Consider the following 57,671-nt stretch of genomic DNA (forward strand, 5'->3'; position numbering starts at 1 on the left):
CTATGAACCGGTTGCCAACTGGCTCTCTGACGCCGGCATCTTTGTCAGCGCTGTCAATCCCATCCTGATCAGGGATTATAAAACACGCAGCCAACTCAAAACAATGAACCGGCAGTTCGGTTTCTATATGGACCAGAAAACTGCCATGAAAAACAATCTTATTGCCCTTCTGGATCAATCCTATCCCGGTGCCAATGACTTCTTTAACAGTCCTGCCCGCAGTGACGGCACTCAGAAATGGGTGGACTTTGTCTATACCTACTGGCATGTGGACTGTGTACGCAGCAAGTCTCTGCAGGCCTTTACGGAGCATTACCAGAAGTGGTGCAAACGCAACGGTTATAACTTCAGTGCCGCAAAGGCGCAAAAAATCTATCTGGGCTCTTCTGACCTGATCGCTGTATTTCCGAAAGATGACAGCACAAAAACGCTGATACGGCAGGCTGTTACGATGCTGAATACTGCTTCACAGACCGTGGAGGCTCTCCGCCTTAAAATGGATCAGACTGCCGCCACACTCCCGGAATACCCGGTCGTTATGGCAATGAACGGTGTCGGTCCATCACTTGGCCCCCAGCTTATGGCTGAGATCGGAGACGTTACCCGTTTCACTCACAGAGAAGCGCTTACTGCTTTCGCCGGTGTTGATCCTGGTAAGAACGATTCCGGCAAACGTAACCAGAAAAGTGTACGCACCTCAAAGAAGGGCTCTCCAAGCCTGCGAAAAACACTGTTTCAGATCATGGACGGATTGATCAAACGTTTTCCGGTAGATGATCCGGTCTATGCCTTCATGGACAAGAAACGATCAGAAGGCAAGCCGTATTATGTCTATATGACTGCGGGAGCCAATAAGTTTCTCCGTGTTTATTACGGACGGGTTCGGGAATACCTTGCTTTTCTGGAGGGAACCAGGGAAAGCTGATTTCGATACCATACTTTGCTTCAGACCAGCGCATTGCGGTGGTCTTATTGTGATACTCTTTTTTCAACCTGTATAAAATTTTCAAAGTTCATTAATTTCTGCTTGACTTTTTATTTGCAGGCTATTTTTATTGTTCGTAGAACTTTGTAAAGTTTCACTTTTAACTTTTCTTTTTTCTTTCCATATTTTTTCAATACCCTCTCGATAGGATATTGGGATAAATCTTGCATAAATGTTTGACGATTCATATTCAAATCTACTGAATGAAACCTCGCAGAATTATACTTTAACGCTTCTTTTATATCTATCTCCTTAATCCATAAAGATTCTTTTATATCTTCTATAAGTTCCTCTCCTTTGGACGATTGGACAATAATTAATGAACACCCCTGATTATCATTTACGTTGGGATCTATATTTTCTATCCCCCACATATCAGCTAAACTTATATCGCTTTCCGTATGTTCCGTTTTATGTGTGCACTGATAGCAGCTTTTCCTTAAAAAAATATTAGACAAATATCCCTGCATATATAAATCTTTATCTAATGGACTTAGATACTCTCTGTTATTCTCAAATGAGATTAACAGAGAGTATCTTTTCCATCCATATTTTTTATGTCTGAAAAAGATTCTCTGCGCTCTTGCAGAGGCAACCTTCTCTCTATATTCCACATATTTTTCCCATACCATCGGTGATGGAACCCCATGGCATATGATATCTTGAGTATACAAATTATCATATGTTCGGTCTAAAAATGCCAAAAGACCAGATATCTGACATGGCGTACCAGAATATAAAACTTTTTTACCTTTGTCAAGATATTCCTTTGCTAATTTAAATGTTTCCCCAATATCACTTTGTACATATTTTGAACCGCACATTTTTCTTAGTTCTTTTTCTGTATGGGCCACAGTATGATAGACGGATTTGCAGTTTTTCGCCATTACTGCTCCAAATACTACACCACCATGGTTCAAAACATATGATGCAATTAATTCAAATATTCCCCCCGATGACCCCCTTAATCTTTCATCTAAGGTCAGGTTATACGCCATATAACCTTTAATTATTTCAGATCTATCCGTCTTTTCTCTATTTTCTGGGCAATATTTTACACATTTTTTACAGTTGATACAGTTTTCATGATCCACTATAGGATATAAAAACCCCTCCTCATTTCTTTTCATAGTAATACAAGTTTTAGGGCATATTTGGGAACATGTACCACATCCAGTACATTTATCATGATCTGTTATTTCTGTCATGGCTTCTCCTTTATTTCCAATGCGTTAAGCAAAAAATCCGTAGACTCTTTACTCCATTCTTTTATTTTTCTATCAACTTCTTCCCAATTAATATCTGTTGTCTTTAGCAAACCATTAATTCTATTTTGATCATAGCTTTCTAATATCCTATGCTCCAGTCCCAGTCTTTTGCATAATGTTTGTATACGAGCATTCATACTACAATTTTTATCATTTATCGCAATAAATGTTTTGTGGAACAAAATTGCAAAAACCGTGCAATGAAAAGAATCTGTTAAAACTAAATCACAGGTTTTAATTTTCCATAACCAATCTTCTACACTTAATATCTTTTTATCTAAGTGTGACATATCTTTGCAAGCTTCCTGGATGATATATTTTTCCGTAAGATCTGAACTTTCTCTTCCTCCCCGCAGCAAATAATTAAAAATATTAACTGTACCATTGTCCTTTTTATTTTGGATAATATACTCATAGTTTTCTACAGGAATGAGCAATGTAGGGTCACATACAAAATAGGCATCTATACCATAACTTTTTAACATTGCCACTGCGTTTTCTTCTCGTACACTGACTGCCTTAAATCTTTTTAATTCAGGTATTCCATATTTCTCTATATTTGCCGTAATTTCATTTGTCCCAAAGCTGGCAGCATAGCTGATCCGTTTGTTATTGTCTAACATAAAATTTAAGTAATAACTTAGAGTAACGTTTTTCTCTGCGGTCATCATAAAGCTTTCATTCCAAATCTGATCACTTCCTGCTACCACATAATCATATTTATTCTGACTTTCGAAAAGTCCTTTATTATTAAAGTATATCTTTGGCGATAACTGAAGATACTTATTTCTGAACTTTCTCATCACTTTTGCCTTTTTTATATTTTCAAATCTTCTGAGATACAAATCAAAAAATCTTAATGTCAATATATTACGTAATGGCAAATAATTAATATCTTCTACAAATATGTCAAATCTCTCTAAGTGCTTCTGCAGAGCATATGCTTGAAGTACTGCTCCATAATTAGGTGCCCAATGAAAAGTTATAATACCTACTTTTTTCATAGTGACCTCGCTTTGTTCTTGTATATTATTTTTTTAATGAAACGTTTGATTTTTATTTTTAAAGGCGTATTAAATAATTTTACAAACTCTTTTCGTATTCTTGGATCCACCTCAACATTCTGAAATTCAACAGGCTTCAGATTTTTATCAATATGAACCAGGAATCTCGTATCATTGGCTTTATTATGTATGCCGCTTCCATCAAACCCAATATTTTCTACCCGTGTGTTCACCGGAAGAATTGCCAACATCTGGTTTTTAAACATCGAATAGCCGAATCGAATAGCCCAAGAGTCTATCGTCCCATTCATTTGGTTATCAAGCATATAGGACCGGTCTTTTCCATACACATCAAAAAGTTTCCTTTTTTTTCTATCATTCTTAAATATCTCATAGTCTTTTACATCCCAATCAACTAAATTCCATCTATCCACCCAAGTAGCCCAAGCATAGCTTGAGCCGCGTCCCATCGCAAATACGTCTTTTTTATAATCATTTGGGAATTTAATTGGTGCAGTATATGCCCCAATAAATCCTATTTTTTTATTATCCTTGTAAAAGTCAAGACCTCTATCCATATAATCCAAAAAATCATATGCCACTTTATTATCATCTTCAACTATAATTGCACGGCCATATTTATTAATAACTTTATCAACTCCTGATATGATAGAGTTAGCCAGTCCCTTATTTTTCTCAGCTTCAATGACATTAACATTCTTAAATTTTTTCTTCCATTGAGGTTGATTTATTATTTGCCGCACCTCACTAACTTTTTCTTTACCAGAACTTTTTTTTGCAGCATCGGAAAAAATATAGAGCATGGTATCCTCAGCATACTTACATTCTGATAATGATTCTAATACCTCCGTTGTTTGATAAGGTCTATTATATACAAACAAAATAACAGGGGAGTAATTCATAGTCTATCCTTCTTTCTTTTTATCATTTTCAAAGCGTTATGAATAATGATCTTCTCATTTTCATTGGCGCCAAACTTTATAATACATATTCCATATACTGCCACAAAAACAATACCTTTAATAATCACTAGCCAGAAATCACTTATATGCATATACCCAAATGGCAAAGAGCAAAGAATAGCTAAGGCTAAACTCAAAGTAATTCCCTTTGAAATTCCGGCAAAATACTTAATCACGTGGAATCCAAATACCTTTCTATAATGAAAAGAAAGTATGACTATTTGCCCCAATATCACCGATCCAGCCGTTCCCCATGCAGTTCCCCAGTATCCTATAATTTTCACCATACAAATACTAAAAACTATATTAATAATAGCTGTAAATATTAATATTATAGAGCGTCCCATTCTCTTCATATAACCATCCAACACACTATTAGCTCCACTTAAAGTGTTTGCATACATCATTGGAATCATTAAAATTAATGCCAAATAATATACATCGCCTTTTCCACTACCAACCCAAACATTTATAAAATTTTCCCCTACAGAAATAAAGCCTCCAAGAAGCACGGCCATTGTTAAATACTGGTATCTCCCTACTTTTACTACAAATTTTTCTAGTTCCTCTGTAGATGAATGTAGCTGAACCATCCTTGCTGCTTCTGGCGTGTACAAACTTGCTAATGCACTAGACATAGAATTAAAAGAGACATATATAGTCAACGCCAACGAATATACTGTTACTAATTGCGGTTTAACCATTGCACCAAGAATAACGCCATCAAGATTTTGGTTTACTTGATTAACAAACGTTTGCATCATAACTGCTATAGAAAAAGATAAGAGCATCTTAAATAATTCTTTATCTAGAAAGTGGAATTTTACTTTAATTCCTAATATCTTAAAGCAATACACTACATCGCATATTAGTAAGGCTACTGTAAGTGAAAGATCACACATAACTAATGAAAAAGAACCAAAGCCACATAATAAAAGGGCAACTATTAGTACAACCCTTAAAAGCAGTCTTAATACTTTAAGAAAATTTGAATATAAAAATTTTTCATATCCATGAATAATGCCAACAAAAACGTCTCTAAATAAGTATAATGCAACATTAAGAACTAAGATAATATATAGCTTTTTCACTAAAAGAATTTGATTGGAATTCATTGTGGCACTATACAGCGTATCTATAAAACAAAATAAAACTGCACCCGCCAAAATTACCAGCAAAGATATGATACCTGCAATTGATATCCCCATAGCAAAAAGATTCTCTTTATCTCTATTTTTGTCTTTATCTTCTCGCACATTATAACGTGCAACCATTACAGACATTATAGTTCCTATTCCTATTGAAATTAACGCAAGCTGCCCCGTCAAAGACTGCACTGTACGGTATACACCATATTCTACGTCACCAATCTGTTGCAGTATAAAGGGGGTTAGAAAAATAGAAATAAATATATTTAGTATCGTTGCACTGTATGAAAAGACTGCTCCTATTTTTCTTTGGTTTTTCATTATTCATTCTCCATTAATATAAATTTCAATTAGATTTTTCAATAGATATTGATTGATATAGTTTAAAATAGTTTTCGCACATTACAGTAGACGAAAACTTTTCTCTTACATTGTCACTTATTTCTTGTTTTAGTTCTGCATTTGTATGTCCTAGTTTTAAAAGTGCATCTACAACTTCTTTTAAATTATCCATGTCAACAATCATTCCTGCATTACAGCAACTAACCACCTCAGGGCACGCAGTAGAGTTTGAAACAATAGCAGGTATACCACAGGCAACTGCTTCAGCAGTCACCATACCAAACGTTTCCTCCTTGGAAGGATTTAATAACACATCACATCCCGAATATATTTCAGCTAATTTATTAATATTTTCTGTACGTAAGATACCATAAATATTATCAGGAAGCTCTCTCAACTGTTTTTCATTTACTCCTACCATAACAAATTTATAATTATCAGGCAAAACAGTTGATAGCTTCAAAAATACATCAAACCCTTTTTCTTTCTTCCATACGCTTGATACTCCTAATACAATAATGTCGGTCTGATTATACTTATTTTCTTTTCTCCATGCTTCTCTATTTCTAGGGTAAAATAGAGAGGTATCTATTCCATTATATATTTTATAAATATTTTTATTTTTCAAAAAAGAAGACTTTATTTCACCAAATAACCAATTTGAATTTGCTATTATATGTAAATTAGGCATTCTGAGAAATATTCTTTTCTTCAAACGATAATTTCTTCTAGTACCATCATATTTAGAATCGGGATATGTAGATAAGTTTGGGCAATCAAAACAGCCCGTTTTCCACTTCATACAATGTTTTTCAGAATAATGTGCACATTTTCCTGTAAAAGGCCAGCAATCATGAAATGTCCATATTACCTGTATATTTCTTTTCTTTAAATAATAAAATAATAGTGGATAATTCAAATAATGCCCATGGATATTATGCAAATGCACTATATCGGGATTTATTCTTTTTAAAAATTTAATCGCCTTATAGGTTGGCAGTAATGACCCTAAGCCTTGCATGCAAAAATATCGCGATAAAAAACTATGCAAATGTGTTGTCCAATAATTATATATTGAGAGATGACCTGATTGCTTTTTAGGTCCATATCCATATATTATATGATTTTCTATCCCTTTATCGTTTAAAAATTTATGTATTTTCTGTGCTATTTGACCTGTACTACCGCTGCTATATGTAACATTTATTTGAACAATTTTCATTCCTTATTTTCATCTCCACATGCCATATATTTTAATGTAATTGGTATAATCAACACAACCGCCAAGGTAATCTGGCTCACATGAACAACATTAATACATGCCAACATCGAAAAAATAATCAAGGTATATATAAGCGCCTTTTTATTTTTTCCAATTAGTCTTTTTTTAGCCAAAAATAATGGTCGTATAAATCCCACTATCCCAATAACTCCAAAGCAACCATAGGCAGCCAACATATCTAAAAAGGAAGAATGGCATCCAAATGGTCTATTTCCCCAATTTCCAACTATAGGATTTTGCAAAAAGGCCTGTAAAGATATCTGGTATAATTCTAAACGAGACTGAGAATCACTTCCTGTCACGCGGCCCGATGTCTGAAAAAACACTAATAGTTCTTCTAATCTTTGGGCCATCGACTCGTCAGCAATACCAATTAGCCATTGCAGAATATTTTGATATTGTATTAAAATGCTTACAACTAATAAAGTCAGTAAAATTTTCTTTACAAGCTGAATCCTAGTATGAATTTTAGACAAAAAAACCGACATTAATAAAATAATGACATATATTATAAACGCCAATGTTATTTGCGCTTGAAAAAGAAAAATAAGTACGGATATACATAATATGCCCTTAAAAATTTTATGATTTTTTAGATATCCATCTGATAAAGTGAATAAAATCATAATAAAAACAAGTGCATAACAAAAACTATATCCTCCGATTCCATTCGGTATTTCAGCATTTAATAACAATTCTTGTGATTCTGCGCTTGTACTTATTGCACGTACTAAAATAGGATTATTTATCAATTCAAAAAATGTATGAAATAACACAATAATCATATCTGCCATATACACTTTGCAGATAAGATTAAGTTCCTTTTTTTCTCCAAAATAGAAATAGTATGAAAACAATGCAAATATAATAATAATATATAAAAATGCTTGAAAGTATAAATTATAATAAGCTCTTCTTTCTAATAACATTGAAGAAAAAATAATCGCTACAAAACCTATCATTAAAAGAGAAGTTTTCAAAAAATAATATAGATATGTTTTTCTTCTATAGCAACTTAGTCCAAACCATATAATAGCAACAAAAAGTTTCATAAAAGATGGTATACTATCTACTATATATGTAAAATTTCCAGCATTAAGCCATAAAATAACAAAAAATCCCAATATTAAATGTGCTGATTTAATTGATATTACTAATCGTTTTTTTCGCAAAATTATATTCATCTTTCCCCTTTATCAAGCATTCCTTACAAGAATTTGTAACCTTCCCACATATAGAAAAATAATCATCATATTTTCGTGATATTCAGCTGACTTAGTTACTGACACGGGAGATCCTGAAGCCATAGATTCTATTTTTTTGATGAGGAAGAATAGTTACTATAGTCATCAGGATATATCTCTCCTTTTTCTTTAGTTCTTTATTCCAGTCAACAGCTTCATCCAAGTTTTTATCACTCTCACTGTTGATTGTAGTACCTTCATCTACTTATCCCCACATAACTGTACTTGTAAAAATGTCAATATCTTTTTAGTCATTTCTCGGTAATTCTTATCACTTATAGCAAACTGTGCGGCTTTTTTTCCAAATAAACATAGTGCTTGAGAAGTATTGGCCATAACTGTAGTTAATGCATTAGAAATACCGTCTATTGATTCATCATCTATAATGTAAACATATTTTAGGTACTCCTCAGGCATCCCTCCTACTTTCGTAGTTAATAGCGGTGTTCCAGATGCCATATACTCCAAAATCTTGGATGAGAAAGAATAATTGCTATAATCGTCTTCTGTGGGTTTGTTCACTACAAGTAGATGTGCACGTTTCAATGCAATCAATAAAGTTTTCCTATCAACTCTCTTAAAAAACTTGATACGTGAATCCTGCTTGATACATTCTTCAATAAAGCCTGCATCTGCTCCAGCACCATATAAATGTAATTCTGCATCTAAATCAGTCTTCATAAAACCTTTAACTAAATTCTGAATGCCATATAGCCTGCTGAGATTTCCTCCATACAAAATTGTTTTCCTCTCATACTTCTCCTGATCTGGGATATCTTTGAAAATATCAGCGTCACAGAAGCCCTCAGAAACAATATAAGGTATATTCTCAATTCCCATTTTCTCAGCCATTGGCTTTGTAAACAGGACATAACTATCACATTTATCCTGAAGTGCAAGCATTTTTTTTGAAAGCCGCTTAGAATACCATCCACGAATCCCTGTCATATTTTTCCATGAGTACATATATTCTGGAAGATCAGCAATTACTGCGCAGAGATGGCAACAATATTCCTTACATAAACGTATTGCTGGTTCTGAATAAGGCGGATAAATAGAATACATTAAAACAATCTTGTCTTTGATTTTCCGATTTTCTTCTAACCACTGTTTCAACAGTTTTTCTACATTTCTTTGAATGGAAAGCTGTTTGAGGCCTTGAATATTTACAAAAGGAACCCATTGCGCCTTAATCTTCTCTTCAATCACTTCTTTATTTGCAGTAATTCGCTTATAAATGCTATGTGGGTATGCTGCTACAGCAGGAACGCTTAACGCTTCTATTTCTGCTCCATTCTCTACCAATCCCTTTACCAACATCATTTCATAATTTACAGGCGCAACAGAAGCTTTTTCTTTGCTATTATTATTAAATTTTTCCATCTGCTCTGAAGAAATCAAAGAGCCAAGCAAAAGTACTTTCATTTTTAAATCGTCTCTCTTGTTCTATTCTTTGTGTGGATCATTATATTAAGCTAAATGGTCATATTATAAGCCTAACATTTGTCCAAATTTCCTGTCATATTCCTTAGGTTCAAAGGGTATCAAGCCACCTCCGGAATGAAATGTCAATTCACTAAATATAATTCTTCCGTCCACATTATAGAGATCTACCCGGACAAATTCAAAAGGAGCAGCCAGTCTTTCCGCAGCACTGATCAGTTCCTCTCCATTTTCTGGTTCCACATCATTATCAAAACCATCATAGCCGTATCTGACAGGAAGTAAATTCCACTCGGGATCAAAAATATTATCAAATCTTTTGCCGCTTTTCTGTCCAATTTCTCTTTATCAGTAACAATGATGTTATAAGAAGAGCCATGTGTCGCTTTTAAAGCAAAGGCATCGGGCAGAGAATCAAAATCAATTTCCTGGAACGAATCATATAGCCCTATTACGTGATTTAAATATTTTGCTCCTATAGTCTTTTCAACATATTTTCTCACTTCATATTTATCCGTGTACATCCAATATGACAACTTTTCATCTGAAATTTTTGTCGAACATATATATTCATTGTCTTAAGATGAGCTAAATCCGGGACATAACCAAACATAACTCTATACAATAATTTTGAATGCTGTTCGTCTGTTATTAGAACCGGAAATTGTTCAAAAAATCGCATCAGACAACCTTTTATTAAAATTTTAATTTTCACGTTAAGCCTCCGTTTTCCGCAGTGTAATTACCTGTGTATTCCTTTTTTGAACGATCATGCTCCCTTTTTTTACAATTCCTTTAACCACACTGCCAGCAGCAATAACACAATCATCTTCTATCACAGTGCCCTTCAAAATCACCGTTCCTGCACCAATCCACACATTTGCTCCAATCTTAACTTCACTTGTAACGTAATGATTATCCGAAACTTTTCCAGCTTCCACAGCATGATCGTTGTCGTATATCATCACATATGGCCCTAAAATAGTATTGTCTCCTATAATTATAGAGTCTCTTGCAGTAATTATGCAGCCACTGTTTATAAATACATTGTCTCCTATTTCGAGCCGAGCATCTTCTCTTACATTGAGTTCCACGTTATTCCGCGTTCTGAACCTTTTCCCTATGTGTACCTGCGCATTCGGCGATTTTTTGATGTGTGTTGATATAGAAACTGCATATAGATTTCTATAAGACGAGAATCCGATAAATCGTATACCGTTAATTATCACTTTACAAATCTTTTCTAACATTCTTATTCACCAAACGCCTTCTTATACTGCTTGATAATGCTCTGATTATCCAATTTCTGATCAATGTATTGTTTTGCTTTTTCGCATATCTGCATGTAAGTATCTCCTGATACTTCTGTCATTTTATTAAGACTTTCAATAAATTTTTCTGGTTTCTCAAGGCTGATTGCATAACTTCCCACATTGTTCACATCTGTCCATGGTGTCTGGTCACTGATGATAACCGGTCTCCCGGTCAGCAAGGCCTCCACAATAGAATGACCAAAATTTTCTCCTGTTGTGGGCATATAATAAGCATGATAGTCAGATATCACCTCTGAAACTCTATCATGCTCAACCATTCCTTTATAATTGACTTGTATATTGTCTGGAAGTTTGTCTATTATGTTCCTACACTGCATCCAATATTCTTCATCTTCAACAGATCCATATATGTCGTAAATCACTTCACCCCGGACCTTCGATAGCCATCTGATCGCATTGAGGAGATTTTTTGTCGGATGGATTCTGGCAATATATACCAGCCTTAGTTCCCCTCTTTTTTTCTGTAAAACCTTTTCAGATTTTACAGATACCGTCGCAATGTTCTGGATATTCAAAAGATAGCGGTCCGGAATGTAAAGATTCTCTTTTATTTGCCGGCTTTCATCCTGATTCGTACCTTGAAAGAATATATCTTTTAACATTCCTGTATATTTTAATACATATCCATAAGTTTTCTTTTTAAGTTTACCTTGGGATAATCTTTCAGGATAAAACTCGCCTCTTGGTGCAACAATGATTTTTATGTTTTTATGTTTCTTTTTATAAATCAGTACAGGCAGCATATCATCGGCACTAAAAAAACTGTTCTGATAAATAACGTCCGGACTGACAAAATCAATCAAAGATAAAATATTTTTCAGACTATGTTTTCCTTTAGGCACATAATATGCTTTCCCAAAGGAGAATTGATTCCACCCATCATGGACACCCTCCAACGGTTTATCCTCATTAATCTCGTGGTTTTTTGATATAATGTATATATCAAAATCGTCCTTAATGGACAGAACTAAATTCAAGATACTAATCGGCGGTCCTCCACTCTTTTTTTGTGGCCAAAACAAAGAGGCCATAATCAATAATTTTCTCAAGTATTTCTACCTCACTAATTCCTCAATCTCTCTCACAATTCTATTATATGTATGGCTTCTGTCAAATAATTCTTCAGCCATGATTCTTGAATTTCTTCCCATTTGTTTTTTCTTCTCAGGGTTCTCAATTAATTCTTGAAGTGCCTCTGCAACCTGTGCTGAAGATTCCACATCACAGTTAATTCCACACTTATATGAATTTAATAAATCTCGATATTCTTCACATTCCTGTGTGTTCACAACAGGCAATCCTGCAGCTGCATAGTCTGCATGCTTATTTATTATACTCTGGGCAGCCCCTTTAGCAATAGGGTTAACAGCAATGTCCCCATTTTTTACATATCCTATTAACTCAGCATATGGCAACCGCCCCCAAAAGTGTACAGGAAGTCCCACTGCATTAGACTGGAATTCCTCCATTTTAGGACCATCACCAAAAACCTGAAAGCTAAATCCTCTGATTCCTTTTTCATATAATTGTCTTATTGCCTCAATCACAATGTTAATATTATAGCTTGAACCTAATGTTCCAATATATACAATCCAAATTTCATTATCTTTTTTCTGAACTGGAATAACTGGATATTTATCAAACACTTCCAAATCAGTGCCAAGATAAACACATAATGTGTTTTTTGTATCTTTCCTAACAGAATTTGCTCTGCTGGAATATGTTTTAGAAACCGCTATCACCCTATCTGCATTTTTATATATATAGTCTGCCTTCTTCTGCATTCCAATAAACAGAAAATCCAGATGTTTCAAAACTAGCTGGAAAGCTTCTGGCCAAAGATCTTGGATATCCACTAAATAGGGAATATTATTTTTTACACAATATTCTGCCGTTACAAATGCCGCATCAATCGATGGAACAGCCAGATAGACAACTTCGGGGGGAGACATTGACATCAATGCCTTTTTTAGATTTATTCCAAACTTTCTGTGACTTAATATTCTCCGCAAAGATACATTCTTTTGGTAACCATTTTCATGAATAAAATGCACTTTATATGGCAAATTCAAATTTTCAGTTATTCTCCTTCTTTTTTTTACATGGGAAAAGTCTGTTGTAAAAAAATGCACTTCGTTGCCTGCTTCAGCAAGTTTTGAAGCAAGATAATTAAACCTGTTGTTTCCTCTACTAGTAAAATCACTGCAAAAATGAGCAACAATAAAAATCTTCTTCATTTTACTTCTCCAATTCTTTAAAGCATTCTCCAAATTTGTAATCATATTCTTCTGGCTCAAAGGGCACTAACCCCCCTCCAGAATGAAAAGTGAGCTCGCTAAATAAAACTTTATCAGGCAAATTATATAAATCTACTCTTACAAAATCAAACTTTTCCGCCAATTTTTCTGCCAGTATAATTATTTCTTCTTTATGCAGAATATCTATCGGCTGTTTGTATTCTGGATATCCCTGCCGATATTTTAATTCATTCCACTCAGCATCATAGTGATTCGTGAATGTGCAGCCGTTAATCACTATATTATAAGATACAAACTTTGCTTTTCCCCCAAAGCAAAATACTTTTGCTTCTGGAACCTTACCAGATGCAACTCCTTCGATATATTTATCACAAATAATCCTAGGTTCAATATTGAAATAATTTTTTTCTCTGCCGAAGTAGTAAAAATTCTCTTTTAAAAAGCCATCTACATACTTTTTTGTCTTCTCATAGTCTAAGTTTTCTTTATTCTTTACAATAACATTGTATCCGGATCCGTGTGTTCCACGAAGAACAAACTGGTTAGGCAGCATTTTAAATGGAATTTCGTCAAAACATCGATAAACCCCGTATATTTCATTCAAATACTTTTCGCCAATGCACTGTGCTACATACTCTCTTACTTCATATTTATCGGTATATTTGCTGAGCCAATATTCATCTAATCGAACTTTTCTGGCACAAATAAATTCATTGAAAGTTTTAGGATTGTCAAAGTCGGGGATTCTGCCAAACATAATAAAAAACAAAAGTTTGTTATAGCTTTCATCGCTAATTATTCTACTTTTGCTAAAAAGCTTATATATTATCAGTTTCATCAATATCCGCACTTTAAATTGAATATGATTCACCATTTCTATTCTTCTCTTTCTTTACTGCGTTTACTATCGTTTTTGCCTTTCCGCTTTTTTCAAGTGGAATATTATATTCCTCAATATATCGAATTTCAGCCTTCGATCCCAATGCAGTATGCAATCGGTTGGATAACTCTAACATATTTCTCTCACTAATTTCACCAATATAATGGAATTCAAAACACGTTTTTGATATCTGGATGAGTTGGTATCTCATAATCGTGTCAAAGATTTCTGTAATACTACTGATGGCGACAGCACTAATAATCTTTCCATCAGTAGAATAAATACAATCGGCCCTTCTTCCGTTCAAAGAAGAGAAGGTTCGTATCTTACCTGCCGGATCAGGAGATATGGCTAAATCTCCTATATCATATCGAATCAACGGCATAGCACGATTAAACAAGTCGGTTACTACCACTCTTCCCATTTCGCCAGGCTCTACATGTTCATCTGAGTCTAATTTCAGTAATTCAACGTAAATGCTAGGGTAATTAACCATCAGTGTATCTTTATATGGACTGGATATTGCTAAAAGTCCATTTTCTTCATTGTCATAACGATTAATGACTATACATCCAAAAGCTTCTTCTAATAATTTGCGATTCACAGATGTTAACTCGTCTGAATCACAGATAATCAACTTCACCTTTAACTCACGGGCATTTATTTTTTTCTTCCTAATATAATTTAAAAAATCACAAACTGATGACGCATAACCGAAAATAATACTTCCTGTTTTTTTTTGCAGATGCAAACATAACCACTCTTTTTTTTCTTCCCCAAATTCCGTCACACTAATGTTAACAACATTTTGCGCAATATTTTTCAATGTGGATTGTTTATAATTGCTGACCCAATTTCGGATAAAAATATAATGATCTCCTAAGTTCCAACCCACGGCTTCATGTGCAGCAATCAAATCTGCACGCATCCTAGCTTTTTTATTTGCATCCTGGTATACGATCAAAGGCGTTCCTGTTGATCCACTTGTTGATGCAATATACAATTTTTTATTTTCAAGATATTCTCTTGATCGACATCGCTGACCTTGTTCCTTATAAGTGATTTTTGACATAACTGGAAATTTATGCAATTCTGGTGTCGAAATTTGCTCATAAAACGGGACATTGCAAATTGCATATTCCAAAATTTTGCGAAGATATATATTCAGAGAATTACCTTCCTGCTTCTGTATATTTAAAATATCCTCATATTGTTTTCGAACAGCACTATGTTGGATTGCATCTGTCATCCAAAACACTTTTTTGCGGGTTCCCTCGAACATCCTCTTACCTCCGAATCATAATTTCATTATATTTCATCATATAAGTCCCAATTTCATAACGTCCAATTACGCTATCATTTATTTCCCCATTCAAATTATTTATAATTAAGTTCATATGGTTCGCACCACTTTCGTAGGCATGGGGATATCCCCCTCCAAATCTGGGATTCACTTCAGAAATATAGTACTCGCCATTGATATCAAAAATATCTATATCTATCTGGCCCCTATATCCAGCCTCTTTCGCAAATTTTTCGATCAAATCAAACAATTTTTTATCTTGAAATGATACTGCTTTGTCAGTTTCACCGGCCCGCATTTTCAGTTTTTTCTTTGTGAAAATAGATACGACCTCGCCAGACAGCATATCAATATAAACGTCTGCGCCGATTTCCTGCCCATCCAGAAACTCCTGTATCATAAGTCCGTCTTCGTGGGCAAAAAGTACCTCAACTGTGTCTTTATCATATACTTTTGATATGGAAATGCTTGCACTTCCTTTAACAGGTTTCACAAAGACAGGATAGGTAATTTCTCCCTTTTCTACATCAGAAAAAAACTTTTCCTTATCTACATAAGATCTTGCACAATTATATTTATGGGTTGTCAGCCATTGGAACATTCTATTTTTATCTAATGACATCTCACAAAGTTCATAGGAAGATCCTATAACCTTCACGCCAACCTTGTTAAACTTGTCACAGTTTTTAGCCAGAAGAGATAATTCAGGATCAATCAGAGAGAGAACACCTGTTATTTCTTCCTTTTTGCAGATATCTAAAATAATATCCAGGTATTCCGGCGCATGCATACTGGGAACTATATAATATTTGTCCGCTTCATAAATAGCAGGAGCAAGGTTGCTCATATCAGTTGCAACAACCTTGCCCCTTCCGTACAATTCTTTCCTGAAATATTGAACAATTTTATTTCTTGTACCTGCGCTAAGAATCAATATATTCACGCTAAACCTCCTGATCTTGAACCATTTTCTGCATCCTTTCTTCTGCAAAATTAGGTTCCACTGTATTTGTATCTACTGCTATATCTTCCTTTTTAAGAAATTTCCTTACAGTATTTAGGATGATCATGACATCTCCTTTAAAGGTGATCTTTTCTACATATTGAACATCCAGTTTCAGCCTCTGGTCCCATCCTATATAATTTCTTCCGTTCACCTGCGCCAGACCGGATAATCCAGGTCTTACATCATGTCTGTGGCTCTCTTGTTCGGTATAATAGGGAAGATACGAAACTAACAATGGTCTTGGCCCGATTACGCTCATATCCCCCTTCAATATGTTAAAAGCTTCAGGAAGTTCATCCAGGCTTGTAGCTCTGAGCAGTCTTCCAAATTTAGTCAGCCTAACCTCATCCGGCAGGAGCTTTCCATTTTTATCTTTTTCATCTGTCATTGTTCTAAACTTATATAATTTGAATATTTTCCCGTCTTTTCCCGGGCGCTCCTGCGTAAAGAGAACCGGACTTCCCAATTTCAGCCTTACAAGGACAGCCACAATAATATAAAGCCAGCTGAAAACCACAATAGCTGCAAGAGCACACAAAAAATCAATTGGACGTTTTATGTATTTTTCATATGGTCCGTATGGTTTATGCCTATTTCCCATTTTTAAAAACTCTCTTCCAAATACTTCATTTTACTCAAAACATCTCTTCACAATCTCAATCACTTGCTCCTGCTCCTCCGCCGTCATCTTATTGTCACTGGGCAGACACAGCCCTCTCTGGAAGATATCCATTCCCACATCCAGCGGCCTGTCGTCCTTTCCAAGAGCACCGCCGGCAATATACGCATTGGTCACCGCTCTTCCATTGCCCTCTCTTGTGACAAATCCATTCATCCGGTAAATCGGCTGCATATGCATTGGCTTCCAGATTGGTCTTCCCTCGGCATTATATTCTGCAAGTGTTTCCAGTATCTCTGTGGGACAGGATTTCCCCGGTTCGCTTATATAGATTGCCTCCCGCTCTCCTCTTACCTGCCTGCACATTCCCTCTGGCTCGATCAGCATGCAGCTGAGCCAGAAGTTAGGCTCGCTGTTCTCTGCGTCATAGGGATTCATCACAACCGGAAGGTCTTTAAAGCCCTCCCGGTATCTCTCATAGATGGCTTTTTTCTGCTCGATATGCTCCTCCAGATAGGGGAACTGCCCTCGTACAACCCCGGCAATCACATTACTCATCCTGTAGTTATAGCCCAACTCCTCGTGCTGATACCAGGGCGCGTTTTCCCGGGACTGAGTGGACCACTTTCTCACTTTGTCTGCCGCTTCTTTGTCATCTGTCAATAACATTCCACCGGAAGAGCCTGTAATAATTTTGTTGCCGTTGAAGGAAATACAGTTATACCGCCCGAAGTTCCCGGTCTGTTTCCCTTTATATTCCGCTCCCAGCGACTCAGCCGCGTCTTCAATGATCACCGCTCCGTGTCTGTCGCATATTTCCTTCAACTCATCAATTTTTCCCGGTGTTCCATAGAGATGAGCAATCACTACAACCTTCACATCCGGATAAAGCGCAAACGCCTTCTCCAAAGCTGCGGGATCCATATTCCAGGTATCATATTCTGTGTCAATGAACACAGGGATACCTCCTTCATATGCAACCGGGTTCACTGTGGCGTCAAATGTCATATCCGAACAGAACACCCTGTCTCCCGCCTTTACCCCTGCAAGCTTTACCGCCATATGTAGGGCGGCGGTTCCGGCAGAGAGCCCGACTGCATATCCACATCCGATTTTTTCACATGCAAGTCTCTCGACCTCATTTATATTCTCGCCCACCGTAGACATCCAGTTTGTCTTATACGCCCCTGTCACATATTCCAGCTCCGGACCGTGCATGGTCGGGCTGGAAAGCCATATTTTCCTTTCAAATGGACTGATCCCTGTGCTCTCTGTTTGAAATGCCATTGTTTTGTTCCTCTCACCTTTTTAATATAAATTCATATATGGGCTATGCATTTTCCCCACAAAAATAAGAGCCCCTAAAGGCTCTCATTTCTTCTCATATCACTTCTTATCCCTACGTCTTCGCCACGATCTCCAGCCCCACCTGCACCTTCTGCAGCCTGCCGAACATCTCGATCTCCAGCCAGGCCTTGCGCTTGTGCCGGTCGATCCTCCGGATGTAGCCCTCCTTGCCCTTGAGGGGCCCGGAGTAGACGTGCACCTTGGAATTCTCTATGATCCCCTCGGACATGGCGACCATCTGCTCCTCGCCGCCGAACTCCAGGAGGAAGCGCTTCTCCTGGTCTGTCAGGGGAACGATATCCCGGCCGGTGCCGATCAGCTTTGTGAGGCCGATGACAGTTCGCAGAGACTCGTAGAGCTGATCCAGTTTGTCTGTAACGACAAAAACATACCCGGGAAACAGGACCTTCTTCTGTGTGATCCATGTACCCCGGATATGTTTTCTCTCTTCATAATAAGGGATAAAGCATCTCTCCAGCACGCCGGCAGGTATATTGCTCTGGCACTGGATGCGGATACTCTCTTCGGTGCCTGTGCGCACCTGCATGACGTACCACATAGTCTGGTATTTCTCCTTGTTTAATTATCCCTTGCCTTATGATCATTTATGAAATTTCCTGTTAAACAGGTAAAAAAGAGTAGGCTCCGCCATTTCTGCCCCGAAAAAAGGCAGAAGCTGCGGAGACACTATATCATCCAACGAAGCCAGACGCGGCAAGGCGACGATCTGACTTCCTTTGGAATCCTGAAAATATCTAATCTGTTATATCAAATCAGCAACATCTGGTCTATGAAGCTTTCTGTGGTTCCTGTTCTCCCAGGTCGGAGGGCTTTGGGTGATAGGTTGGCACGATCTGTGCCACCAGCTCTTTGATATGGCCGTTCTCTATCTTGCTCTCCCGGTCCAGCTTTTTGAGCTGCACCTCAAACCACTCATCATCCATCTCTATGGGCTTTCCAATGTGGATCAGCTCATTTTCTGTATCCTGCAGCCCCTCCTCGTCCATGAGCAGCTCCTCGTAAAGCTTCTCCCCCGGACGCAGGCCGGTGTACTCGATCATGATGTCCACATCCGGCTCGTAGCCTGACAGGCGGATCAGATTTCGCGCCATGTCGTCGATCCGAACAGGAGCCCCCATGTCCAGGACAAATATCTCACCGCCCTTTGCGTAGTAGGACGCCTGGAGCACCAGTGAGACCGCCTCAGGAATGGTCATAAAGTAACGGATGATATTTTTATCAGTAACGGTAACCGGTCCGCCCGCCGCGATCTGTTTCTTAAAGAGCGGGATGACGCTTCCGTTGCTTCCCAGTACGTTTCCGAACCTGACTGCCACGAAATCTGTGCCCGGGCATTTCCGGTTCATCATCTGCACCACCATCTCGCAGAGGCGCTTGGACGCCCCCATGATGTTGGTGGGGTTGACAGCCTTGTCAGTAGAGATGAGGACAAATTTCCTTACCCCCGCCTTAGCCGCTGCCTTTGCTGTCTTGTAGGTGCCAAGGACATTATTCTTGATGGCCTCGTTGGGGCTGTCCTCCATCAGCGGTACGTGCTTGTGTGCCGCCGCGTGGAACACCACATCGGGTTTATATTTATCCATCACCCAGCCGATCCGGTTGGTATTTCTGACAGAGCCGATGAGCACTACCAGGTCCAGCTTGTCCCCGTATTTCCGGATCAGCTCCTGCTGTATCTCATAGGCGTTATTTTCATATATATCAAAAATGATCAGCCTCTTGGGCTGTGCCTGCGCAATTTGACGGCAAAGTTCTGACCCAATAGAGCCTCCACCACCTGTTACTAATACGTTCAAACCTTTAATAGCGGCAAAGATCTCTTCGTTATTGACCCGAACCTGGGCGCGGCCCAGCAGATCTGTGATCTCTACATTGCGCAGCGTGCTGACGCTGACCTCGCCGTTTACCAGCTGATAGACGCCAGGCACTGTCTGCATCCGGCATTTTGTCTCCTTGCAGATGTTCAGGATATCCTTGCGGTTTTTGCCTGTTGTTGCGGGGATGGCGTAGATAATGCGATTGATGTTATATTTTTCCACCATCTCCACAATATCGTACCGGTTTCCCACGATGGGAATCCCCTCCAGCGACCGGCCCAGCTTGTTGGGGTTATCGTCAATGACACAGCACACCTGCACATGGGTCTTCTCGGAGCTCAGCAGCTCCTTGATCAAAACCTGGCCTGCGCTTCCGGCTCCGATGATCATAACCCGGTCATGAATCTTGTCCGCATTTGCCGCATTGTCCTCCCGGATCGCGTACATCCGCAGGATCCGGTAGGAGAAGCGCACCCCTGTCGTCAGACAGAAGCTGATGATATATCCCATGAAATAGTAGGATCTGGGCATGCGAAGCCCCATAAAGATCATGCCCGCCACATAGACCACCAGCAGTATGACATAGGCTGCCAGTATCCTTCTGAACTCTGCCACACTGGCCAGGCTCCAGATACTGTGGTACAGTCGGCAGCCGTAAAACACGACCAGCGTTGCGGCGACCCAGAAGGGCATGGACCACAGATAGCCCTGGATGTATTCCTCCGGGATATTCATGAATACAAAATCGAACCGCATCAGCAGTGCTGTCAGGTAGGACAGCAGTATGATCACTACGTCCGCCGCGGCAATGATCAGCGCTTTATGCATCCACATTAGTTGTTTTCTCTGTTTTTCCTCTTTCATCTTCCTGTTCCTTTTTTATAGCCCGCCAGACCTATCATGATACATGAAAAAAACTGATCTGTCCGTATAGCCAGCCAGTTTTTGTTCTAGTTTCCAGTGTGCCGCTTGAGGAAAACAACCATGCCGGCAGCCAGAGCAATTCCTGCGGCGATCACCGCCCGAAGGGGTTCTACCGCCTCTGTCACCACAGTCCCCGCCCCGATATACATAACAACGCCCGCACCACACAGCATCAGGCAGCAGAGCACCAGCATCTTCAAAGCTGTTCTGGCATGTTTCATGATCGTTTCCTCCTTTTTCTCCGTTCCAAGACTGTTCTTATTATAGTGGTTTACCACACTTTTTTCAATCTCTCACCAGAATATCCCTCTTTTTTGTACATTTTTATTATTTTTTCAATAAGATATTATCATTTTTTATAAAGTTGCATATGTGTCATTATGTTATTGATATTTTTTTATCTTTTGTTTTTCGAAAATCTTTACAGGGATTTTACACTTATAGCCTCTCTTGTTTCTCGGATGCCTTTCTTTCAAAAGCTCCGCCCCTCCAAGATAGCTGGATCGTCTTCACATCCAGCTCCTTCCGGTATCTGCAAAAGTTTCTTTACCGGGAGTATTACTTCTATTCCATAGACTGAATTTTTACCAACACTCAATCAGCCCACCATCAATATCTCTTCCCCGCAAACCATTTTCCAAGTAAAAAGCAAGGAAAGACGAGAGACTTTTTCGCCTCTCTTTTTCCTTGCAATGAGTCGTCTGCACTATTTTAACATAAACATCCCAAACTTTCTACATTTTCTTTATTTGGTCTTGTTCCGCTATAAAATATTTTTTTATTTCACTTCTCCTGCAAAGCAGCTTCTTTTCGCTTCTGTCTTATATGTCTCGCCTGATCATACTCGTATATACTCATCCTCTTTGCCTCCGCTCGATATTTCCTCAAAAACTCTTCTTACCAGACTTGCAGACACTGCAGGCGCCGCAAGAGAAAAAAACTGCCGGAAATATAATGCGTTGTAATTATCACAGCACTTATTTCAAGCAGTTTCCATAAACATTTTGTCATTGATTGAATTTTGTTCTCCGGGAACCGGCGGTCTTTGCGGTCCTCACCTCTTCCTCACACTGCTGCCTCTGTCTCACCCTCTTATCCACAGTGTGAAAGAGGAACAGGGCCATGGCAGGAAAGAACCCGCAGCACCCCGCAGTATTGATCAGAGCGTAGAGCAGGACATCCGATGTCACCAGCCCCTGCGATACCGCCTCTATTCCCCCGCACTGCATCACTGCGTAGGGGATAAAGATAATGGCGTAGGCGATCAGAAGATGCCAGGCGTACAGCCTGTGCCTTGTAAATGTTTTGACAAGACAAACCAGCAGGATCAGAATACTGAGCAGCATAGGGAGCACGGTCAGGAGTGTCCAGGGGGTGACTCCAAATTCCGAGAAAATCTGCGGAATGATACTGTAGGCTCTTGCCCAGACAACCACAACGCCTATCACCGTACATATACTCCCGATAACCGCCGTCAGTATCATTAGTCCTCCCGTGATAGCGACAGCCGCCACAAAGACCACAATCGCTGTCAGTATGGAACCGAACACACCCAAAGCTGACGTGCCGGCTGCTCCCAGCTCCGCCTGCTCCGCCAGGCTCACTGTCCCTCTCGCGTTTCCTTTGCCTCTCGCACCTGCTGAGCCGCCGCTCTTCTCCCGCGCGGCGCTCTCCCGTGCCAGTCTCTGGTTTCTCTCCTGGATAGTCTCCTTCAGATATCCATTCTTCACATTTCCATAATAATATTTTCCGTCCGTCCCCCTATAATATCCATTACCGGCAGCGTCTGTTCTGGTAGGCCGTACTTTGATCATAGTCTTATCCTCCTCTTTTTTACCCCTGTATTTAATCCACTTCCACTCCCCTGGCGTCAGGCGTATCAAGAGAAAAGCCCGGATGATCTTCCCCCGTCATGAGCACCAGCGTTCCAAAGCCCTGGAATCTCATATCATAGACCTCCTGTACTCCCAGCCCCGGATACAGCTCGATCTCTTCCTCTGCCTCCCTGTAGGGCTGCCAGCTGTCCCCGTCCGCTTCCGACACATCCGCATTCAGGCCAGAGCGGCAGGAGTACACGAGAGTTTCACTTGCCGTATTATTTCCAGTCTGATCCGTCTCCAGCTTCAGTGTAAAGGGCTGCGCATCAGGCTCCTGATATGCGGCCTGCGGAATTCTTACAAGCAGCTCATCATAATTGTCTATCTCCTGCTGGATCTTGTCAATCTCCTGCTGCAGATCCTCTCTGTCCGCATTTATCGTCTCATACTCCTCCGGATAATCCACCAGCGCCTGCTGGATCTCTTCCATTCTTGAATCGAGATCCTCCTTCTCATCCTCAGCCTTTCCCTTACTTTTCTCGGCAGACTCTGTAAAATCCTGCATATCTGTTTTAAATACCGTCTGATCCTGCTCTTTTGCAAGCTCTACGATCTCCTTCTCTGACAACCCCTGAAGATCGGAATAGGTAATGTCCGTTTTGTAGGTCGTCACATTCCCTTTTCCGTCAAAGATCATGACATTATCTACTTTTTCGTCCTTTGCCGCTGCGCTGTCAGAATAGAACCACACGCCCTCCTGCCCAAATGCCTCAGACGCAGGAATCGGTTCCTCACCTTTTGCGTTGCTGACACCCTTTGTTCCTCCGCAGGCTGTCAGTGAAATAGCGGCCATCCCTGCCGCTGCCAGTGCCATTCTTTTTACCATCTTCCTTTTCATTATACCATCTCCTCCAATATCTGAGCAAATTTTTCGGGACATCTGTAAATCCCTGTTCATTTACTCAGACAGTTCTATTTCCGGAAAGGTTTTATAAAACAGAAAATTTTTTTGGTCCGCTGAAGTCTGGCTTCCATTAATTGACTGGCCACAGTATCCCGGCTATAATTTAACTGTAGCTATCCACAGGGCATATGATCAAAACAAGAGAAAAGCAAATTAAAATGAATTATACAGAGGCAGTTAAGCTCGCACGGGCAGGAAAGCAGCAGGGGTTCGAATTTTTGTTTGAGAGCACCTATAAAAGTAAATATTACCTGGCGCTCCAGTATATGAGGGATGAAGAGGCCGCAAAGGATGTACTGCAGGAAGCGTATATGAGAGCCTTCTCAAAATTGGAGGCGCTTCAGAACCCGGAGGCTTTTCCGGGGTGGCTCGGGATCATCGTGGCAAACACAGCCAGAAATATGCTGGCAAAGAAATCGCCGCAGCTCTTTTCTGCTGTTGACTCAGAGGAAGGGACAGACCGCCCGGAATTCCAGATAGCAGACGAGCGGATAGACAGTCAGCCGGAGCTCGCCTATACAAGGCAGGAGACTCAGGAGCTGGTCCATGAGCTGATCGACTCTCTTTCAGCGGAGCAGAGAATGTGTATACTGATGTTTTATATCGAGGGAGCCTCTATCAAGGAAATCGCCGCAGCGGCCGGCTGCTCCGAGAACACGGTGAAATCCCGTCTGAACTACGGTAGGAAAAACCTGAAGTCAAAAGCAGAGGTGCTGCAGCGAAAGGGCTACCGGCTGTATGGCGCCGCGCCTCTGCCGCTGCTTCTGTTGCTCCTCAGGGCCGAGTGCCGCGCAATGGATGCGGACGGCGCCTTTGCAGCAGTTGGGAGAGCAGTCCGGGAAACCATTTTCTCCGCCGCACACGTGGGAAATCTGTCTCATATGTCCGCCTTGGCAGGAAAAACCGCAAAAAAAACTGCCGCCAAAAAGGGCTTAAAGGGGGGCTTTATGCATACAGCGGCAGGGAAGGCTGCCGCCATAGCAGTCGGCGCATGCGTCACCGGTGCGGCCGTGTTTGGCGGGGCTTCCTGGATTTCCTCCCGCTCAGACAGCACGGCGGGATCAGAGGTATACTATGTTCTCTCCGCCCAGATAGATCAGAAGTATACCGAAGGCTCCGGGACAAGCATGAGAGTGACCGGCACGCTGACCAATCAGACCGATGCGGACTGGGATGAGGTGGACCTTATCTTTACGCTTGTCGATTCTGACCAGGAGCCTGTGGAGATAGGCGGCATTGTGCCCGAGCTGCGGGCGGACATAACAAGTCTTCCAGCCGGAGAGACGCAGGAATTCGTCACCTCCTGGTTCCCCGGCGTCCTGGAGTCCGACTTTGAAAAGGTGGCGGACTACCACGTGGAGAAGCTGGAGTATGAAAGCGAGGGGGAGTAGGGGATAATCAAAAAATTATGCTTACAGAAGACTTCCTTAACTTCTTTTGCGATAGATTTCCTCTATTTTTATCCTCTTCCTCCTCCAAAACTCGTCTGCCAGGTCCATGTACCTTATGACATCTCTACATCCTGCTATTGGCAGGGCTCCTTGCCTTATTATTTCATCAACAAATTCTTTACTGTCAATAAAATATATTTTTTCGCAATAGTCATATATATTGCGGAAACCATGCAAATATATTTCTAAGAATTCCCGGTTTCTGCCCGCCGAGCAAACTACCGCATCTGAACTCCCCTCAAAATACTGGTTCAGCTTATGAATAAACACATCAGGCCGATCAAAAGGGGCTTTGCCCTTGACCTTCTGCATATTTCCCAATGCCTGCATCAGCGAAAAATTAATGAGGGTATGATGCTTTGCCCTGCACTTTTCTAGTCTGTCCAGTGCATACGCGTCACCGCCTATGATTTCTTTAAACAGTTTATACTTCTTTTCATTAAAATTGAAGTCACATTCTCCCCCGTATCTATAGGCCGGCTCTATGTAGGTCACACCTTCTTTTTCAATCCTTACTGTGTCATCTTTTAAAGCAAACAAACGATTGTAATCCCTGCTGTCAGGCGATGGCAGATCAATGTAATTAAGCCAAATGTTTCTTTCGCCACAAAAGCATCTATTTAAATCACCGAATTCACTGTATCTGATATAAAAGGACAGATGGCTAAAATCATATCCTTCGATTCTGCCTTCATAAATTGTGCGATAATGTGTCCACACCAATGGAGAACTGTCCGGATCAAACCTTATGATTTCGTTCCTCCAAACGCACATTTCTCCTACTGTAATATTTTTGAAACAACTCATGTTTGACGTCCTCCGATTTTTCCCTTTGTCCGTTTTCGAAAACAGGTCAAAGACCAGCGTTCGTAAATACTTAATGAAGAACACCGCTGTCGTTCTGGTGTTGCCCTCGCCAAACACATGGATCTGCCACAGTCTGGATACGAATCCAGCAAGATGGCGGATGATTTCATCCTCTGTAGGTGCCGTTTTCTCCTTGTCCGTCTCTTTTATATTCGTCGCTTTTATTCCGGCTCTCAATAACAGGACTGCATACTGGGTTATGTAGATCAATCACCGCGCAAGGAATAGATTTATTCTCTCCGAAATCCACGAACTCTTCAGTTTCCGGATCATAGTACCAATTGGTCGGATTCTGCCAGCTTTATGATCATAAGCTACTCTTTATACTTTTCTGGGAGTACAATCTCATGACCTTTCACCTCTCCACTATCTTTACTAATACACAAATAGCCAAAACTTTCTTCTTACATTTCAACTTCCAAATTCGGTAAATTATTCAAGCTCATCGTTTCCAACGTCTGTAACTGCTGTACTGCCAACTGCCGCAACAATTCCATCCGCTCTTTCTGGTTCTTTTCTTGACTAATTAAAACCGCATTATAGCTTTCCAGATTTGAAAGTACCAGTAATTGATTCAGCGTTGCTACATCCCGCATATTCCCCTTAACATTCGGATTTTCTTCTTTCCATTGCTTTGCGGTCTTTCCAAACAAAACAACATTCAACAGATCCGCTTCATTAGCATAGGTATACGCTACCTGTGCGGGTGTTAATTCTGGCGGTAGCAAATTATCCTTAATCGCGTCAGTATGTATCTTGTAATTCAACTTAGAAATCTCTCTGTTCAAATTCCAATTCAGAGATAGCCGACTATTCTCATCAGTCTTTAATCTCCTGTAATCTTTCATGATATATAACTGGAATTCAGGCGAAATCCAGGTTGCAAAAGACATAGCAATATCGCTATGGGCATATGTTCCGCCATAACGTCCTGCTTTTGAGACAATACCGATAGCATTCATCTGCGTAATCCACTTTGTCGGTGTCATAACAAAACGGTTTAATCCAGCCTCATTTTTAACCGCCTCGAATTGCACACGGTTAAAATCTGGATTATGCAATTCTTCCCAAACGCCTAAAAACTCAATCGTATTTCTATTTCGCATCCAGTTTTGAATCACAAATCGCGGGTCGTCCTCATTTCGATATTTTGCAATATCCGTTAATGAAATAAATTCATTTTCAAAATTTGTAGTATAGATTCCTATGTCAATACCTTTTGCATGGATAGTCTCCTTAACAATTTTCGCCATAAGCATCCTCCTCTCCCCAGCATAAACTGAGGCAACATATCTTTTAGAACATACATCCTCCGCCTAATTCATAAATCGTTTTCCAATTCACCTTCATCTTCCCACATTTCCCAATATGCTTCAATATAATCCCTAATACAACTGGGATATACATCCAAATACTTTCTACATACCCTTTTGTACAATCTCAACATTTTTTCATCACACGCAAAGTCCAGTAAATAATCTAACAAATGTGACAATTCATCTTCTGACACGGTTCTGCTGCACACATCTTCAACCAACGGCAAATAAACCTCATAGGCTTTCTGATGTAATGGGACTATCTGCTCTGTAATCGCATCTGACGATATCTTATCATCACCTTCTCCAAATTCCACCTTTACATTACACTGTCTGGGGATTTGCAGGATAAAAGCGACGCCGTCTCCACATGTTCTTCGTTGTCCAAACTAATATTTACACTATTTTCCCAAAAACCTCTTCAACTCTGCTATTTACATGGAAGTATCCTGTTCTATTAATTATTATCTTTTTTCTTCACTATGCTTTGAATATTTTTAATGCTTTCCAAATATTCCTCTTCAACTGGCGACAAATTCTGTGTCTGATATTTTCTATACTCTTCTGTCGCCTTCTCAATTGCCTGCGCATGGCTGATTGTACCTGCACCCTGCAGCACCTTTTCCCCTGTAGTCTTCAAAACATTATCAAGATGCTCCACATAATCTGACATATACATAGGATGATGACGCATAGCCTGTATTTCCGCAAAATCAAAATATCCTGATACAATATTATTCAATATTTTTAATTCTTCATCATTAAGGTAATTCTTTGCAATGCCTATATCCTTTAAAGCAGGAAAGTCACCAGGAAAACTCTTTAATCCCATGAAAGGCTGACTCGCATCCGCACGCTCGTATATAACCTCTGCTGCTGTATGTCCGTGTGCTGCATAATGCAATTTGTTCTGCACCATTTTAAAAAAGGCAATAGATTCACTGCTCTTGGGATCATAGTCAACACTCGTTGCATAAAGGTCAAGAACCTGCCGGTACATAACCTTTTCAGACGAACGTATATCCCGTATGCGGTCTAACAGCTCTTTCCAGTAGTTACCTCCGCCCAGATTTTTCAACCGCTCATCATCCATTGTAAAGCCTTTGATCATGTACTCTTTTAATCGTTCGGTAGCCCACCGGCGGAAATTTGTAGCAATCTTGGATCTCACTCTATATCCAAGAGAAATAATCATATCAAGATTATAATGTGTTGTATTATATTTTTTCCCATCAGTAGCAGTTGTTCGGAGTTTCCGAACAACTGAATTTTCTTCCAGTTCTCCCTCTTCAAAAATGTGTTTGATATGCTCGCTGATATTGGATTTACTGGTTTTGTATAGTTCGCATAATTGTGCCTGTGTAAGCCAAACGGTCTCATCTTCAAACTTAACGTCAATTTTTGTGTGTCCATCTTCCGTCTGATATATGATAATTTCGCTCTCAACGTTTTTAGAAATATCTCTTTTATTCTCCACCTTTCACCTCTCCTAGTATCTTCTCTTTTATATACAATCAGCCCCCTATAAATCATAATATCGTTCTTCAATTTTTCACCAATATTAACTTCCGATTTATCGCTTCCTTCAAACATATCCCACGAATGATTGAATGCTATACTTACACCTTCTCCAGATGATGCATAATAATTCCACATGCTAAGCGAATCATTCTCTGTCGAAAAGGAACACGTATATGTTCTATATATTTTCTGTTCATATTTATGCGTAATCCTTGAGAACCCCGTATAAGATTGTTGATATTTTTTTAATTCTTCCATTTCAACACTCTCAAGAATTAACTTTCTGAAATCCGAAGTATACTCATTGCATGAAAGCACATTTTCAATTAAAGGAATAATCTCTATAAACTCTGTAGAATCATTCAAAAAGCGGGCATCACTAAAACGTAAACATTCGTTGTTTAAAATCTCTTTAAGAGTATCTACAGTACAATAATGACAAATTCCTGATGCCTTATTTGCAAATCCATCTGGAGCATACATTTCTGTGATAGTCTGCTCTTTATATGGAGTATTTAAAAAATGTGACATGGAAATCGCCATGCATCTTGCAAAAATATTATTTGACATACGATGCCTCCAATCAAAAATATCCTACGGTACTTTACTCGCCGCAACAACCAAGTTCATCCATATCCAATTCCACATTGATATGTTTATAAGTTTTAAGTTTGGAAAGCAAACATACCGTCTTACCCTGCTTATCCAAACCTATTTCCGTATCATGTTCAATAGTAAAATGTTAGAATTCAATGAACTTTAGGTGCTGACCCAGCTAATAATTTGTTTTTCTTAACACCTATCTATGGTTAAGTATAGACTATATCATTAATTCATCCATCTCTAATTTCACATCAATATGTTTATAAGTTTTAAGTTTGGAAAGCAAACACACAACTTCCACATGGCTCGATTGCTTCATCTTGATGTCGAGTGTGTAGCTAGATTCGCGATCGTTCGTGGACGTTCGCGGAGATTTATCAAAGCATGTTGTTTCCTTAAATCACACCGATTTTTACCCTTGTCCGTTCTCGGAAACAGGTCAAAGACCTTGCTCCTACCTATAATATGCAAACGCACAGATTTGCCGATCGCCTCAAGACTTCGCTCTGAGGGAACAAGTCTGAAATCCCATCGTCTCAACTCAGCTTAGGCTTTATTTCCTCCGCCACCATGCTTTCCTTTGGTAACAATAAATAGTGCGACACTACCAACTGTGCCCACTACACCTAATACGCCATTTCTAATATTTGCATTCCTTTCGCGTCTGCAATTATCACATAACTTGTGCTTATTCGTACTTACAAGTTCGCATCCGCACTTCTTGCAGTAACGAATTTCTAGACCTTTATTATTGCTCATCAGAATCACCTCCGATATGTTCTGTTTCTGCAGTCAACAGATTATGTACCGAATACTCAATTTGTGCCTTCGGATCAAAGGCCGTAATCCTCGCTGCAATATCAGTAAACTGATCGACCACTTCGATCCGCTTTTGAGAAGAATTCTCATTGAGTAACAATAATGTATCTCGCTCATTAAGTTTATTTTCTACAATGAATGATTTGAATTCTTCTAAGCATTCCTTGCACGGTTCGTATTCTCCCAGCATAGCGTATCCTTCACACTCGGTCTGCACAGAGTTAGTAATGTAAACAAGCGCCTGAAATGCGTCAATTGCCTTCCTGCTGATGTCTTTTTCTCCTTTGAAATCAAGCATCATTTGAAGATCTGACTTCTGGGAATGTTCGGTGATATAATACATATTCTGGGCAAAGTTCCGCATCAATACTCGCTTTGCATCTGTCGCACTATGTATAACACCCAGTATTGCCACTTCTCGCAGTTTTGCATCCTGAATCAGCCTTGCCTGCCTTAGTTTATCCCTTGCCCCTTCTGCCATAGCAAGACGATCATTCTGAAGCTCTACATGGAGCTCTCTTATTGCATCACCGACATATTCTATTTCATCAAGAATCTGGGCCATTATCGCGTGCGTCGATAAATTGTTTAAGGACTGTGTGAGATTAGGCATCAAGGCCATGTCCTCAAGTCGCACCTGTTTAACAAATCCATCTGCGTCACGAATTGTTGGCAGTATTTCTCCCTGCTTATCAATGGTGAATCGATAGATTCCCTTATCTATTAAATCCTTCACATAGGAATCCATCTTAGCAACCATGATGTGATCCTTGCCTGCCATAGCTCCTATTACTTCTGCAATTGCAGGAAGCTTTACCTTGATATTTTCCCACTTACCAAAATACTGAATAAAACTTCTATTATCTTCATATGAGATAATGCTTAGTTCTCCGCAATTCGGCGTCCACTCTTCAATATCATATTCGAAGATTGGAACCATCTCGTATTTGTCCTGCTCACTGATTGGCCTCTTTGGATCGGCACTTTGAAACCCACAATGCGGACACTTCGTGGCTTTATCTGATATTTTTGTCCCGCATTCCGGGCATAGTATTCTGCTCATTTATTCACGACCTTTCCTTTTTATTTGATGTATCATAAGAGGCCTTGTAATTTTTGCGAATTAATTAATCTTACCCAGAAAATTTTGTAAGGAAACCTTAATAGGTTTAGTCTGCACTCCAGCGAGATTTAAAATCATCATTTGACATTTTGAGACCCGTATTCAACTTGTCGAGTATATCCTTCCCGCCGGGTGTCATTCTCACGGTCATCAGATATTGCTTTACGGCAGTACGGATATCACGTAAGGAGGCTTTTGCCTTAGTCCAGTTCGGAGGGCTAAATACCTTGTTGTTCTGACTTGCATCATCAAGTGCAATTTCAAAGCCCATATTCAAACACTGACCGGCGAGTCCAATAACCGTATCAAGAAGGTCGTTGTCCTTGAGCTTTTGCATTGCAACTGCCGGATTCGGAACAAGATCCTGCATCTTATTGATTTCGCAGAATAGAACAGAAACAGCGAAAAGATGGTGATACGGAGCATATGCCTTAAGGGCTATCAATGCCTCGTTCAGTCCAAGCGGATTATCATTTCCCCAATTCTTATAAACCTCTTTGAAGAGATCAGAAAGCGCCTGAACCTTTTCTGGACCATACTCTCTATGAAACAACTGCTCGAAATACTTGTCAAATATTCTGCTCTCACTGTAAGAGATGGTAGGCCTCTGAGAATGCCATGCAATCAGTTGTTTGCCGAGTGATGTCAGATCCACGATATGGGCCGTGTTGTATTTAACTGGATCAGCATTCTCTCCGCGTTTTGTAATGAAGTATCCATCTGTAAAATGTTGTTCGTAAGCCTTCTTCATTGCCAGAACGTATTTATCATTGCTCCTCAAATCACGAGCTTTTACAGCACTCTGAGAGTTAGTGCATGTGCTGATTTCATCTGCACGCTCTGCATTACTAATCTCATAGAAGCGAAACATTATATAAGCGTCGCTGACATTGCGGACGGATTCACTGCAATTAAAGATCGTACTCAGGGATTGGCAACCATTCACCACGTTCAATTCCTTTACGCTCATGGTTCCGTTGACAATTTTGATAGACGAGCAAATTGCCGTTATTCCATTGTGAAGGAAGAAGAACTCCTCCGGATTATTCCGAAGCGTGCGAGCGATTCCCTTATTAACCTTATTCCCGGTACCGAGAGACTGGCGTACATTTTTTCTGAATAGCGTCCCGTCCTTAATGCCGGGAATCTTTATACACTCTTTCAATGGAATGGCTGCGATAACAGCTCTGGTCGCACCAATCAGCATCTCCATATACTTTCCCTTCTCAATGGAAAATTCATAATTTATATATGGACGATTTCGATTCAGTGCCTCATCATATCGAGCTTGAAGAGTCTCATCGTCAACAAGCACAAGATTCGCGCTCAAAGTTTCGCTCTCCGCAAGCTCTGCCTGAAAAGCAGCCAGATCAGACTTAGCAGAATCTGTCAAACTAGATGTGGTAATCAGTTCAAAACAAACCTCATAGTCGTCCTCTAAGGCTGTAGCAATCTCATTGATTTTTGCCTGCAGCTTTTCATTAGCCGCCTCCTGCAGCTTTGCAAGATTCTTAATTTGAATCCACGACGATGTTACCTCACGAAGAGGTTCTGCATCCACAGTGTCGCCTTTGTAAAACTTTCCCTGAATGATATATATTGTCGAAGACTGGTCATCGATATAAACCGCATCAATCTGCTTATCACCGGCTCCATCAGTAATGCAAGCCTTGGCCTCAAAAGTATCAAGGTTATGAATATTACGAAGATACCAAGCAACAAACCGCTGTCCATCGTTAGGATAATTCTTCACGTAATATTCTTGTGTTATGTCATTCTTTATTTTATCGTACATGATGCTTCTCCTTACTCGACAACTCCGTCTGTATCGAAAATATGATCCAACTCATCGGTGTTGATTGCATGGGAAACCTTATCTCGAATTGCCGTCCGGTACATATCCAACCTCTTAAACTGATTTTTTCCAATTGCGTCCTTGCTCATGCGAATGAGCTGAATCCTTCCAACGCCCGGATTCTGGCGTGCATATTCGGCAAAGCCTTTAGCTTTTCCAAGGTTATCCTTAAAGTCAGGACTATGAGGCTCAAGGATATCAATCACATATCCAACACGCTCATCTCTTCTTACTACGATGAAGTCCGGATAGGTCGGCTTGATTTCTCCATCGATTTCATACGGGATGCAGAGTGCCCATGAGCCTCTGGAAGGATTGCGAATCCAGCATACAAAGTCCGGACGCTTTTCCTCCGTCTCGATAAGCTCGGCTTCCCATCCGTTCAATTTCAGCTTTGCAGTTCCAGTCACTTCACTGACAAAAAGATGGTCTCTGTATTCCTTTCCACCAGTTTCATGTGGCACCTGAATTGTCTCAGGAAGTCGGAAATTATGTTTGCTGACTACGTCGCCGTCAGAGACAATGCTATCATACTCACGACGAATTTTTTCCGAATCAATAGTAGCAATGTACCTGCGATAGTCATCGTTTAAACCATGAAATCTCTCCTCCGCATAAGCATGGAGCCTGTTCATGCTGTCCTCATCGGCTACAAAAAGGATAACATCCACTTTAAAAGCTATTAGATCGCTGAAGTCACCATATTTATTGCCATATGCCATACCGATGCCTTCTCGACCGAGCTTTACGTCGGCAATCTGAAATTGCCGCTCTATATCAGTATCGGTCGTTGTAAACATATCATGTACCGAGTAATTGTCTACGGTCTCTCCAAAGGCATCAAAGATCTGAGTTGCCAACTTGAACTGCTTAACCTGCTGAACAAGGTCATCATATTTTCCATCTGCCTTGAGTCCTTCCACATAGCTGTGGATCATCTCAACAATCTCATCCTGAACCTCCCGGATAGCCTCACGGTGCAATTTGGACATCGTAAGAAGATGTGCCATCCTATACAGAGATTTCAAGTAGTCATTTATCCTAAGCGCTCTAACGTTATAGGAAAGCAAACCTGCATCATTTATAAATTTCATAACCTCTTCACGGTCAAACAGATCTTCCTCTTCAGAAGTTTCCACCTGAGCCGCCTGCTGACTTCCCGCAGCATTATTCTCGGACTGTACTGCAGTAGCAGATGCCTGTGGTATAACCGGTGCAGACTGAGCAGGAGCCGTTGTATCTGCGCTCGACTGTATCTGGTTTTGTTCTGCCGTTTCATCCTGTTTTGTTTCTCCGCCAGTGACCTGAAGCTGTGCTGTCGAAGTCAAGTCACCAGCTGGCTCGTTTCCTCCGGCAGACTGCTGTACGCTTGTGTTCTGTCCAGAGAACACATCGAATAAAGTCATCTGTCCCGGCGTCTGCCGTTCTTGCTTTTTCTTCTTTGGTCTGACAGTCAACGTTTCAAATTTCTTTCCTGACAAGGACTCGCCATAAATATCGGTCGGGATGTCTCCGCCTTCTGTGCTCTGCAAGGCCCCCACAACATCCTTGACGGTATCCTCATTGAAGTACGGCAAATAGAGATGCACGTCGTTCAAAACGTCGTCCACCTGAATATGCATTTGCATCGGCGTTCTTACCATTCGACCGAGAAGCTGCGCAATGTATGTGGCATCATTAGCGTGCTTAAAGGACATCATGGTCTCTGCTCGCGGGCAATCCCATCCAGTAGAAAGATTTTCTTTAAAGAATACCACGCGAATATTTCTATCCTCAGCAATATTGGAGGGCTCCTCATAGCGCACGTCGAGTCCATTTACAGTCAGAGTTGCTGTCGTGCCGCCGAAGGTATGAACCACCTGTCCGCTTTCCAGTTTAAAACCGGTACGTTCCTCAATCTTTGCAATGCAATCATCCAGATTTGTATCTGTCAGAGCATCACCGCTTCCATTTAAAACCTGAATAATCAGAATTGGATTTACATAGGCGTAGTGCTGCTCGAAGCAATACTGCGTCCAGTGCTCCCACTTTTCTTTCCAGTCATCTGCAGCAGCCTGCAGAATGGCCATATCATTATTGACCGTGCCTTCCTCCGGATAGGTGATAACGATCCTATCCTTCAAAAGGCCAGAAGCTCGTACCTCATCCGTCGTCACGATAGACTTATGAATTGTAGAGGACGTTCCTTCGACCAGCGCATTGAATCTCTGTGTAGTGGCGGACATGCCAATGACAACTGGCATGGGCGGGATACCATCCGAATCGCTACCTTTGATGAACTTCTGCATGATTGTGGTGGCCTTGCTGGCCTCACGTCCCTGCATGCCACGGTGCGCTTCATCGATGATAAAGTACAGCCGGTCGTTCTTTTCTCGGACAGTATTCGCAAGCGTCTGCCAGATCGTGTAAGTCCTGCCGTCTCCATTTTTTGTGAGTTTGGAGGTGACCGATAGCTTTTGCGTGTTCAGAAAATAAACATGACCGTCCTCAAATACTTCTTTATCAAAGGATTCCTCGGCAACTGTAACGCACTGTGATAATTTAATCTTATCAGCTTTTGAGTCAATCTTTTGCTTTGACTGTTCGTTCAACTGAGGCGAATCCGAAAGCCAGACAATGACTGCATCCGGCTGCTCCATATACTGTTCATCACCGAAAAGAATAGCCTCAATCAGTGCGGACATTATGATGGTCTTTCCGGCTCCAGTCGGTGCAGTAAAAGAAACCACCTGCGGCGCATGTGTTCTATGATAGCTGCCCATTGCCTCCGCAGTCTTCATGCGGATATCTACAAGCGCTCTTTTCTGAAAAGGGAATAATTCTACTCTCATGGTTACCTCCCCGTATTGATTCTGAAATTATCCAGATAGTCCCTATAAAGTTGATAGCAGTCTTTACCATCGTAACTACGGATCATCGAGCGGTATGCTGTTTCTGAATCCGTTACAATAAAAACAGTCTGGATTTCTGGATACTGACTTAACTCCGCATCGAACTCGGAATAATATATTTCATCTACCAAAACTGCCATCTTGTTCTGTGGCAAAATCAGCATGTTCGGGAGATCATCATTATCAATAGCCGGGCACTTACCAATGGCTCCTCCCTTCATCCAGAGCACTGGAAGCAGCTCTCGGAACTGCCTGCCGAGGGCAACCGAAGTTTTATCAAGAAAGCTCAGTTTGAAGAAGACCGCGTTTGCAGGAAATCCGTTCGCCATAGGTCTATCAATTCCAAGGTAGTTACCTTTCAATGGTGCTCCATTTGTATCATGCCCTTCAATAGTACAAACAGTACGAGGCCAAGTAATATATCGAGCAATACCAAAGTTTTCCCACTCTTCATCGCCCGGATGTAAACCCTGCTTGGTTAGCGACTTAATCTCTGCCTCTGAAACCTCATTGTTTGTAACCATTACACATCTACGTTGTCCGTTATCTTCCGCATTCAGAAGATTCACAGCGTGTAAAGTCGTTCCTGAGCCAGAAAAGAAGTCAACTATAAGTGCGTTCTTCTTATTTCCCACATAGAAGCGCAACGTATCCTCAACGGCATACAATGACTTTGGAAAAGGAAAATTCCTCTTAGGAATAATCTTGTCTATGAGATTCGTGCCATAAGTACTTGCGTCGTGCCAGTCACGCACCCACATCGTTTTAGGCTCTCGATCTTGTTCAGCTTTTTCATTCCACTCTAAAATCAGAGAACCATCAGTATCTTTACCCGCTGCAATAAGAATTCCATCACGTAATTGTTCTTTTTGCTTCTTCTTCAAAAACACAATAGCCCACTGATCTCTGTTTTTGTTATATGCACCTAATTTTGCAATACCCTGCTCCAGATAAGATCGCAATGTTTCATGTCCAAGCTGCCAGCGACCTTCACTATTATCTGTTCTAATCGGCCATACAGCTTTCAGTCCCGGTACAGGTGGCCTTTTTTCCACATCATGCCTATCTATTTCAAGCGGAAGTGGATCTCCAACAACTTCTATTTTCTTCTTCTTAGCATCAATCCAAACTGGATAAAACAGATTTGGGGATTCTCTACGTGAGGAACCATTTGAGCCTCGACGCAACATACTATTCCAAATGGTATCTGTCTTTGCTTCTTTTGCATCCGGATTACTATTGTCAGTAACATCCAGCATGGAATATTTGGACTTCTGTATAGTCATACTGCCAAATTGCAACAAAAATAAATATTCATCGCATCTGGCAAACTGCCCCACTCGGGTAGATGCTTTTTTATTAATTCTGGATGTAATCATTTGCATACGAGCCTCCGGAAAAATTTCTTCCAGCAGGCATCCAAGATGTAGGTATTCTTTTTCATCAATGGTAACAATCAACGCAGAATCATTTGGATTCAGAAGCTTCTTCGCAATCTTCAGGCGCTTTTCCATCATAGATAACCATTTGCTGTGACGGTAAGCATCAGAACCATCTACATAGTCATTGTTGTATTTCCAATCCTTGGCACCAGTATTGTATGGCGGATCGATGTAGATACAGTCCACCTTTTCTGCATAAAGATATTCCAGAAGCTGCAAAGCATGGTAATTGTCCGCCTCAATCAGCGTATGCCAAAGCCCGCTGTCTGGAGCATTCTCCACGCTATCCAATAGCTTAAGCGTCGGATAGATTGCTTCTCCAAATTCGGCCACTGTTACCAACTCATCCAACTTAAATGTTTTCTGCTCATGAGTTTCCCTGCGGTCGCACTGCACATCATCGCCATCGATATTTATAACTGTATAGATATCACTAACATACCCTGTATTCAGAGCGACCTTGGAGCCAATGCGAATCGGTACGTCATAAAGCGGCGTGCATTCCGGCAGATGTTCTTCAAATACCAATCCGAACTTCTTCTGCTTCAGTAATTTATTTGTTTCCTGCAAGATTCTCTTCTTGAGCGCCGGATCGTCAATCTGTTGGATCAGGTCTTGTAGTAAAGCCATAACGCTACCTCATTCTTCTGTTATTGTTTTTTCCTTAATGTGATAATCAATACCGTGCTCCTGACAGAAGGAAATCACCTCTGCCGCACATTCATTGTAAAAATGCTTATGCCCTTCATAGGCGTTTGCTACCTTACTATAATTCGTTCTCCCGAAAATGATCCGATCTGTAAAAGATACTGTTTCCAGCATTTCATGCAGATTCTGTTCAACCATGTTCGGTGTTGGATACGGTTCCATGCTTACCCACGTCTTACAACCGGCATCATGGAGTGCTCTCAACGCTGCAAGTCGATCTGTACAGGAAACAGCTCCCGGTTCCATCTGTTCCCGATAGGCTTCATCCAAAGTGATCAGCGTAACCCCGTATTCGTTTTCCGGAGAAAACTCTGCCAATTCTATAGGTAGCAGTCCCTTCGTCAGCGTAGTGCATTTGATTCCGGCCTCGTTCAGCTTTCGGATAGCCGCAATACTCATCTGGGACACCTCTGGATATCCTTCCATGAACGGATCTGTGGTAAAGCAAAGCTGTACAGACAGAATCTTATCTCTGAGCTTCGGTATTTCTTTATCTAGCAATTCAAGCGTGTTTGATACAAGCACCGGCTCAAGCCAGCTCTCATAATCCTTTATTTGCCCGAATCGCTTTTTCATCAGGAATGCATAACATGGATATTTGCACCCATGAGCGCAGCCCTGCACGTGATTCATTGTGTAGTCACCATACTCTACCCCTGTTTGATAGAGCATGGATTTTCGTTCTATCGTCTTCAAGTTGTTTTCATCCTCCGCCTACTTGTTCTTCAATATGTAGTCTGCCATCCGCAGTGCAAGGCCCTGCGCTTTCGGGCTTTCACTCGCAATGGCAAAGCAGAATAGGAACATCGGCGAGTTCCTGCTGTTCCTGAAAATCCGTGCATGCTTTGACACACATGGAAAGATTGTCCCAAGCCGAGAAAGGATATACTCCTTTATGTGATCTGGATTTGCGTCTTTAACCATCCGCTCGCCATCGTTCTGTCCGGGCTCCGGGAATAGGTCAAAAAGCGTCATCTGAGGATCTTTCTTATAGAATTCCTCTCGCCATCCGGAATCTCCAAGCAATCGATCTATGCAATCTTCCCATTTATCGTACTTTCCGTTTTTGGGCAGCATCCGTTCAAGTGCGGAGAACGGAAACAGGTACCATACATCTATCGATTTAGTCTGTGCTACATTTTCAAGCGTCGTCCAATGTACCTGCGTCGCATATGGATCTAAGAACAGCAATCCTCTGTTAAATCTCCAATCTACGCTGCTAATAATCCCTGCGAGTTTATCATTTGCATCGCCACAAAAAATCGTAACACTACGCCTCATCTGCGGAAACTCGGAGTTTATCATGTCTTGAAGTTCTCCTGCCTTCTGAGAATCCGCTTCTATAAAATAGTAGTGATCGAACTTCTTCTCAGACGCCAGTGCACGCTTAGCGGAGCCCGCAAGATACTGCCCACCGTCGCGGGTTTCGATTTCTCCCGTCCCGGCAAAGGCATCAATATAAATCTTTTTGAACTTCTGGTTTTGCAGTGCAATCAGGTACGCGTCCAGATATCTCGTGAAGATATTGAGCTTCTCTTCTGTCCAATTGCCACCAAATTTCTGTGACGTTGTCATATATTCCAATCACCTCATATATCTGAAACTCTGTCTCATGAAGAGAAAGAGAGCACTGTTTCCTTTTTTCCTGTCTCAGGATTCACAATCTGCTCGATCTTCGCGTCAAAGAAATCCGTAAGATCACTCTTTATATCATTACGAAATCCCTCTGACGGAAAAATCGGATGGTTATCCAAAAGTTCCCACATCTCATCAAGAGGCACTTGCTTGCGGCCTTTCAGACAGCGCTGCAGATATTTCGCAATATCGATAACATGCAAACAGCTTTCATCTTCTACCTCTGTGATTTCTCCGAAAAGGTTAAATGACAACTGCCTATTCTCAACCGAATGTTTTGTAGAGGACTGAGCACCAAAAACTTTCCAAGCACTCTTCTTGTAGAGCTTAAAGCCCTCTTTGTTGCTCGTGCAGTGAATCAGATTGTAGACGAGCGAATTCTGCGTGTTATAGAACGGAAATGCCGATACATAGTATCTGCGAGCTCCTTTCAGTGAATTTATGATTTCCTCCACTCTGGACTCATAGGCCTTCTTGTCGCTTCCGTAAGGCACCAGCTTCTCAAAGTCTTCCAGATAAGTGTTCTCATACTTTGCCTTTGTCGTTTTCTTCTTAGCACTTGTAATCGCCCGCACCGGATCTGAAACCATGTGATTAATCATAACTTCACCCCAGTTTCGGAAAAACGGCAGAAGTGCTTCCCAGTCGATGGTCGCATCATACGGATCGTAGAGCAGGAAATAATGCAGGTGCCCGGTTCCATATAACTGCGGCCCGATAGTTCGGAGTAGCTCGTGCGCATCACTGTAGGACGTTACAATCTTAAAATTGCGCTCATCCTGTGGAAGATGCTTTTTCAACTCATCTACGCGCGCTTTATCCTTGTCATTTAAGTAAATGTGTATATTTTTCTCAGTATAGGTTCTTGATGCTTCCCTAAGTGCTTCTGAGACGCGTACTGCTGTACCTTTCACCAACTGCCCGGCATCGTCGGTGTATACACCACTGTTGCACATGCAGTCTATAAAGATCAGCCCATTGCAAGACCCAGTCAGCAGCAACTTCTGTGCCCACGATTTTATATATTCCTCAATCAACTCAAATTTCTTGATCGTATGAGGACTTGCTTTACTGATTACGCTCTTTTTCCTGCCGGACATCATATCACTCCTCAAGTAGTTTCATTATCTTTTGTAGGGATTAGCTCCATGATGTCCCCAATATCACAATTCAGCGTTTTACACACTTTCATTAGAACTTCCATGCTTACTGTCTCTCCCTTCGAGAGCTTGGTTACCGAAGCCCAGCTTATCCCGGCAGCTGCCTGCAAGTCTTTCTTCTTCATGTCTTTGTCAATCAATATTTTCCACAATTTTTTATAACTAACTTCCACGGTAGTCACCTCTCGATTTTCAAAAACGTGATTTTTGCCACTGTACTTCTACAGTATAGCACAGAGCCTTTGAAAAATCAAGAGTATTTCTTCACGTTCGCAAGAATTTTCTTTTGTTCCTATTGAAAATTCAGCGGATTTGTGTTATACTGTATTTGTATCCTCAAATTTTGTGTCCAAGAAAGGGAGTCTGCTGGCCGTGGGAACGTATAACAACGAGATCGAGCAGTTTATATATACTGTGTGCTACCGCCCCATGTGGGAGGCAGCTTATACATACATTGCAGAGCATCCTTATGCTCTGAATTTATCTTACTCCAGAATTCAGAATCCGGATTCTGCCATGCTTGAGGACATGATCCTCGAATATACAAAGAATATCCGAATAGATGAAGACAGCCTTTTGTTTGACGCGGTCGTAAGCTGCACAATAAATCTGACCGAAGATACATACAAAGGCACAGCATCGCACGAAACAAGTCAATGGCTCGTCTTTTCCTGTGTGGCGGTCGTAACCGATAAGCTCGAATCTGTTACTGTTATGAATATCTCCGGGTACACCTCTGGCCAACCTCGCAAAACGGATGGTCATGCCGTCTCGAAGAACATCGTTCCGATCTTATACAAAAAGGATTTGGATGATGAAGCCACAACTTTTCTCCAGCAATATTTCCCGGAAGCACTGGAAAAGCCAATGGCCGTCCCTATTGCTGATATTGCAAAAGATATGGGGCTTGAAATTATCCAAGGCAATCGGATCACGGATGATTTCAGTGTTTTTGGAGAAATATACTTCACTGCTGGGAAGGCAACTATCTATGATCTTTTTAAGGTTTCAGAAACAACAATCGATGTAAAGCGCGGCACCATTTTGGTAGATGCCTACACCTTCTGGAAGCGGAATCTTGGGTGCGTCAAAAACACAATCGCCCATGAAGTCTATCACTGGTATAAGCACCGAATGTATGCAGCGATAAAACACGTTCTCTATGGTCAGGACTTCGTTGCATGCCGCTGTCCTTCCAATATGGCATACCCTCAGAAAGATGAGGAGTGGTCTGATATCCAACGTATGGAGTGGCAGGCAAACAATATGGCTCCTCGTATTCTCATGCCATATCGTACTTTTCGAATGAAAGTAGATGAGCTTCTACAGGCATACGATTATGAAAATAGTCCTATAAAACCAGCTATTCTCACTTCCGTTGCCGAGGAGCTGCGCGAATTCTATGGTGTGTCCCGTCAATCAGTATTGATCCGTATGATGGAAACCGGCTACAAAGACGCTGCTATCATCTACCAGTATGACGAAGAATCTCCATACCACGGATACTTAGACCAGCGTGATGCATTCTATGCCTATCGCACCAGCAGCGAATTCCGCAACCTTGTTGATTCTGGTCTTTTCCGGTATGTGGACGGATACTTTGTTATCAACGACGAGCAATACATCGAGCGTAACAATGAAGGCAAGCCGACCCTTACTGATTATGCATGGGCAAATCTGAATGAATGCACCCTGCAATTTACATGGCAGCCCCTGCGAGCAGATGAGGCAAAAAAACACTTCCCATTCGAGCTGTTTCACCGTGAAACCGGAGAGCGCAAAGCATCAAAATATGATTCCACGCAAAGCGCCTCCGCTGTTCAGATGTCCGAAGCGCTGCAAAAAAAGCGCGAAGAATTCGAGCGCCAGAGTGCCGCCAGAAAGATAACAGGTGTGAATAAAACCTGCTGGGAGGTCATTTTTGAGATTGTGCAATCTCGCGGACTTAGCAAATCGCATTTCTGTTCTTTGACCTGTCTCGGCGAAGAGGTGTACCGAAAGGCCAAGAAGAACATCGACACAAAGCCAAGTCTGAGAACGATTGTCGCTATAGGCAGAGGACTTGACCTTGATATCGGAACAACAGAAAAGCTGTTGCAACTTGCTGGACATGCATTTGATGAATCTGACGAGCACCAAGCATTAAAATACTGCATCACCGGTTTCTCTGGGATGTCCATTGGTGATGCAAACGAGTTTCTTGAATCATACAATTATGAGCCACTCGGCTCCAAACAACGCCTGTAAGCAGACCTAATTTAACCGCACTTCCGTCATGGAGGTGCGGTTTTTTTAATTTTCCCGACTCGCTGAGTCGGATTTTTTTATGCCTATATTCCTTACCATCGCCGTCTTTTCACAAAATCTGTACCCTATTCAAGAATCGTAAAAACGCCTGTTTTAAGGCATTTCTGCGACTCGTCGAGTTTTCTGGTTTTTCTCTCTCCTGACTAAAATGTAATTAGCACGTGGAAGCCATCTGCGCAGGGTATTTCCGGTTCCACGTGACTACTGATGACAATCAAATACTGTGCCGATCACCGGAAGTGAGGTGCAGCCGAAATGGAGTAATCCTTCGGTATGCCTTCACGCCTGTGGTCTGGTTTTGCATGTCTGAAGCTCTCCATTTTGGCAAAAGCCGAAGGAGGGCTTTCATTATGCAAAACAACGACAATCAAAAGACCTATTTCATTTACGTTCGCAGCACCGGCGAGAAGGTACCGGTCACCAAGGAACAGCACGACTCCTTCTATAAGGAAGCAGATCGTATCCGCCACAAAGAGCAGAATCACGGGAGGTGCATGTGCCCTTACCGCTTCATCTGGAAGTGCGACGGTGACTGCATCGGCTGCGAATACCATACGGCAGGCGACATTACTTTTCTGGATCAGCCTCTCCCTGATGGCAACGGCACCCTCGGTGACTATATTCCCGACTGCAGTAAGCCGATGGAGGAAGTCATCGTCGACCGCATGCTCTTAGAGCAGCTTTTTGCCAGATTACGTGAGCTCGACCCGGAAGCCGATACCATCATCCAGCTTTGGAAGAATCACCCGGAGGGCATCTCCGACCGTGCTATTGCAAGAGAACTCGGTCGCCCTCAGAAGACCTTTGCAGATCAGATGAAGAAATATCGTACCGACCTGCGCAGGATTACCGGCGACAAGTAATACAAAGACTACGAACCATTCCCTTTCCGGCCACTGTCCCTTTTCGGATGGTGGCTGGAAAACTTTTTTATAAAATCCTCCGCTCAAATCGGCAGTTCATCTCCAGTGGAAGGTGAAGGCAAGAGAACACAGCCTTCAGAAAGCGAGGTGAACACATGATGTACCGCAGTTACGCAGACACCGGCGGCAACGTGAACGAGGAGATCAAACTCCTGAACTCCATCAGCCATGTATCCGCTAGACTGGCAAGGAATCTCTCACTCCTTGCCGCAAGCCAATCCGAGGAAGGAGGAAAAGAAAATGTCAAAGATGGCAGAAATGCACGAGACCATCGAAGAACTCAGAAGCGCTGCTGCTTCTATTAATGCCGTAGCCGACTGGCTCTACCAGCAGTTTTCCGGCGACGACAATTCTACACCGGAACCCGCGAAGACACCAGTTAAGAAGGAAACAAAACCACAACTCAAACTGGAGGACGTAAGAGCTGTTCTTGCTGAGAAGTCCCGTGCCGGTCATACCGCAGAGATACGAGCCCTACTTAAAAAGTACGGTGCCGCAAAGCTCTCGAAGATCAATCCGGCAAACTATGAAGCCCTGCTTCAGGACGCGGAGGTGATCGGCGATGACAGCTAAAGCACACGCAATCCTATCCGCATCCAGCTCCGACAGGTGGCTGCACTGCCCGCCGTCAGCGAGGCTCTGCGAAACCTATGAGGACAAAGGATCAGACTACGCTGCAGAAGGCACCGACGCTCATGCGCTTGGCGAGTACAAACTCAAGACCGCACTCGGCATGCCTGCTGACGATCCGACCGACAGCCTCGAGTGGTATTCCGAGGAGATGGTGGACTGCACCAGTGGCTATGCCGAATATGTGCTGGAGCAGGTCAAAGCCGCCAAGGAAACTTGTACCGATCCGGTAGTTCTCATTGAGCAGCGTGTGGACTTCTCCCGCTGGGTAGAACAGGGCTTCGGCACCGCCGACTGCATCATCATCGCGGACGGCACGCTCCGTGTGATCGACTACAAACACGGCCTTGGAATACTCGTCTCCGCACAGGAGAATCCGCAGATGCAGTGTTACGCCCTCGGCGCTCTGGAGCTTTTCGATGACATTTACGACATCGATCAGGTTTCCATGACCATCTTTCAGCCGAGACGGCAGAACGTCAGCACTTATGAAATCAGCACGGACGACCTGTACCGCTGGGCAGATGAAGTCTTAAACCCCACCGCAGAACTGGCCTTTGCCGGTGAAGGGAACTTCCTCTGCGGTGAATGGTGTGGCTTCTGCAAGGCAAAAAATGAGTGTCGTGCCAGAGCCGAGGCAAATCTGAAGCTCGCGCAGCACGATTTCAAGCTCCCGCCACTGCTTACGGATACTGAGATTGAAGTCATCCTTGGCAAGGTAGATGAGCTGGTCAGCTGGGCTTCCGATATCAAGGAATACGCCCTGCAGCAGGCTCTCTCCGGTAAGGAATGGTCTGGCTTTAAGCTCGTCGAAGGACGCAGCAACCGCAGATACAGCAACGAGGCCGCTGTCATTGACGCGGTCGAGAAAGCAGGCTTTGACCCGTATGAGAAGAAGCTGCTCGGCATTACCGCCATGCAGAAGTTACTCGGAAGGTCCCGCTTTGATGAGCTCCTGACGGCCTATATCGAAAAACCGCAGGGCAAACCCACACTTGTGCCGGATAGCGACAAGCGACCGGCCATGAACATAGCAAAAAATGATTTTATGGAGGAAAACGACAATGAGTAAAAATGTAAAAATCAGCAATCCCATGAAGGTTATCACCGGTGCCAGCACCCGCTGGAGCTACGCAAACGTCTGGGAACCGAAGTCCATCAACGGCGGTACTCCCAAATATAGCGTGAGTCTCATCATCCCGAAGTCCGACACCAAGACTATCGCCAAGATCAAGGCTGCCATCGAGGCTGCCTACAAGGAGGGTGAAGCCAAACTTAAGGGCAACGGCAAATCCGTACCGGCTCTTTCTGTTTTGAAGACTCCTCTGTGCGACGGCGATGCAGAGCGTCCGGATGACGAAGCATACAGGAATGCCTACTTCGTCAATGCCAACGCCACCTCTGCTCCCGGCATTGTGGACGCAGACCTGAATCCGATTCTCACCCGCTCTGAAGTGTATAGCGGCGTGTACGGCAGAGCCAGCATTACGTTTTATGCTTTCAATTCTTCCGGCAATAAGGGAATCGCCTGCGGGCTCAACAATCTGCAGAAGATCCGTGACGGTGAGCCTCTCGGCGGCAAGGCAAGCGCTGAGTCCGACTTTGCCACTGATGACGACGAAGATTTTCTTAACTAAGGAAAGGAGCACAAAACTATGGAAAGCACAGTCATGATTTCATCCCTTCTCTGCAACATCCTGATCGGGTGCTTCTGCATCGTAGTTCTGTCTTGGGCAGTGGTCGCCATCCAGACGGTGATCAACGACTTCAAGCGTGAGAAACGCGAAGAGAAAAAAGCCGCGCAGGACGACGAATACCATATCAAACGTATGGAAGCCCTGAAATAATCCAGTACCGACAGGCGGCTTGGGCGTGATCTTAAGCCGCTTGTTTGAATTGAGGTGAAAATCTATGCAAACACTCAGTATTGATATTGAAACCTACAGCGACGTGAACCTATCCAAGTGCGGTGTTTATAAATATGCCGAGTCGCCGGATTTTGAAGTACTCCTTTTCAGCTACAGCGCCGATGGCTCCGATGTGACGGTTATTGATCTTGCACAGGGAGAACGTCTGCCGCAGAAAATCATAGAAGCCCTGACGGATAATACTGTCATCAAATGGGCTTTCAATGCAAATTTTGAACGGGTGTGCTTATCCCGATATCTTCGTGATCTTGGAGTAGGCCTTGATCCCTTCCACGATAACCATCCTCTCTCTGCCGAGTGCGCCCGCTTCTTAAATCCGGAAAGCTGGCGCTGCTCTATGGTCTGGGCGGCCACAATGGGACTGCCGCTTTCGCTTGAAGGCGTCGGTGCCATCCTCGGTCTTGAAAAACAAAAGCTCACAGAAGGGAAAAATCTGATCAAATACTTTTCCGTGCCCTGCGCTCCGACGAAAGCAAATGGCGGTCGCACGAGGAATCGCCCTTTTCATGCGCCGGACAAGTGGGAAGCCTTCAAACAATATAACATCCGCGATGTGGAAACCGAAATTGGCATTAAAAATCGACTTGACAAATTCCCCGTGCCAGAAGAGATCTGGGATGAATACCACATCGATCAGAAAATCAATGACAGAGGTGTCCGGCTCGACATGGATCTTGTGAAGGAAGCCATCGAAATGGACTCCCGCTCTCGGTCAGAACTGACTGCTGCCATAAAAGATATGACAGCACTTGATAATCCAAACTCCGTCCAGCAAATGAAACAGTGGCTTTCTGACAACGGTCTCGAAACTGACAGCCTTGGAAAAAAAGTCGTGGCAGAGCTTATTAAAACCGCTCCTCCAGAGCTTCAGACCGTTCTGGAGCTCCGACGACAGCTTTCCAAATCCTCCGTAAAGAAATACCAGACGATGGAGCGGGCAGTCTGTGACGACGGAAGAGCTCGCGGCATGTTTGCGTTTTACGGAGCCAACCGTACCGGTCGCTGGGCGGGCAGGCTTATACAATTGCAAAACCTCCCGCAAAACCATCTCCCAGATCTGGCTGCTGCACGTGCTCTTGTAAAATCCGGAGACTTCGATGCAATAAAACTCCTATATGAGGATGTACCAGACACGCTCTCCCAGCTGATCCGTACAGCATTCATACCGAAAGACGGCATGCAGTTTTATGTTTCTGACTTCAGTGCCATCGAAGCAAGAGTCATCGCATGGTATGCAGGGGAGACGTGGCGCCAGAAAGTCTTTGAAACCGGAGGCGACATCTACTGCGCCAGTGCCAGCCAGATGTTCCATGTCCCGGTCGAGAAGCATGGCATTAACGGCCACCTACGTCAAAAAGGCAAAATTGCGGAATTGGCTCTCGGCTACGGCGGCTCAGTCGGTGCCTTAAAGGCAATGGGCGCTATAGAGATGGGCCTAACTGAAGATGAACTTCCTCCGCTGGTGGACGCATGGCGGCAGACAAATCCCAACATCGTAAAATTCTGGTGGGATGTCGACCGCGCTGTCATGGAGGCTGTGAAGTATAAACATACAACCAGCAGCTATGGACTTACCTTCTCCTGCCGCTCCGGGATGCTCTTTATCACGCTGCCCTCCGGACGGAACCTCTCCTATGTAAAGCCGAAGGTCGGTACCAATAAATTCGGCGGCGAGTGTATCACCTATGAAGGTGTCGGAGTCACAAAGAAGTGGGAACGGCTCGATTCATACGGGCCGAAATTTGTGGAAAACATCGTGCAGGCTACCTCCCGCGACATTCTTTGCTATGCTATGAAAACGCTGCGCTGCTGCTCCATCGTTATGCATATCCATGACGAACTGGTTATCGAAGCAGACCCTCGCATGTCTCTCGACGTTCTCTGTGAACAGATGGGCAGGACTCCGCTGTGGGCAAAAGGCCTGAAACTCCGCGCAGACGGTTACGTCACGCCTTTCTACAAAAAAGATTAAAAATCGTCCGCTCAAATCAGGCGTTCATCTCCAGTGGAAATTAGAGGTGGACGCCTTTAAATCTGCCCGGAAAGGAGGACTTTTGAGTGAGCAACGATTATCGCAACAGCGAAGGCTATCCTGACCCAACTGCAGGTGAAGCGCTCTCCCGGATTGCTGCAAATGAAAAGCAGTCCCTTCGTGCTTTCCGGCCTATCGTCTACATCTGCTCTCCGTTTTCCGGAGATGTGGAAGAAAACATAGCTAATGCCAAACGCTACAGCCGCTTTGCCGTGGACAAAGGATATATCCCTATCGCGCCGCATCTGCTATTTCCACAGTTCCTTGATGATGACAATCCGGAAGAACGTGAGCTTGGTCTTTTCTTCGGAAATGGCCTTATGAGCAAATGCGCCGAGGTCTGGGTGTTCGGTAGCCGCATCTCATCCGGTATGGAAGCAGAAATCAAACGCGCCAAGTGGAAGAACTATCACTTGCGCTATTTTACAGAAGAATGTCTGGAGGTTTAACGCTATGTATGAAATTAAGGAAAATCGCAGAGAGCTTTTCGACGGCACCAAGATTACAACCTATACCCGCGATGTGGTAAGCGCCAATATTCTGCAGGTAGAAGCAGGAACGACCGGATACAAAGGTGGCGACACCGGCCACGGTGGACGTACCTATTTCCGCATTTCCAACGAAGGTAGCACAGATATCCATGTCACGCCTTTTACGGACAGATTCGGCTGCAATGGCTTTGAAGTCACCCTTGGCGGCGACTGCGAACTGGAAACCATGATCCGCGCTCTGAAATTTATCACGAAGGTGCTGGAGGAAGAATCGGAGGAGGTGTACGACTGATGTTTACCCTGTATAGCGCTGATTTCATCGGCAATCCCGGAAACTGTTCTTATCCGCATAAGACCGTTGTCATGGACGCAAACAGTATGAGAGCTGCAGTCAGTCACGACTATGTGTGCGCGGAGTACAAGAATCACTATCGCAATAGCGACAATTTCCTCTCCGCAGACTGCCTTCCCGTGGACTGTGATAATGATCATTCGGAAGATCCGAAAGACTGGATCACACCGGCAGACGTGCTGGAGGCATTTCCCGGAGTGTGCCTCGCTATCCATTACAGCCGTTTTAATCAGCGCGAGAAAAACGGTAAACCGGCGAGGCCAAAGTTCCATGTGATTTTTCCCATTGAGCGGGTGACAGATGCCACCCTTTATAGCGATATGAAGAAACTGGTCAATTCCATCTTCCCTTATTTCGATACGAAAGCACTGGATGCTGCCCGTTTCTTCTTCGGAACGCAGGAACCGAATGTGGAACTCTATCCCGGTCGCATGAACCTCACAGAATTTTTAAACGACGACGAGTTCGATGCAGACCTGCCCGGCGGGCATGAAATGGACGTCGTAATCCCGGAAGGAAGCCGTAACGCTACCATGTCCCGTTTTGCCGGTATCGTCATAAAGAAATACGGCGATACGGAAAAAGCATACCAGAGTTTTCTGGAAAAGGCCGCAATCTGCGTACCACCTCTGGATAACAGCGAGCTAAATACCATTTGGCACAGTGCCCAGCGTTTTTATTCCAAGATCAGTCGTGAGGACGGTTATGTTCCTCCGGAAGTTTATAACGACGAGAACAGCTATAAGCCGGAAGACTTTTCCGATGTGGGGCAGGCTGAAGTTCTCTCGAAGTATTTTGCAAACGAGTTGCGCTACTCACCAGCTACCCATTTTATCCGATACAGCGATCACTACTGGCAGGAAACAGAGCCCGGTGCACAGGCCGTTGCACATGAGCTCACCCGTAGGCAGCTCGCAGAAGCCAATCGAAATATGATGGAGGCTCTTCAGAAACTCAAAAGCTGTGGTGCGCAGGAAATCCTTGATAACACATCCAAGGCCAAAGCGGAACAGTTGATGAGCGATGAACAGATAGAAGTTTATCAGGAGTTCCTTGCCGCAAAGGCCTATCAGAGCTTTGCTGTTCGCAGGCGCGACTCTAAGAATATTACATCTACCCTTAAAGAGACACATCCGATGCTGGAAATCTCTCCGAGAGATCTGGACGCGGACTGCTTTCTGCTCTGCACACCGGAGGCAACCTATGACCTCAGAAAAGGTATGGCCGGAGCCCGCGAACATTCTGCAGATGACTTTATTACGAAAATCACGTCCGTATCACCCGGCAGTAAGGGAGCGCAGCTCTGGCAGGATAATCTGGATCTGATTTTTCAGAAGGATGGGCAGCTGATCGATTACGTACAGATGATCTGCGGTCTTGCTGCTATCGGAAAAGTTTTTGTAGAGGCGCTCATCATCGCATATGGTGATGGACGCAACGGCAAATCCACCTTCTGGAATGCCATCTCCCGTGTTCTGGGACTCTACAGTGGAAATATATCCGCAGACACCCTGACAGTCGGCTGCCGCAGGAACATCAAGCCGGAAATGGCTGAGGTTAAAGGCAAACGTCTGCTGATTGCTGCAGAAATGCAGGAAGGCGCAAGGCTCAACGACTCTACCGTCAAGCAACTCTGCTCCACGGATGATGTGTTTGCAGAGAAAAAGTATAAAGATCCGTTCTCCTTCAAGCCCTGCCATACACTGGTGCTGTATACGAACCATCTGCCTCGCGTCTCCGCCTCCGATGACGGTATCTGGCGCAGGCTTATCGTGATCCCGTTCAATGCCAAGATTGAGGGCAAGGCTGACATCAAAAATTACGGTGAGTACCTGTATGAAAATGCCGGTGAAAGCATCCTGGCATGGATCATCGAAGGTGCCAAAAAGGTCATCGCGCTGGACTACCAGATTCCCGTACCGGACTGCGTGACAAAGGCCATCAATGAATATCGAAGCCAGAACGATTGGTTCGGACATTTTCTGGACGAGAAGTGCGATGTGGATGAGTCCTTTAAGGAAAGCTCCTCGGCACTCTACCAGGCATACCGCAACTACTCGCTGGACTGCAATGAGTATGTGCGCAGCACGGCAGACTTTTACTTTGCGCTGGAGAAAGCCGGATTTGAACGGCTGACACTGAATCGAAAGCGCTATTTCAAGGGCTTAAAGATTCATGAGGTGGGCGACGCAGAGGAAGATTTTCTGCCGTAATTCAGGACTATGACAAGGTGTATCAAGGTCTTATATAAAAACTCTCTTAGGCCTTTAAAAATAGCTCTAAAAAAAAGTTCTGTAAATAACATTGATACACCTTGCACATCCCTTGAAATTAACTCCTGACGGAGGTTAGCAATGATAGAAAAACAGATAGAAAACAAGTTAAAGACGGCGGTGAAAAAGAACGGTGGCATAGCCCTTAAGCTGGTCTGTCCCTCTTTCGCAGGAATGCCCGACCGCCTTATCTTACTCCCTGACGGCCATATCGGTTTCGCAGAGTTGAAGGCACCTGGGAAAAAGCCACGTCCACTTCAGCTCTCACGCCACAGGCTACTTAGGGAACTCGGCTACCGGGTATACATCATTGATGATCCGGAGCAGATTGGAGGGATGATCGATGAACTTCTATCCACATAATTATCAGGACTATGCCATTCGCTATATTGAAACGCACCCTGTGGCCGCAGTCCTTTTAGATATGGGACTTGGCAAGACGATCATCAGCCTGACGGCAGTATATGATCTGTTGTTTGACAGCTTCGAGGTGCATCGCGTTTTAGTGGTGGCTCCCCTAAGAGTCGCCCGTGATACATGGCCAGCGGAAATCCAGAAATGGGAGCACCTAAGAGATCTGACCTATGCGGTCGCAGTCGGGACACCGAAGGAGCGAAAAGCTGCACTTATGCAGGGCGCAGACATCACGATCATCAACCGTGAGAATCTGCAGTGGCTTATTGAAGAATCCGGCTTTTCCTTTGACTTCGACATGGTGATTATCGACGAGTTGTCCTCCTTCAAGAATCATAAATCAAAACGCTTCAAGTCGCTGATGAAAGTACGGCCACGGATTCACCGGATGATTGGCCTGACCGGCACACCCTCTTCAAATGGTCTCATGGATCTATGGGCAGAGTTTAAAGTGCTGGATATGGGCGAACGTCTCGGACGCTTTATTACGCAGTACCGGGCAAATTACTTCATGCCGGACAAACGAAACGGCGAGATTATCTATTCCTACAAGCCGCTGCCCTATGCAGAGGATGCCATCTATCAGAGGATCTCGGATATCACGATTTCCATGAAATCTACCGACCACCTGAAAATGCCGGAGCTGGTTTCAACAGAATATGACGTGCAGCTTTCCGAATCTGAGCGCAGCCGTTATGAAGATTTGAAGCAGGAGCTCATATTACAGCTCCCCGACGGTGAAGTGACCGCAGCAAATGCCGCATCGCTTACAGGCAAGCTCGCACAGCTTGCAAACGGTGCCATTTATGCCGACACCGGGGAGGTCATTGAGTTTCACGATAGGAAGCTGGACGCTTTGGAGGACATCATTGAGGCTTCCAATGAAAAGCCACTCCTTGTAGCCTATTGGTTCCGACATGACCTTAGCCGAATCAAGAAGCGCTTCCACGTCCGTGAGATTAAGACTAGCCGCGATATTGCTGACTGGAATGCGGGAAAGATTCCTGTAGCAGTCATCCATCCGGCCTCTGCCGGTCACGGTTTGAACCTTCAGGCCGGAGGCTCCACCCTTGTGTGGTTCGGTCTTACGTGGTCTCTGGAATTATATCAACAGACAAACGCCCGTCTCTGGCGGCAAGGTCAAGAATCCGGCACCGTGGTAATCCAGCACATTATTACCAAGGGCACGATTGACGAAAGGATCGTAAAGGCGCTATCCAAGAAAGAGATGACACAGACCGCACTGATTGATGCGGTCAAAGCAGACCTTGAGGTGGTGTGATGACCGATCCATACGAAAATCTCGTGAATGCCATCGTGCTGCAGGCAGTGAAAGATTACCGGGATGCCCTAAAGCGCCTAAAAAAGAAGCCCAGTAATCAAGCCGCCCTATCGGATGCAATGGAGTGTAAACGTTTCTTTCGATCCAGCTGGTACGCAGCCCTAACGAACGTAGACGGCGAGTACCTTATATACAAACTACGAGAGGAGGCGAAGTCCTTATGACAGTAAAAGAATATCTCCATCAGGCCTACCGCCTTGACCAGAGAATCAAGTCCGACACGATGGAAGCACAAAACTTGCGTGAGATGGCAGGAAACGTGTCGGCCATCCAATATGATAAAGACCGCGTACAGACTTCCCAAAATACGGAAGCACCATTTGTCCGGACGCTTGAGAAGCTGTGGACACTGGAAAAGAAAATCGCCGATGAGCTGGAAAAGCTATCAGACCTTAAGAAACAGATACGAGAGGTCATTGAGGCAGTTCCTGATACAGACGAGCGCATGGTTTTGAAATACCGGTACATCCACGGTCTTACGTGGGAGCAGATCGGCATGGAGCTTTGTGCAGATGCCCGCACCATCAGGCGCTGGCATGGAAAAGCACTTCTGCATGTGACGCTTCCGGATGATCCTATTGCAATTTGAAATGCGCCCGAAATGTCCGGCTTTGTCCTAAGATGCCCACCCGCCTTTTATGATAGTATATAATCAGCGAAAAGAATAAAAGAACTGCTGTACGCGCAGCACACAAGCCTTGCGGGATTGTCCTGCAGGGCTTTCTTTATGCCCTGAAAGGAGGCGCGGCTTATGCCAAGAAAACCACAACGACCGTGCCGCTATCCCGGCTGCCCACGCCTTACAGACGGTGTTTATTGTGAAGATCACGCCAAGATCATGGAACAACATTACGAGAAGTTCCAACGCGGCTACTCTCCCGGCAAACGCTACGGTAGAGCTTGGAAACGAATCCGAGACAGATATGTCCACAAGCACCCGCTTTGCGAGCAGTGCTTAAAGGAAGGACGCTATGTCGCGGTTGAGGAAGTCCACCACATCGTGCCTCTTTCCGAGGGAGGATCGAATGACGAGTCCAATCTCATGAGTCTCTGTCGTTCGTGTCACGAGAAGATTCACCACGAGCGTGGCGACCGGTAGGGCGGTCAAAATCTCTACGACCCTTTTGCCCGGAAAACGGCGCGGGGTCTTTTATGCAAAAATTGCAATTCAAACAGGGTATTAAACCCTGCACCATAGAAATGGAAGTGATTAACATGGCGAAAGACGGAACCTATCGCGGCGGGCGGCGTATCAAAGCTGGCTCCAAGCCAGACGCCCTCGCCGACAAAATTATGAAAGGCGCACCTGCAAAACGCATGGAGCTGCCGGACTTCACCGATGACATGACCGACTTCGATGTTGACGACATCGGTGACGGTGTAGAGCTGGAAGGCATGGATATGCCAAGTCCAGACGACTATCTTTCTGCTCTGCAGAAGGACGGTAAGCCCCTTGGCGCAGATGAAATCTATAAGGAAACATGGCTGTGGCTCAAGGAGCGCGGCTGCGAAAGACTGGTAAACAAGCGCCTGCTTGAAAGCTATTCTGAGGCCTTCGCTCGATACATTCAGTGCTCGGAAGCGGTCAGCAAATACGGTATGCTCGGAAAGCACCCGACTACCGGCGCTGCAATTGCAAGTCCTTTTACACAGCTTTTGATGAATTTTCAGAAGCAGGCCAACCTGCTCTGGTATGAGATCTACGATATTGTGAAGCAAAACTGCACCGAGCCTTTTGAGGGCAGCCCGCAGGACAGCGTAATGGAACAGCTGCTTCGAAGCAGGAGGAATATGTAAATGAACACACAAAAATTAGAACAGGTACCCATTGATAAGCTGGTGCCCTATGCCCGAAATGCCAGGACGCATAGTAAAGAACAGATCGCACAGCTGCGCGCCTCTCTCCGGGAATTCGGCTTTGTGAGCCCTGCTGTCATTGACTCAGATTATAACATCCTCATCGGTCACGGCCGCATCACGGCTGCCCGCGAGGAAGGTTATGAAACCGTACCCTGCGTCTTTGCTGAAAAACTGACTGAAGCACAAAAACGTGCATATATCCTTGCGGACAATCAATTGGCACTAAACGCAGGCTGGGATGAGGAAATGCTGTCGGTCGAATTATCTGACCTGCAGGATCAGTCCTTTGACCTCTCGCTCCTCGGCTTTGATGCCGGTGAGCTGGATAAGCTACTCGGCACAGGGAATGAAAAAAATATCGCTGATGATGACTTTGACCTCACTGCTGCTCTTGAGAAAGCTTCCTTCGTGGAGCTCGGCGACATCTGGACGGTCGGCAAGCATAAAGTCATGTGTGGAGATGCCACCTCGCCAGAAGATGTGGAGATGCTCATGGACGGGAAGAAAGCAAACCTCGTTCTAACCGATCCACCCTATGGCGTATCCTTTAAAGCCTCGGACGGCCTTACGATCCAAAACGACTCTCTCAAGGGCGAGGAATTTTATAATTTCCTGCTGGCTGCTTTTAAGAACATGGCTGACTACCTCGAAAAAGGTGGAGCTGCTTACTGCTTCCATGCAGATACTGAAGGGCTCACTTTCAGAAAAGCATTCATCGACGCAGGTTTCCATCTCGCTGGTGTATGCATCTGGGTAAAGAACAGTCTCGTACTCGGTCGCTCCGATTACCAATGGCAGCATGAGCCTGTGCTCTACGGTTTCTTACAAAACGGCAAACACCCGTGGTACTCCGACCGCAAGCAAACCACCATCTGGAACTACGATAAGCCAAAGCGCAATAAGGATCACCCGACCTCAAAGCCACTCGACCTTCTGTGCTATCCTATTCAGAACTCCACTCAGGAGAATTCTGTCGTTATTGATACCTTCGGCGGCTCCGGCTCCACACTGATGGCCTGCGAGCAGCTGAACCGTATCTGCTACATGATGGAGCTTGATCCAAAATATACCTCTGTCATCCTTCGCCGCTATGTGGAGAATACCGGCGATACGGAAAATGTGTATGTAATAAGAAACGGCGAAAAGATCCTTTATTCAGCTCTGGCAAAGGAAGTCGAGACATCTCCTACGGCAAGTGTATAGTACACAATTTCCGCTCGAATTCTTTGGCGATTTTCTACCTCAGAAAATGCTAGAAATCGCTTGATAAATAGGGCTTTCAGAGTGATGTATATAACAGCCGCAAGGCACAGTCTAAAAACGTTAATTCCATAAAGGAGGAACACACTCATGAAAGCAAATTACAACGTAATTGGAAACGACAGGAAGGCATTGGTTGCAGCCATCGAAAATCTCACCGGCGACAAGGCAGTCTACATGCGAATGCCAACGTGCGCCTACGAGATTGGCGACATCACGGTCGACAAAGAAGGCGGTGTAACCTGTGATGACGCAGACAAGTTGGAACGCCTCATCCACAACCTGATCGCGGACGGCTTCACACCGGAGGATACCGAGGAGGATGAAAGCGACGACAAAGCCATCGGCCTCACAATCAGCCTCCCACTCGACAAGGTGGCGGTCGGAAACCTTACCAACCTCCTCACCGCCAAGGAGCACCTCATCAAGAAGGCACTCGGCATTGACGACCTTGACATTGAGGTGTCAGAGGATACGGT

Annotated in this window: 53 protein-coding genes and 1 pseudogene (1 of these 54 running past the window's edge); 19 read left to right on the forward strand and 35 right to left on the reverse strand. The window is 43.3% G+C overall.

What is annotated here, in order from left to right:
- The coding region (locus tag H7U36_RS06170) for a transposase (RefSeq protein ID WP_205155801.1) at window positions 1–925 on the forward strand (925 nt) is incomplete at its 5' end.
- A 110-nt stretch (window positions 926–1,035) separates the two neighbouring features.
- On the opposite strand, the gene H7U36_RS06175 is transcribed toward H7U36_RS06170, so the two are convergent.
- The 22 genes from H7U36_RS06175 to H7U36_RS06275 all read right to left on the reverse strand — a co-directional run bounded on the left by H7U36_RS06175 (window position 1,036) and on the right by H7U36_RS06275 (window position 23,923).
- The gene (locus tag H7U36_RS06175; RefSeq protein ID WP_205155802.1) at window positions 1,036–2,193 is read right to left on the reverse strand and encodes a Coenzyme F420 hydrogenase/dehydrogenase, beta subunit C-terminal domain; all 1,158 of its coding nucleotides are present in this window, start codon (window positions 2,191–2,193) and stop codon (window positions 1,036–1,038) included.
- Entirely contained in the window at window positions 2,190–3,257 is a 1,068-nt protein-coding gene (locus H7U36_RS06180) for a polysaccharide pyruvyl transferase family protein (RefSeq protein ID WP_205155803.1), read from the reverse strand. The genes H7U36_RS06175 and H7U36_RS06180 overlap by 4 nt, the downstream gene beginning before the upstream one ends.
- Entirely contained in the window at window positions 3,254–4,180 is a 927-nt protein-coding gene (locus H7U36_RS06185; protein ID WP_205155804.1) for a glycosyltransferase family protein, read from the reverse strand. The genes H7U36_RS06180 and H7U36_RS06185 overlap by 4 nt, the downstream gene beginning before the upstream one ends.
- Window positions 4,177–5,709 carry a lipopolysaccharide biosynthesis protein gene (locus H7U36_RS06190; protein ID WP_205155805.1) on the reverse strand — a complete coding sequence of 511 codons (1,533 nt, stop codon included), beginning with the start codon at window positions 5,707–5,709 and terminating at the stop codon, window positions 4,177–4,179. Before H7U36_RS06190 ends, H7U36_RS06185 begins: the two co-directional genes overlap by 4 nt.
- A 25-nt stretch (window positions 5,710–5,734) precedes the next feature.
- On the reverse strand, window positions 5,735–6,952 hold the full coding sequence (locus tag H7U36_RS06195) for a glycosyltransferase (RefSeq protein ID WP_205155806.1): 1,218 nt from the start codon (window positions 6,950–6,952) through the stop codon (window positions 5,735–5,737).
- A complete protein-coding gene (locus H7U36_RS06200) occupies window positions 6,949–8,196 on the reverse strand; it encodes an O-antigen ligase family protein (RefSeq protein ID WP_205155807.1) in 1,248 nt (415 codons plus the stop codon). Before H7U36_RS06200 ends, H7U36_RS06195 begins: the two co-directional genes overlap by 4 nt.
- 261 nt (window positions 8,197–8,457) lie before the next feature.
- Window positions 8,458–9,681, reverse strand: a complete 1,224-nt coding sequence (locus H7U36_RS06205) for a glycosyltransferase (protein ID WP_205155808.1) — start codon at window positions 9,679–9,681, stop codon at window positions 8,458–8,460.
- Between the two features lie 63 nt (window positions 9,682–9,744).
- Window positions 9,745–10,005 (reverse strand): ATP-grasp fold amidoligase family protein, encoded by a 261-nt coding sequence (locus H7U36_RS15545; protein ID WP_408610352.1) that lies wholly within the window; start codon window positions 10,003–10,005, stop codon window positions 9,745–9,747.
- Window positions 9,915–10,265: an ATP-grasp fold amidoligase family protein gene (locus tag H7U36_RS06210; protein ID WP_330637053.1), complete on the reverse strand. Its 351-nt coding sequence runs from the start codon at window positions 10,263–10,265 to the stop codon at window positions 9,915–9,917. Before H7U36_RS06210 ends, H7U36_RS15545 begins: the two co-directional genes overlap by 91 nt.
- Window positions 10,266–10,415: 150 nt before the next feature.
- Window positions 10,416–10,949, reverse strand: a complete 534-nt coding sequence (locus H7U36_RS06215) for an acyltransferase (RefSeq protein ID WP_205155810.1) — start codon at window positions 10,947–10,949, stop codon at window positions 10,416–10,418.
- Window positions 10,950–10,951: 2 nt separating this feature from the next.
- On the reverse strand, window positions 10,952–12,010 hold the full coding sequence (locus tag H7U36_RS06220) for a glycosyltransferase (protein WP_205155811.1): 1,059 nt from the start codon (window positions 12,008–12,010) through the stop codon (window positions 10,952–10,954).
- A 78-nt stretch (window positions 12,011–12,088) separates the two neighbouring features.
- Complete coding sequence (locus H7U36_RS06225) at window positions 12,089–13,270, reverse strand: glycosyltransferase family 4 protein (RefSeq protein WP_205155812.1); 1,182 nt, start codon at window positions 13,268–13,270, stop codon at window positions 12,089–12,091.
- Window position 13,271: 1 nt separating this feature from the next.
- Window positions 13,272–14,129, reverse strand: coding sequence for an ATP-grasp fold amidoligase family protein (locus H7U36_RS06230; RefSeq protein WP_205155813.1), 858 nt, complete (start codon window positions 14,127–14,129; stop codon window positions 13,272–13,274).
- A 13-nt stretch (window positions 14,130–14,142) separates the two neighbouring features.
- Entirely contained in the window at window positions 14,143–15,420 is a 1,278-nt protein-coding gene (locus H7U36_RS06235) for a phenylacetate--CoA ligase family protein (protein ID WP_205155814.1), read from the reverse strand.
- 37 nt (window positions 15,421–15,457) lie between these two features.
- A complete protein-coding gene (locus H7U36_RS06240; RefSeq protein ID WP_205155815.1) occupies window positions 15,458–16,417 on the reverse strand; it encodes an ATP-grasp domain-containing protein in 960 nt (319 codons plus the stop codon).
- 1 nt (window position 16,418) lies between these two features.
- The gene (locus H7U36_RS06245; protein ID WP_205155816.1) at window positions 16,419–17,081 is read right to left on the reverse strand and encodes a sugar transferase; all 663 of its coding nucleotides are present in this window, start codon (window positions 17,079–17,081) and stop codon (window positions 16,419–16,421) included.
- 30 nt (window positions 17,082–17,111) lie between these two features.
- A complete protein-coding gene (locus H7U36_RS06250; RefSeq protein ID WP_205155817.1) occupies window positions 17,112–18,386 on the reverse strand; it encodes a DegT/DnrJ/EryC1/StrS family aminotransferase in 1,275 nt (424 codons plus the stop codon).
- A 112-nt stretch (window positions 18,387–18,498) separates the two neighbouring features.
- The gene (loaP, locus tag H7U36_RS06255) at window positions 18,499–19,005 is read right to left on the reverse strand and encodes an antiterminator LoaP (RefSeq protein ID WP_205155818.1); all 507 of its coding nucleotides are present in this window, start codon (window positions 19,003–19,005) and stop codon (window positions 18,499–18,501) included.
- A 229-nt stretch (window positions 19,006–19,234) separates the two neighbouring features.
- The gene (locus H7U36_RS06260) at window positions 19,235–21,118 is read right to left on the reverse strand and encodes a polysaccharide biosynthesis protein (protein WP_243426705.1); all 1,884 of its coding nucleotides are present in this window, start codon (window positions 21,116–21,118) and stop codon (window positions 19,235–19,237) included.
- A gap of 116 nt (window positions 21,119–21,234) precedes the next feature.
- Window positions 21,235–21,429: a hypothetical protein gene (locus tag H7U36_RS06265; RefSeq protein WP_205155820.1), complete on the reverse strand. Its 195-nt coding sequence runs from the start codon at window positions 21,427–21,429 to the stop codon at window positions 21,235–21,237.
- Between the two features lie 786 nt (window positions 21,430–22,215).
- Entirely contained in the window at window positions 22,216–23,022 is an 807-nt protein-coding gene (locus H7U36_RS06270; RefSeq protein WP_205155821.1) for a hypothetical protein, read from the reverse strand.
- A 31-nt stretch (window positions 23,023–23,053) separates the two neighbouring features.
- Window positions 23,054–23,923, reverse strand: coding sequence for a coiled-coil domain-containing protein (locus H7U36_RS06275; RefSeq protein WP_205155822.1), 870 nt, complete (start codon window positions 23,921–23,923; stop codon window positions 23,054–23,056).
- A gap of 224 nt (window positions 23,924–24,147) precedes the next feature.
- On the opposite strand from H7U36_RS06275, the gene H7U36_RS06280 reads away from it, so the two are divergent.
- Window positions 24,148–25,380: a sigma-70 family RNA polymerase sigma factor gene (locus H7U36_RS06280; protein WP_205155823.1), complete on the forward strand. Its 1,233-nt coding sequence runs from the start codon at window positions 24,148–24,150 to the stop codon at window positions 25,378–25,380.
- 909 nt (window positions 25,381–26,289) lie between these two features.
- Here the strand turns inward: H7U36_RS06280 and H7U36_RS15495 are convergent.
- The 13 genes and pseudogenes from H7U36_RS15495 to H7U36_RS06345 form a co-directional block, all read right to left on the reverse strand.
- Window positions 26,290–26,418: pseudogene (locus H7U36_RS15495) on the reverse strand (Fic family protein); the annotation flags it as partial.
- A 293-nt stretch (window positions 26,419–26,711) separates the two neighbouring features.
- Window positions 26,712–27,560 (reverse strand): KilA-N domain-containing protein, encoded by an 849-nt coding sequence (locus H7U36_RS06290; RefSeq protein ID WP_033126235.1) that lies wholly within the window; start codon window positions 27,558–27,560, stop codon window positions 26,712–26,714.
- Window positions 27,561–27,628: 68 nt separating this feature from the next.
- Window positions 27,629–27,940: a hypothetical protein gene (locus H7U36_RS06295; RefSeq protein ID WP_242842848.1), complete on the reverse strand. Its 312-nt coding sequence runs from the start codon at window positions 27,938–27,940 to the stop codon at window positions 27,629–27,631.
- A 140-nt stretch (window positions 27,941–28,080) separates the two neighbouring features.
- On the reverse strand, window positions 28,081–29,082 hold the full coding sequence (locus tag H7U36_RS06300; protein WP_408610353.1) for a virulence RhuM family protein: 1,002 nt from the start codon (window positions 29,080–29,082) through the stop codon (window positions 28,081–28,083).
- A 1,211-nt stretch (window positions 29,083–30,293) separates the two neighbouring features.
- Window positions 30,294–30,506 carry a hypothetical protein gene (locus tag H7U36_RS06305; protein ID WP_205155824.1) on the reverse strand — a complete coding sequence of 71 codons (213 nt, stop codon included), beginning with the start codon at window positions 30,504–30,506 and terminating at the stop codon, window positions 30,294–30,296.
- Entirely contained in the window at window positions 30,496–31,629 is a 1,134-nt protein-coding gene (locus H7U36_RS06310) for a zinc ribbon domain-containing protein (RefSeq protein WP_205155825.1), read from the reverse strand. Before H7U36_RS06310 ends, H7U36_RS06305 begins: the two co-directional genes overlap by 11 nt.
- Window positions 31,630–31,735: 106 nt before the next feature.
- The gene (locus H7U36_RS06315; protein ID WP_205155826.1) at window positions 31,736–33,484 is read right to left on the reverse strand and encodes an AIPR family protein; all 1,749 of its coding nucleotides are present in this window, start codon (window positions 33,482–33,484) and stop codon (window positions 31,736–31,738) included.
- An 11-nt stretch (window positions 33,485–33,495) separates the two neighbouring features.
- Entirely contained in the window at window positions 33,496–36,375 is a 2,880-nt protein-coding gene (locus tag H7U36_RS06320; protein ID WP_205155827.1) for a DEAD/DEAH box helicase, read from the reverse strand.
- Between the two features lie 2 nt (window positions 36,376–36,377).
- The gene (locus tag H7U36_RS06325; RefSeq protein ID WP_205155828.1) at window positions 36,378–38,507 is read right to left on the reverse strand and encodes a site-specific DNA-methyltransferase; all 2,130 of its coding nucleotides are present in this window, start codon (window positions 38,505–38,507) and stop codon (window positions 36,378–36,380) included.
- A 9-nt stretch (window positions 38,508–38,516) separates the two neighbouring features.
- Complete coding sequence (locus tag H7U36_RS06330) at window positions 38,517–39,281, reverse strand: radical SAM protein (protein WP_243426706.1); 765 nt, start codon at window positions 39,279–39,281, stop codon at window positions 38,517–38,519.
- A gap of 18 nt (window positions 39,282–39,299) precedes the next feature.
- Window positions 39,300–40,160 (reverse strand): three-Cys-motif partner protein TcmP, encoded by an 861-nt coding sequence (tcmP, locus tag H7U36_RS06335; RefSeq protein ID WP_205155829.1) that lies wholly within the window; start codon window positions 40,158–40,160, stop codon window positions 39,300–39,302.
- Window positions 40,161–40,195: 35 nt separating this feature from the next.
- Window positions 40,196–41,320, reverse strand: a complete 1,125-nt coding sequence (tcmP, locus tag H7U36_RS06340; RefSeq protein WP_243426707.1) for a three-Cys-motif partner protein TcmP — start codon at window positions 41,318–41,320, stop codon at window positions 40,196–40,198.
- Window positions 41,321–41,331: 11 nt separating this feature from the next.
- Entirely contained in the window at window positions 41,332–41,553 is a 222-nt protein-coding gene (locus H7U36_RS06345; RefSeq protein WP_205155831.1) for a helix-turn-helix domain-containing protein, read from the reverse strand.
- Between the two features lie 199 nt (window positions 41,554–41,752).
- Between H7U36_RS06345 and H7U36_RS15145 the strand changes: the two genes are divergently transcribed.
- The 17 genes from H7U36_RS15145 to H7U36_RS06430 all read left to right on the forward strand — a co-directional run.
- Window positions 41,753–43,627, forward strand: coding sequence for an ImmA/IrrE family metallo-endopeptidase (locus H7U36_RS15145; RefSeq protein WP_205155832.1), 1,875 nt, complete (start codon window positions 41,753–41,755; stop codon window positions 43,625–43,627).
- Between the two features lie 410 nt (window positions 43,628–44,037).
- Window positions 44,038–44,550, forward strand: coding sequence for a sigma-70 family RNA polymerase sigma factor (locus H7U36_RS06355; RefSeq protein ID WP_205155833.1), 513 nt, complete (start codon window positions 44,038–44,040; stop codon window positions 44,548–44,550).
- A gap of 300 nt (window positions 44,551–44,850) precedes the next feature.
- Complete coding sequence (locus H7U36_RS06360; RefSeq protein WP_205155834.1) at window positions 44,851–45,183, forward strand: DNA ligase; 333 nt, start codon at window positions 44,851–44,853, stop codon at window positions 45,181–45,183.
- Window positions 45,173–46,312, forward strand: a complete 1,140-nt coding sequence (locus tag H7U36_RS06365) for a DUF2800 domain-containing protein (RefSeq protein ID WP_205155835.1) — start codon at window positions 45,173–45,175, stop codon at window positions 46,310–46,312. Before H7U36_RS06360 ends, H7U36_RS06365 begins: the two co-directional genes overlap by 11 nt.
- Entirely contained in the window at window positions 46,305–46,877 is a 573-nt protein-coding gene (locus H7U36_RS06370) for a DUF2815 family protein (RefSeq protein ID WP_205155836.1), read from the forward strand. Before H7U36_RS06365 ends, H7U36_RS06370 begins: the two co-directional genes overlap by 8 nt.
- Window positions 46,878–46,895: 18 nt before the next feature.
- Window positions 46,896–47,087: a hypothetical protein gene (locus H7U36_RS06375; RefSeq protein ID WP_087219948.1), complete on the forward strand. Its 192-nt coding sequence runs from the start codon at window positions 46,896–46,898 to the stop codon at window positions 47,085–47,087.
- 64 nt (window positions 47,088–47,151) lie between these two features.
- A complete protein-coding gene (locus tag H7U36_RS06380; RefSeq protein WP_205155837.1) occupies window positions 47,152–49,140 on the forward strand; it encodes a DNA polymerase in 1,989 nt (662 codons plus the stop codon).
- Between the two features lie 86 nt (window positions 49,141–49,226).
- Window positions 49,227–49,649 carry a DUF7768 domain-containing protein gene (locus H7U36_RS06385; RefSeq protein WP_205155838.1) on the forward strand — a complete coding sequence of 141 codons (423 nt, stop codon included), beginning with the start codon at window positions 49,227–49,229 and terminating at the stop codon, window positions 49,647–49,649.
- 4 nt (window positions 49,650–49,653) lie between these two features.
- The gene (locus tag H7U36_RS06390; protein WP_205155839.1) at window positions 49,654–49,983 is read left to right on the forward strand and encodes a hypothetical protein; all 330 of its coding nucleotides are present in this window, start codon (window positions 49,654–49,656) and stop codon (window positions 49,981–49,983) included.
- The gene (locus tag H7U36_RS06395; RefSeq protein ID WP_205155840.1) at window positions 49,983–52,256 is read left to right on the forward strand and encodes a phage/plasmid primase, P4 family; all 2,274 of its coding nucleotides are present in this window, start codon (window positions 49,983–49,985) and stop codon (window positions 52,254–52,256) included. Before H7U36_RS06390 ends, H7U36_RS06395 begins: the two co-directional genes overlap by 1 nt.
- 141 nt (window positions 52,257–52,397) lie before the next feature.
- Window positions 52,398–52,679: a PDDEXK family nuclease gene (locus tag H7U36_RS06400; protein WP_205155841.1), complete on the forward strand. Its 282-nt coding sequence runs from the start codon at window positions 52,398–52,400 to the stop codon at window positions 52,677–52,679.
- Window positions 52,660–54,012, forward strand: coding sequence for an SNF2-related protein (locus H7U36_RS06405; protein ID WP_205155842.1), 1,353 nt, complete (start codon window positions 52,660–52,662; stop codon window positions 54,010–54,012). Before H7U36_RS06400 ends, H7U36_RS06405 begins: the two co-directional genes overlap by 20 nt.
- A 220-nt stretch (window positions 54,013–54,232) precedes the next feature.
- Window positions 54,233–54,661, forward strand: a complete 429-nt coding sequence (locus tag H7U36_RS06410; protein ID WP_205155843.1) for a DUF722 domain-containing protein — start codon at window positions 54,233–54,235, stop codon at window positions 54,659–54,661.
- A 162-nt stretch (window positions 54,662–54,823) separates the two neighbouring features.
- Complete coding sequence (locus H7U36_RS06415) at window positions 54,824–55,171, forward strand: HNH endonuclease (RefSeq protein WP_205155844.1); 348 nt, start codon at window positions 54,824–54,826, stop codon at window positions 55,169–55,171.
- A 116-nt stretch (window positions 55,172–55,287) separates the two neighbouring features.
- Window positions 55,288–55,869 (forward strand): P27 family phage terminase small subunit, encoded by a 582-nt coding sequence (locus H7U36_RS06420; protein ID WP_205155927.1) that lies wholly within the window; start codon window positions 55,288–55,290, stop codon window positions 55,867–55,869.
- Window positions 55,870–57,135 carry a site-specific DNA-methyltransferase gene (locus H7U36_RS06425; RefSeq protein WP_205155845.1) on the forward strand — a complete coding sequence of 422 codons (1,266 nt, stop codon included), beginning with the start codon at window positions 55,870–55,872 and terminating at the stop codon, window positions 57,133–57,135.
- A 147-nt stretch (window positions 57,136–57,282) separates the two neighbouring features.
- Window positions 57,283–57,671: the 5' portion of a virulence protein gene (locus tag H7U36_RS06430; RefSeq protein WP_205155846.1), read on the forward strand. The gene runs 262 nt beyond the window's last position; the window shows 389 of its 651 coding nt (coding positions 1–389); the start codon lies at window positions 57,283–57,285; the stop codon falls past the right edge of the window.

The organism is Faecalicatena fissicatena, from assembly GCF_016900595.1.
GTDB classification, from domain to species: domain Bacteria; phylum Bacillota; class Clostridia; order Lachnospirales; family Lachnospiraceae; genus Claveliimonas; species Claveliimonas intestinigallinarum.

Coding starts and splice junctions, on each gene's coding strand:
- H7U36_RS06175 (WP_205155802.1), bottom strand. CDS start 2,193: ATGACAGAAATAACAGATCATGATAAATGTACTGGATGTGGTACATGT.
- H7U36_RS06180 (WP_205155803.1), bottom strand. CDS start 3,257: ATGAAAAAAGTAGGTATTATAACTTTTCATTGGGCACCTAATTATGGA.
- H7U36_RS06185 (WP_205155804.1), bottom strand. CDS start 4,180: ATGAATTACTCCCCTGTTATTTTGTTTGTATATAATAGACCTTATCAA.
- H7U36_RS06190 (WP_205155805.1), bottom strand. CDS start 5,709: ATGAAAAACCAAAGAAAAATAGGAGCAGTCTTTTCATACAGTGCAACG.
- H7U36_RS06195 (WP_205155806.1), bottom strand. CDS start 6,952: ATGAAAATTGTTCAAATAAATGTTACATATAGCAGCGGTAGTACAGGT.
- H7U36_RS06200 (WP_205155807.1), bottom strand. CDS start 8,196: ATGAATATAATTTTGCGAAAAAAACGATTAGTAATATCAATTAAATCA.
- H7U36_RS06205 (WP_205155808.1), bottom strand. CDS start 9,681: ATGAAAGTACTTTTGCTTGGCTCTTTGATTTCTTCAGAGCAGATGGAA.
- H7U36_RS06215 (WP_205155810.1), bottom strand. CDS start 10,949: ATGTTAGAAAAGATTTGTAAAGTGATAATTAACGGTATACGATTTATC.
- H7U36_RS06225 (WP_205155812.1), bottom strand. CDS start 13,270: ATGAAGAAGATTTTTATTGTTGCTCATTTTTGCAGTGATTTTACTAGT.
- H7U36_RS06230 (WP_205155813.1), bottom strand. CDS start 14,129: ATGAAACTGATAATATATAAGCTTTTTAGCAAAAGTAGAATAATTAGC.
- H7U36_RS06235 (WP_205155814.1), bottom strand. CDS start 15,420: ATGACAGATGCAATCCAACATAGTGCTGTTCGAAAACAATATGAGGAT.
- H7U36_RS06245 (WP_205155816.1), bottom strand. CDS start 17,081: ATGGGAAATAGGCATAAACCATACGGACCATATGAAAAATACATAAAA.
- H7U36_RS06250 (WP_205155817.1), bottom strand. CDS start 18,386: ATGGCATTTCAAACAGAGAGCACAGGGATCAGTCCATTTGAAAGGAAA.
- loaP (WP_205155818.1), bottom strand. CDS start 19,005: ATGTGGTACGTCATGCAGGTGCGCACAGGCACCGAAGAGAGTATCCGC.
- H7U36_RS06260 (WP_243426705.1), bottom strand. CDS start 21,118: ATGTGGATGCATAAAGCGCTGATCATTGCCGCGGCGGACGTAGTGATC.
- H7U36_RS06265 (WP_205155820.1), bottom strand. CDS start 21,429: ATGAAACATGCCAGAACAGCTTTGAAGATGCTGGTGCTCTGCTGCCTG.
- H7U36_RS06270 (WP_205155821.1), bottom strand. CDS start 23,022: ATGATCAAAGTACGGCCTACCAGAACAGACGCTGCCGGTAATGGATAT.
- H7U36_RS06275 (WP_205155822.1), bottom strand. CDS start 23,923: ATGAAAAGGAAGATGGTAAAAAGAATGGCACTGGCAGCGGCAGGGATG.
- H7U36_RS06280 (WP_205155823.1), top strand. CDS start 24,148: ATGAATTATACAGAGGCAGTTAAGCTCGCACGGGCAGGAAAGCAGCAG.
- H7U36_RS06290 (WP_033126235.1), bottom strand. CDS start 27,560: ATGGCGAAAATTGTTAAGGAGACTATCCATGCAAAAGGTATTGACATA.
- H7U36_RS06305 (WP_205155824.1), bottom strand. CDS start 30,506: ATGAGCAATAATAAAGGTCTAGAAATTCGTTACTGCAAGAAGTGCGGA.
- H7U36_RS06310 (WP_205155825.1), bottom strand. CDS start 31,629: ATGAGCAGAATACTATGCCCGGAATGCGGGACAAAAATATCAGATAAA.
- H7U36_RS06315 (WP_205155826.1), bottom strand. CDS start 33,484: ATGTACGATAAAATAAAGAATGACATAACACAAGAATATTACGTGAAG.
- H7U36_RS06320 (WP_205155827.1), bottom strand. CDS start 36,375: ATGAGAGTAGAATTATTCCCTTTTCAGAAAAGAGCGCTTGTAGATATC.
- H7U36_RS06325 (WP_205155828.1), bottom strand. CDS start 38,507: ATGGCTTTACTACAAGACCTGATCCAACAGATTGACGATCCGGCGCTC.
- tcmP (WP_205155829.1), bottom strand. CDS start 40,160: ATGACAACGTCACAGAAATTTGGTGGCAATTGGACAGAAGAGAAGCTC.
- tcmP (WP_243426707.1), bottom strand. CDS start 41,320: ATGTCCGGCAGGAAAAAGAGCGTAATCAGTAAAGCAAGTCCTCATACG.
- H7U36_RS06355 (WP_205155833.1), top strand. CDS start 44,038: ATGCAAAACAACGACAATCAAAAGACCTATTTCATTTACGTTCGCAGC.
- H7U36_RS06360 (WP_205155834.1), top strand. CDS start 44,851: ATGTCAAAGATGGCAGAAATGCACGAGACCATCGAAGAACTCAGAAGC.
- H7U36_RS06365 (WP_205155835.1), top strand. CDS start 45,173: ATGACAGCTAAAGCACACGCAATCCTATCCGCATCCAGCTCCGACAGG.
- H7U36_RS06370 (WP_205155836.1), top strand. CDS start 46,305: ATGAGTAAAAATGTAAAAATCAGCAATCCCATGAAGGTTATCACCGGT.
- H7U36_RS06375 (WP_087219948.1), top strand. CDS start 46,896: ATGGAAAGCACAGTCATGATTTCATCCCTTCTCTGCAACATCCTGATC.
- H7U36_RS06380 (WP_205155837.1), top strand. CDS start 47,152: ATGCAAACACTCAGTATTGATATTGAAACCTACAGCGACGTGAACCTA.
- H7U36_RS06390 (WP_205155839.1), top strand. CDS start 49,654: ATGTATGAAATTAAGGAAAATCGCAGAGAGCTTTTCGACGGCACCAAG.
- H7U36_RS06395 (WP_205155840.1), top strand. CDS start 49,983: ATGTTTACCCTGTATAGCGCTGATTTCATCGGCAATCCCGGAAACTGT.
- H7U36_RS06400 (WP_205155841.1), top strand. CDS start 52,398: ATGATAGAAAAACAGATAGAAAACAAGTTAAAGACGGCGGTGAAAAAG.
- H7U36_RS06405 (WP_205155842.1), top strand. CDS start 52,660: ATGAACTTCTATCCACATAATTATCAGGACTATGCCATTCGCTATATT.
- H7U36_RS06410 (WP_205155843.1), top strand. CDS start 54,233: ATGACAGTAAAAGAATATCTCCATCAGGCCTACCGCCTTGACCAGAGA.
- H7U36_RS06415 (WP_205155844.1), top strand. CDS start 54,824: ATGCCAAGAAAACCACAACGACCGTGCCGCTATCCCGGCTGCCCACGC.
- H7U36_RS06420 (WP_205155927.1), top strand. CDS start 55,288: ATGGCGAAAGACGGAACCTATCGCGGCGGGCGGCGTATCAAAGCTGGC.
- H7U36_RS06425 (WP_205155845.1), top strand. CDS start 55,870: ATGAACACACAAAAATTAGAACAGGTACCCATTGATAAGCTGGTGCCC.